This window comes from Methylobacterium dankookense, assembly GCF_902141855.1.
GTDB classification, from domain to species: Bacteria; Pseudomonadota; Alphaproteobacteria; order Rhizobiales; family Beijerinckiaceae; genus Methylobacterium; species Methylobacterium dankookense.
This window is the reverse complement of sequence record NZ_CABFVH010000012.1, coordinates 1-56,955: the sequence shown is the minus strand read 5'-3', so window position 1 is coordinate 56,955 and position 56,955 is coordinate 1. Positions and strand designations below refer to the sequence as shown.

At 69.7% G+C, this 56,955-nt stretch carries 50 protein-coding genes, 1 pseudogene and 1 other annotated feature (1 of these 52 only partly in view); of the genes and pseudogenes, 41 read left to right on the top strand and 10 right to left on the bottom strand.

The window, feature by feature from the left end:
• Window positions 1–499, top strand: partial view of an NUDIX domain-containing protein gene (locus tag MTDSW087_RS11765; RefSeq protein ID WP_144764016.1) — the 3' portion only. Its footprint begins 74 nt before the window's first position; only the last 499 of its 573 coding nucleotides appear in the window; the start codon falls outside the window, past its left edge; its stop codon occupies window positions 497–499.
• Window positions 500–656: 157 nt separating this feature from the next.
• Window positions 657–1,217 carry a molybdenum cofactor biosynthesis protein B gene (moaB, locus tag MTDSW087_RS11760; protein WP_144764014.1) on the top strand — a complete coding sequence of 187 codons (561 nt, stop codon included), beginning with the start codon at window positions 657–659 and terminating at the stop codon, window positions 1,215–1,217.
• A 3-nt stretch (window positions 1,218–1,220) separates the two neighbouring features.
• On the opposite strand, the gene MTDSW087_RS11755 is transcribed toward moaB, so the two are convergent.
• Window positions 1,221–1,742 carry a hypothetical protein gene (locus MTDSW087_RS11755; protein WP_144764012.1) on the bottom strand — a complete coding sequence of 174 codons (522 nt, stop codon included), beginning with the start codon at window positions 1,740–1,742 and terminating at the stop codon, window positions 1,221–1,223.
• A gap of 102 nt (window positions 1,743–1,844) precedes the next feature.
• Between MTDSW087_RS11755 and MTDSW087_RS11750 the strand changes: the two genes are divergently transcribed.
• Window positions 1,845–3,017, top strand: a complete 1,173-nt coding sequence (locus MTDSW087_RS11750; RefSeq protein ID WP_373321987.1) for a PA0069 family radical SAM protein — start codon at window positions 1,845–1,847, stop codon at window positions 3,015–3,017.
• 13 nt (window positions 3,018–3,030) lie between these two features.
• Here MTDSW087_RS11750 and MTDSW087_RS11745 read toward each other — a convergent pair whose 3' ends face one another.
• Genes MTDSW087_RS11745 through MTDSW087_RS11735 form a run of 3 tightly spaced genes read right to left on the bottom strand, consistent with a single transcriptional unit; the run spans window position 3,031 to window position 5,572 of the window.
• Complete coding sequence (locus tag MTDSW087_RS11745) at window positions 3,031–3,627, bottom strand: ribonuclease HII (protein WP_144764008.1); 597 nt, start codon at window positions 3,625–3,627, stop codon at window positions 3,031–3,033.
• Window positions 3,628–3,677: 50 nt separating this feature from the next.
• Entirely contained in the window at window positions 3,678–4,748 is a 1,071-nt protein-coding gene (locus MTDSW087_RS11740) for a glycosyltransferase family 4 protein (RefSeq protein WP_144764006.1), read from the bottom strand.
• Window positions 4,745–5,572, bottom strand: coding sequence for a UDP-2,3-diacylglucosamine diphosphatase (locus MTDSW087_RS11735; protein WP_144764005.1), 828 nt, complete (start codon window positions 5,570–5,572; stop codon window positions 4,745–4,747). Before MTDSW087_RS11735 ends, MTDSW087_RS11740 begins: the two co-directional genes overlap by 4 nt.
• A 599-nt stretch (window positions 5,573–6,171) precedes the next feature.
• On the opposite strand from MTDSW087_RS11735, the gene MTDSW087_RS11730 reads away from it, so the two are divergent.
• From MTDSW087_RS11730 to MTDSW087_RS30115, 11 genes are all read left to right on the top strand, one after another.
• The gene (locus MTDSW087_RS11730) at window positions 6,172–7,380 is read left to right on the top strand and encodes an aminotransferase class V-fold PLP-dependent enzyme (RefSeq protein ID WP_144764003.1); all 1,209 of its coding nucleotides are present in this window, start codon (window positions 6,172–6,174) and stop codon (window positions 7,378–7,380) included.
• Between the two features lie 221 nt (window positions 7,381–7,601).
• Window positions 7,602–8,546, top strand: coding sequence for a D-2-hydroxyacid dehydrogenase (locus tag MTDSW087_RS11725; RefSeq protein ID WP_144764001.1), 945 nt, complete (start codon window positions 7,602–7,604; stop codon window positions 8,544–8,546).
• Window positions 8,547–8,712: 166 nt separating this feature from the next.
• Window positions 8,713–9,573, top strand: a complete 861-nt coding sequence (locus MTDSW087_RS11720; RefSeq protein ID WP_144763999.1) for an NADP-dependent methylenetetrahydromethanopterin/methylenetetrahydrofolate dehydrogenase — start codon at window positions 8,713–8,715, stop codon at window positions 9,571–9,573.
• A gap of 11 nt (window positions 9,574–9,584) precedes the next feature.
• Window positions 9,585–10,226 (top strand): methenyltetrahydrofolate cyclohydrolase, encoded by a 642-nt coding sequence (fchA, locus tag MTDSW087_RS11715; RefSeq protein WP_144763997.1) that lies wholly within the window; start codon window positions 9,585–9,587, stop codon window positions 10,224–10,226.
• 283 nt (window positions 10,227–10,509) lie between these two features.
• On the top strand, window positions 10,510–11,697 hold the full coding sequence (locus tag MTDSW087_RS11710; protein WP_144763995.1) for a malate--CoA ligase subunit beta: 1,188 nt from the start codon (window positions 10,510–10,512) through the stop codon (window positions 11,695–11,697).
• 20 nt (window positions 11,698–11,717) lie between these two features.
• The gene (gene sucD, locus MTDSW087_RS11705; protein ID WP_144763993.1) at window positions 11,718–12,608 is read left to right on the top strand and encodes a succinate--CoA ligase subunit alpha; all 891 of its coding nucleotides are present in this window, start codon (window positions 11,718–11,720) and stop codon (window positions 12,606–12,608) included.
• Window positions 12,609–12,727: 119 nt separating this feature from the next.
• Window positions 12,728–15,490, top strand: coding sequence for a phosphoenolpyruvate carboxylase (locus MTDSW087_RS11700; RefSeq protein WP_144763991.1), 2,763 nt, complete (start codon window positions 12,728–12,730; stop codon window positions 15,488–15,490).
• Window positions 15,491–15,657: 167 nt separating this feature from the next.
• Complete coding sequence (locus MTDSW087_RS11695; RefSeq protein ID WP_144763989.1) at window positions 15,658–16,626, top strand: HpcH/HpaI aldolase/citrate lyase family protein; 969 nt, start codon at window positions 15,658–15,660, stop codon at window positions 16,624–16,626.
• Between the two features lie 120 nt (window positions 16,627–16,746).
• Entirely contained in the window at window positions 16,747–17,049 is a 303-nt protein-coding gene (locus MTDSW087_RS11690; protein ID WP_144763987.1) for a hypothetical protein, read from the top strand.
• Window positions 17,050–17,147: 98 nt separating this feature from the next.
• Window positions 17,148–17,582: a GlcG/HbpS family heme-binding protein gene (locus MTDSW087_RS11685; RefSeq protein ID WP_144763985.1), complete on the top strand. Its 435-nt coding sequence runs from the start codon at window positions 17,148–17,150 to the stop codon at window positions 17,580–17,582.
• A 70-nt stretch (window positions 17,583–17,652) separates the two neighbouring features.
• Window positions 17,653–17,829 (top strand): hypothetical protein, encoded by a 177-nt coding sequence (locus MTDSW087_RS30115; protein WP_185156795.1) that lies wholly within the window; start codon window positions 17,653–17,655, stop codon window positions 17,827–17,829.
• Between the two features lie 180 nt (window positions 17,830–18,009).
• Here the strand turns inward: MTDSW087_RS30115 and MTDSW087_RS11680 are convergent, their stop codons facing one another.
• Window positions 18,010–19,494 (bottom strand): SulP family inorganic anion transporter, encoded by a 1,485-nt coding sequence (locus tag MTDSW087_RS11680; protein WP_144763983.1) that lies wholly within the window; start codon window positions 19,492–19,494, stop codon window positions 18,010–18,012.
• A gap of 60 nt (window positions 19,495–19,554) precedes the next feature.
• Window positions 19,555–19,610 (bottom strand) — a sequence feature (sul1 is cis-regulatory element that is thought to sense ions involved in sulfur or methionine metabolism; They are found in Alphaproteobacteria).
• Between the two features lie 212 nt (window positions 19,611–19,822).
• Here MTDSW087_RS11680 and MTDSW087_RS11675 point away from each other — a divergent pair.
• Window positions 19,823–20,356, top strand: a complete 534-nt coding sequence (locus tag MTDSW087_RS11675) for a cysteine dioxygenase family protein (RefSeq protein ID WP_238179186.1) — start codon at window positions 19,823–19,825, stop codon at window positions 20,354–20,356.
• Window positions 20,357–20,377: 21 nt separating this feature from the next.
• Here the strand turns inward: MTDSW087_RS11675 and MTDSW087_RS11670 are convergent, their stop codons facing one another.
• Complete coding sequence (locus MTDSW087_RS11670) at window positions 20,378–20,839, bottom strand: Lrp/AsnC family transcriptional regulator (RefSeq protein ID WP_144764125.1); 462 nt, start codon at window positions 20,837–20,839, stop codon at window positions 20,378–20,380.
• 585 nt (window positions 20,840–21,424) lie between these two features.
• Here MTDSW087_RS11670 and MTDSW087_RS11665 point away from each other — a divergent pair.
• The 8 genes from MTDSW087_RS11665 to MTDSW087_RS11630 are packed head-to-tail and all read left to right on the top strand — an operon-like array spanning window position 21,425 to window position 28,627.
• Window positions 21,425–22,183, top strand: coding sequence for a GntR family transcriptional regulator (locus MTDSW087_RS11665; protein ID WP_238179189.1), 759 nt, complete (start codon window positions 21,425–21,427; stop codon window positions 22,181–22,183).
• Window positions 22,180–22,941, top strand: a complete 762-nt coding sequence (locus MTDSW087_RS11660) for an ABC transporter ATP-binding protein (protein WP_144763981.1) — start codon at window positions 22,180–22,182, stop codon at window positions 22,939–22,941. The genes MTDSW087_RS11665 and MTDSW087_RS11660 overlap by 4 nt, the downstream gene beginning before the upstream one ends.
• Window positions 22,941–23,759: an ABC transporter permease gene (locus tag MTDSW087_RS11655; RefSeq protein ID WP_144763979.1), complete on the top strand. Its 819-nt coding sequence runs from the start codon at window positions 22,941–22,943 to the stop codon at window positions 23,757–23,759. Before MTDSW087_RS11660 ends, MTDSW087_RS11655 begins: the two co-directional genes overlap by 1 nt.
• Window positions 23,760–23,818: 59 nt before the next feature.
• The gene (locus tag MTDSW087_RS11650; protein WP_238179191.1) at window positions 23,819–24,805 is read left to right on the top strand and encodes an ABC transporter substrate-binding protein; all 987 of its coding nucleotides are present in this window, start codon (window positions 23,819–23,821) and stop codon (window positions 24,803–24,805) included.
• 54 nt (window positions 24,806–24,859) lie between these two features.
• Window positions 24,860–25,876 (top strand): zinc-binding dehydrogenase, encoded by a 1,017-nt coding sequence (locus tag MTDSW087_RS11645; protein ID WP_144763977.1) that lies wholly within the window; start codon window positions 24,860–24,862, stop codon window positions 25,874–25,876.
• 11 nt (window positions 25,877–25,887) lie between these two features.
• Window positions 25,888–26,307, top strand: coding sequence for a PaaI family thioesterase (locus MTDSW087_RS11640; RefSeq protein WP_144763975.1), 420 nt, complete (start codon window positions 25,888–25,890; stop codon window positions 26,305–26,307).
• Window positions 26,304–27,119, top strand: a complete 816-nt coding sequence (locus MTDSW087_RS11635) for a VOC family protein (RefSeq protein ID WP_144763973.1) — start codon at window positions 26,304–26,306, stop codon at window positions 27,117–27,119. Before MTDSW087_RS11640 ends, MTDSW087_RS11635 begins: the two co-directional genes overlap by 4 nt.
• Window positions 27,116–28,627: a class I adenylate-forming enzyme family protein gene (locus MTDSW087_RS11630; RefSeq protein ID WP_144763971.1), complete on the top strand. Its 1,512-nt coding sequence runs from the start codon at window positions 27,116–27,118 to the stop codon at window positions 28,625–28,627. Before MTDSW087_RS11635 ends, MTDSW087_RS11630 begins: the two co-directional genes overlap by 4 nt.
• A 16-nt stretch (window positions 28,628–28,643) precedes the next feature.
• Here the strand turns inward: MTDSW087_RS11630 and MTDSW087_RS11625 are convergent, their stop codons facing one another.
• The 4 genes from MTDSW087_RS11625 to MTDSW087_RS11610 form a co-directional block, all read right to left on the bottom strand.
• Entirely contained in the window at window positions 28,644–31,070 is a 2,427-nt protein-coding gene (locus MTDSW087_RS11625) for an EAL domain-containing protein (RefSeq protein WP_238179192.1), read from the bottom strand.
• A 13-nt stretch (window positions 31,071–31,083) separates the two neighbouring features.
• Complete coding sequence (locus MTDSW087_RS11620; RefSeq protein WP_144763967.1) at window positions 31,084–31,434, bottom strand: hypothetical protein; 351 nt, start codon at window positions 31,432–31,434, stop codon at window positions 31,084–31,086.
• Between the two features lie 140 nt (window positions 31,435–31,574).
• Window positions 31,575–33,218, bottom strand: coding sequence for a pilus assembly protein TadG-related protein (locus MTDSW087_RS11615; RefSeq protein ID WP_144763965.1), 1,644 nt, complete (start codon window positions 33,216–33,218; stop codon window positions 31,575–31,577).
• Window positions 33,215–33,643: a TadE/TadG family type IV pilus assembly protein gene (locus MTDSW087_RS11610; RefSeq protein ID WP_238179194.1), complete on the bottom strand. Its 429-nt coding sequence runs from the start codon at window positions 33,641–33,643 to the stop codon at window positions 33,215–33,217. The genes MTDSW087_RS11615 and MTDSW087_RS11610 overlap by 4 nt, the downstream gene beginning before the upstream one ends.
• A 650-nt stretch (window positions 33,644–34,293) precedes the next feature.
• Between MTDSW087_RS11610 and MTDSW087_RS11605 the strand changes: the two genes are divergently transcribed.
• From MTDSW087_RS11605 to MTDSW087_RS11515, 18 genes and pseudogenes are all read left to right on the top strand, one after another.
• Complete coding sequence (locus tag MTDSW087_RS11605; RefSeq protein WP_144763961.1) at window positions 34,294–36,171, top strand: DUF5722 domain-containing protein; 1,878 nt, start codon at window positions 34,294–34,296, stop codon at window positions 36,169–36,171.
• A 407-nt stretch (window positions 36,172–36,578) separates the two neighbouring features.
• Window positions 36,579–37,937: an NAD(P)-binding protein gene (locus MTDSW087_RS11600; RefSeq protein WP_144763959.1), complete on the top strand. Its 1,359-nt coding sequence runs from the start codon at window positions 36,579–36,581 to the stop codon at window positions 37,935–37,937.
• A gap of 296 nt (window positions 37,938–38,233) precedes the next feature.
• Window positions 38,234–40,606, top strand: a complete 2,373-nt coding sequence (locus tag MTDSW087_RS11595) for a PAS domain-containing hybrid sensor histidine kinase/response regulator (protein ID WP_144764119.1) — start codon at window positions 38,234–38,236, stop codon at window positions 40,604–40,606.
• A gap of 445 nt (window positions 40,607–41,051) precedes the next feature.
• On the top strand, window positions 41,052–43,712 hold the full coding sequence (aceE, locus tag MTDSW087_RS11585) for a pyruvate dehydrogenase (acetyl-transferring), homodimeric type (RefSeq protein WP_144763956.1): 2,661 nt from the start codon (window positions 41,052–41,054) through the stop codon (window positions 43,710–43,712).
• A 60-nt stretch (window positions 43,713–43,772) separates the two neighbouring features.
• Window positions 43,773–45,116: a dihydrolipoyllysine-residue acetyltransferase gene (aceF, locus tag MTDSW087_RS11580; RefSeq protein WP_280525265.1), complete on the top strand. Its 1,344-nt coding sequence runs from the start codon at window positions 43,773–43,775 to the stop codon at window positions 45,114–45,116.
• 51 nt (window positions 45,117–45,167) lie between these two features.
• Window positions 45,168–47,015, top strand: a complete 1,848-nt coding sequence (gene lpdA, locus MTDSW087_RS11575) for a dihydrolipoyl dehydrogenase (RefSeq protein ID WP_144763952.1) — start codon at window positions 45,168–45,170, stop codon at window positions 47,013–47,015.
• A 214-nt stretch (window positions 47,016–47,229) separates the two neighbouring features.
• Complete coding sequence (locus MTDSW087_RS11570) at window positions 47,230–47,661, top strand: YeeE/YedE family protein (protein WP_342353838.1); 432 nt, start codon at window positions 47,230–47,232, stop codon at window positions 47,659–47,661.
• Window positions 47,658–48,104, top strand: coding sequence for a YeeE/YedE family protein (locus MTDSW087_RS11565; protein WP_144763950.1), 447 nt, complete (start codon window positions 47,658–47,660; stop codon window positions 48,102–48,104). Before MTDSW087_RS11570 ends, MTDSW087_RS11565 begins: the two co-directional genes overlap by 4 nt.
• Window positions 48,105–48,363: 259 nt before the next feature.
• The gene (locus MTDSW087_RS11560) at window positions 48,364–48,717 is read left to right on the top strand and encodes a DUF971 domain-containing protein (RefSeq protein WP_144763948.1); all 354 of its coding nucleotides are present in this window, start codon (window positions 48,364–48,366) and stop codon (window positions 48,715–48,717) included.
• 117 nt (window positions 48,718–48,834) lie between these two features.
• A complete protein-coding gene (locus MTDSW087_RS11555) occupies window positions 48,835–50,580 on the top strand; it encodes a fumarate reductase/succinate dehydrogenase flavoprotein subunit (protein WP_144763946.1) in 1,746 nt (581 codons plus the stop codon).
• A 27-nt stretch (window positions 50,581–50,607) separates the two neighbouring features.
• Entirely contained in the window at window positions 50,608–50,841 is a 234-nt protein-coding gene (locus MTDSW087_RS11550; RefSeq protein ID WP_142582591.1) for a 4Fe-4S dicluster domain-containing protein, read from the top strand.
• 5 nt (window positions 50,842–50,846) lie between these two features.
• On the top strand, window positions 50,847–51,806 hold the full coding sequence (locus MTDSW087_RS11545; RefSeq protein WP_144763944.1) for a HEAT repeat domain-containing protein: 960 nt from the start codon (window positions 50,847–50,849) through the stop codon (window positions 51,804–51,806).
• A 322-nt stretch (window positions 51,807–52,128) separates the two neighbouring features.
• Complete coding sequence (locus tag MTDSW087_RS11540; RefSeq protein ID WP_144763942.1) at window positions 52,129–52,905, top strand: Crp/Fnr family transcriptional regulator; 777 nt, start codon at window positions 52,129–52,131, stop codon at window positions 52,903–52,905.
• A 210-nt stretch (window positions 52,906–53,115) separates the two neighbouring features.
• Window positions 53,116–54,483 carry an ABC transporter substrate-binding protein gene (locus MTDSW087_RS11535; RefSeq protein ID WP_373322012.1) on the top strand — a complete coding sequence of 456 codons (1,368 nt, stop codon included), beginning with the start codon at window positions 53,116–53,118 and terminating at the stop codon, window positions 54,481–54,483.
• Between the two features lie 4 nt (window positions 54,484–54,487).
• Entirely contained in the window at window positions 54,488–55,378 is an 891-nt protein-coding gene (locus tag MTDSW087_RS11530) for an ABC transporter permease (protein ID WP_144763939.1), read from the top strand.
• 125 nt (window positions 55,379–55,503) lie between these two features.
• Window positions 55,504–56,364, top strand: a complete 861-nt coding sequence (locus MTDSW087_RS11525; protein WP_144763937.1) for an ABC transporter ATP-binding protein — start codon at window positions 55,504–55,506, stop codon at window positions 56,362–56,364.
• Between the two features lie 104 nt (window positions 56,365–56,468).
• Complete coding sequence (fdxA, locus tag MTDSW087_RS11520) at window positions 56,469–56,807, top strand: ferredoxin FdxA (protein ID WP_144763935.1); 339 nt, start codon at window positions 56,469–56,471, stop codon at window positions 56,805–56,807.
• Window positions 56,808–56,833: 26 nt separating this feature from the next.
• A pseudogene (locus MTDSW087_RS11515) lies at window positions 56,834–56,955 on the top strand (ferredoxin--NADP reductase); the annotation flags it as partial.

Genomic DNA, 56,955 nt, shown 5'->3' with positions numbered 1-56,955 from the left:
GGCCGACGGCCGCCGGGTCAAGCGGGAGATGGAGGATCACGGGCGGGCGGTGGCGGTGCTGCCCTACGATCCCGAGCGGCGCGTCGGCGTGCTGATCTCGCAGTTCCGCGCGCCCGTCCTGTTCGCGGAGGGGCCGCCGGAGGTGATCGAGGTGCCGGCCGGCATCCTCGACGAGGGCGACCCCGCCGAGGGCGCCCGCCGCGAGGCCTACGAGGAGACGGGCCTGCGCCTGGGCGCCCTGGAGCCGGTCGCGAGCGCGTGGTCGATGCCCGGCATCTCCACCGAGCGCATGGACCTGTTCCTCGCCCCCTACGGCCAGGGTGACAAGGCCGGGCCCGGCGGCGGCCTCAGCGAGGAGCACGAGGCGATCAGCGTGCACGAATTGCCCCTCGATGCGATCGCCCGCATGAGCGAGGACGGCACCATCGCCGACATGAAGACGCTCGTCCTCGTCTACGCCCTGCGCCTGCGCCGGCCGGATCTGTTCGCGGCGCGCTGACATCACCGTGACGCGGCGCCCGCGCGGCCCCATATCGGGGCCGACGCGCGCGGCATGTCCATGATCCTTCTCACGGGCATGCCGCGCGCCGTGGCGCATTTTCTGTCGCGGAACCGGCAACCACGTCCGCGGGAAATGCTCTTGACAGGAGCCGAGCATGGCCGCCCCGACCCCCTCGGACCGTCCGTTTATCCCCCTCGGCATCGCCGTGCTGACCGTCTCGGACACGCGCCGGCTCGAGGACGACCGCTCCGGCGACACCCTGGTCCAGCGCCTCGGCGAGGCTGGCCATCGGCTCGCGGGGCGGGCCATCGTCCCGGATGAGGTTCCGGCGATCCGCGGCCAGGTCGAGGCCTGGATCCGCGACCCCGCGATCGACGTGGTGATCACCACCGGCGGCACCGGCTTCACCGGGCGCGACGTGACGCCCGAGGCGCTGGAGCCGCTGTTCGAGAAGCGCATGGACGGCTTCTCGGCGGTGTTCCACCGCATCTCCTACGACAAGATCGGCACCTCGACGCTTCAGTCGCGCGCGACCGCCGGCGTCGCGCGGGCGACCTACGTCTTCGTGCTGCCGGGCTCGCCGGGCGCCTGCCGCGACGCCTGGGACGGGATCCTGGCGCAGCAGCTCGACTACCGGCACCGGCCCTGCAACTTCGTCGAGATCATGCCGCGGCTCGACGAGCACCTGCGCCGGGGCGCCTCGGTCTCGGTGTGAGCGTCAGGCCCGGTCGATCCGGGCGATCAAGCGGCGCGCCTTGAGGCGCGGGCTGAAGATCGGACCGGCTAACAGCGTCTCGCGCCGCACGAGGTCGCCGGCACGCGCCCGGGCCACGCCGATCACGCCCTCCCCCCGCACGGCGAGCCGCGCCGGCAGGCCGCCATGCGGCCGGCGCAGGCGGGCGAGCGCCGTCTCGGGCCGCGCCGTGCCGATGAAGCGGTCGAGGGTGCGGATCCAGCCCTCCGCCGGCACGTCGCCGGCCGCGAGGCACAGCACCCAGTCGCGCCGGGCGATGCGGGCGCCCGCCATCCACGGGCTGCCCCCGCGCGGGCGCAGGACCAGAGTCGCGCCGGTGGCCTCGGCGACGGTCGCCACCGCCTCGTTCTCGGCCCCCGCCACGATCACCGCGTCGCTCACGAGGCCGGCCGCCACCCCCGCCACCAGGGTGCCCAGGGTGTCGGCAAGCTGGTCGATCGCGTCCGGTTCGGCGGGCCGCGCGATATAGGTCACCGCGGAGAGCATGCGCGCCGATAACCGATTTTGGCAGCGAGGGAACCACCCGGTCCGGCAAATCCGCCGCCTGGCGCCGGGCCGAAGGCGCGAAAAGGCCGATATGCCTGATTTATGAGCGTTCTGTCCCAGGCTTGTTCGCGCTATGTTCCGAGCGGTGATCGTGCGGGGGGCGGCATGGGCGATGCGGGTGGGAGCAGGGCGCCGCGCCTTCGAGGTCCGGCGGGCGCGGCGGTCCCGGCCGAGGCGCGGCGCGGCCGGGGCGCGACGGCCAATCCCGACGGTCGCTTCGAGCCTCACGCCCGCGAGAGCTTCGACGACGGCTGGGAGCCCGAGCCGGCAGCGTCGCGGCGCACCGAGGTGACCCGCGAACGGTCGCGGGCGATCATCACCCGCAACACCTCCCCCGACATCCCCTTCGACCGCTCGATCAACCCCTATCGCGGCTGCGAGCACGGCTGCATCTACTGCTTCGCGCGGCCGAACCACGCCTATGTCGGCTTGTCGCCGGGGCTCGACTTCGAGACGCGGCTCTTCGCCAAGCCCGACGCCGCGCGCCTCCTGGAGCGCGAGCTCTCCGCCCCCGGCTACCGGCCGCGCAGCATCGCGCTCGGCACCGCCACCGATCCCTACCAGCCGATCGAGCGCGAGCACGGCATCACCCGTGCGGTGCTGGAGGTGCTCGCCCGCTTCCGCCACCCGGTCGGCCTCGTCACCAAGTCGAACCTCGTCCTGCGCGACCGCGACATCCTGGCGGCGATGGCGGCGGAGGGCCTCGTGAAGGTCGCGATCTCGGTCACCACCCTCGATCCGGTGCTCGCCCGGCGCATGGAGCCGCGCGCCCCCCATCCGGCCAAGCGCCTGGAGGCGATCCGCTCCTTGAGCGCGGCGGGGGTGCCGGTGATGGTGATCGTCGCCCCCATCATCCCGGCGCTCAACGACCACGAGATCGAGGCGATCCTCGAACAGGCCCGCGCCTGCGGCGCGCGCGAGGCGAGCCACGTGCTGCTGCGCCTGCCGCACGAGCTGAAGGACCTCGTCGCCGACTGGTTCGCCGAGCATTATCCCGGCCGGCAGGGTCGCGCGCTGTCCCTCGTCGCGCAATCGCGCGGCGGCCGTCTTTACGACGCGACCTTCGGCAGGCGCATGACCGGGCAAGGTCCCTACGCCGAGCTGATCGCCCAGCGCATGCGCCTCGCTCGGGCCCGGCTGGGCTATCCGGAGGAGCGCCTGCGGCTGAATTGCGACGCCTTCGCCGTGCCGGGGGCGCAGCTCGCGCTGTTCTGAATCGCGTTGGCGGTCACCCGTAGGCCCGCGTGAAGGTCAGCCGGTGGTGCGGGCTGCGGCCGCGGGCGGCGAGGCCGGAGCGGTGGGCGGCGGTGCCGTAGCCGACATTGCGCTCCCAGGCGTAGTCCGGATGCCGGGAGGCGAGGCGGCGCATCAGGCCGTCGCGGACGGTCTTGGCGACGATCGAGGCCGCCGCGATCTGCGGCACCAGGCGGTCGCCGCCGATCACCGCGCGGCAGGCTTGGCTCAGGCCCGGCACCGGGTCGCGCCCGTCGACCAGCACGGTGGCGTCGAGGCCGAGGCGGCGCACCGCCCGGGCCATGGCGTCGAGGGTCGCCACGCGCACGTTGACCCGGTCGATCAGGGCGCGCGAGCCGGCGGCCACCGCGACGCGGGCATGCTGGCGGATCAGCGGTGTCAGCGCCTCGCGGATCGGTTCGGGCACGCGCTTGCTGTCGTCGAGCCGGGTGAGGAGATCGGAGGGCAGCACGGCCGGATCGAAATAGACCGCGGCCACCACGACGGGCCCGCACAGGGCCCCGCGCCCGACCTCGTCGCAGCCGATCACGGCGGGGTAGCTGGCGGCGGAGGCGGGATCGAAGGGGGGCATCGGCTCGGGTCCGGGGTTGCGGCCCCTTCTGGCACTTGGCCCCGCCGCCGTCACGCCGTCGATTCGAGGCCGAGGGCTGCCTGGCCGCGGGTCTGGGGCGGCGGGTCCGACTCGTGCGCGTCCGCGATGTTGGCGTAGAACTGGCGCGCGCTCTCCGCCCAGCTGTAGCGCAGGGCCTCGGCCCGCGCGACCGCGCGCGGCACGGCGAGCGCGGCGAGGGCGGCGGCGCGCAGATCCGTATCCAGCACCCCCGCGCCGGTCTGCCCGATCACGTCGAGGGGGCCGGTCACCGGATAGGCCGCCACCGGCGTGCCGCAGGCGAGCGCCTCGAGCAGCACGATGCCGAAGGTGTCGGTCAGGCTCGGGAAGACGAAGACGTCGGCTGCCGCGTAGAGGGCGGCGAGCTCGGTCCCCGTGCGGGTGCCGAGGAAGCGGGCCTCCGGCGCCATCGCCGCGAGCCGCGCCCGATCCGGCCCGTCGCCGACCACGACCTTGCTGCCCGGCAGGTCGAGGCGGAGGAAGGCCTCGACGTTCTTCTCCACCGCGAGCCGCCCGACGAAGAGGAAGAGCGGGCGCGGCAGGCCGGCGAGCGCCACTGGCGCGGGGCCGGCCTCCGGGTGGAACAGGGCGGTGTCGACGCCGCGCGTCCAGCGCATCAGGTTGCGGAAGCCGCGGGAGCGCAGGTCCTGCTCCAGGGAGGGCGTGCTCACCATGGTGCCGCGCGCCGCGCCGTGGAAGCGGCGCAGCCAGGCATAGGTCCAGGATTCCGGCACCGGCGCGCGGGCCGCGAGATATTCGGGGAAGCGCGTGTGGTAGCTCGTGGTGAAGGGCCGGCCCGTCGCGAGGCAGTGGCGGCGCACGGCGTAGCCGACCGTGCCCTCGGTCGCGATGTGGACATGGCTCGGGGCCAAGCCGTCCCAGCGCTCGGCCACGCGCCGCCGCGTCGCGTAGGCGAGGCGGATCTCGGGATAGCCCGGCATCGGCATGGAGCGGAAGTCGGAGGGCGTCAGCAGCACCGGCTCGCAGCCGAGCGCGCGGCCGGCATCGACCATGTGCTGGAGCGAGCGCACCACGCCGTTGACCTGCGGATGCCACGCATCGGTGGCGATCAGGAGCCTCACGCGACCGCCCGCCGTCCGGGCATCGCCTCGGGCGCCTCGCGGCGCGTCTCCGCGGCCGCCGCCCGGGCGCGGAGCAGGCTCGGATAGTTCAGCACCTCCATGCGCCCGTCGTAATGCTCGACGATCGCCGTGCAGGATTCCACCCAGTCGCCGGTGTTGAGGTAGCGCAGGCCCGAGATCTCGCGGTTGGCCGCATGGTGGATATGGCCGCAGATCACCCCGTCCGCGCCCTGGCGCCGGGCCTCCTCGGAGAGGAACTCCTCGAACTGGCCGATGAAGTTGACGGCGTTCTTCACCTTCAGCTTGGCCCAGGCCGAGAGCGACCAGTAGGACAGGCCGAGCCGCCGGCGGATCCGGTTGAGTCCGGTATTGACGAAGAGCGCGAAGGTGTAGGCGCCGTCGCCGAGATGCGCGAGCCAGCGGGCGTGGCGCACCACCATGTCGAACTGGTCGCCGTGGATCACGAGGTAGCGCTTGCCGTCGGCGCTCTCGTGGATGCGGCTGTCGGCGATCTCGATGCCGCCGAAAGTGGTGCCGATATAGTCGCGCAGGAACTCGTCGTGGTTGCCCGGCACGTAGACGAGGTGCGAGCCCTTGCGCACCTTGCGCAGCAGCTTCTGCACCACGTCGTTGTGCGCCTGCGGCCAGTACCAGCCCGAACGCAGCTGCCACCCGTCAACGATGTCGCCGACGAGGTAGATCGTGTCCGCGTCGTAGTCCTTCAGGAACTCGAGGAGCAGGCCGGCCTGGCAGCCCTTCGTCCCGAGATGCAGATCGGACAGGAACAGCGTTCTGACGCGGATGGCTTCCGAGTCCTCACCCATGCGCGCCTCCCGGCAGATGGCGGGCGGAGCCAAACCGCAAACCCATCTCAGTTTGATGACGCTGCCCCCGACAGAGCCCGGCTCTCAGCCGGCTTCCGCCTGTGTTTCGCCGCTCCTGCGATGCTGCATTGCAGTAAAAGCCCGTCAATCGCAGGGGCTTCGTGCTGCACCGCAAGGCAAATTTTTTTTCCGGAGCCCCGAAGTTTTTCCGGTTTTCTTTCCGTGACTTGGACGGTCATAATCCCGCCCGAGCCGAGGGGCGTCCGGGCCGGCCCCGGGGTCGGCGAGGCGACGACAAGGCTGCGAGAGCAGGACAGCTAAGGCAGGACAACCAAGGAAGGTGTTGGAGACGGCTCCGGGCGCTTGCAGCGCTCACGCGGCCGTCGCATGGAGAGCACGGTCTTTCGGAGGCGACCGGCATGCAGGCATGCCGCGACCGCGGGCGGCAAGAGGCCGCCCTGCCGCTCCGTCGACGACCGACCGTCCGATCCGGCCCCGTCCGGGCCTTCCGGACCCGAACAGCCTGCCGACTGAACGATCACCCGACGCCGGGCCTGAAGACGTGCCGGCGTCCCGCATGGGATTTTGGAGGAAACATCATGGCGGCAACCCGACGCCCCGGTCGCAATCACCTGTTCGTTCCCGGTCCGACCAACATTCCGGACCGCGTCCAGCGCGCCATGCTGGTGCCCTCCGAGGATCACCGCTCGGTGGACTTCCCGGCGCTGACCAAGCCGCTGTTCCAGGACACCAAGAAGATCTACGGCTCGACCGACGGCACGATCTTCCTGTTCCCGGCCTCCGGCACCGGCATCTGGGAATCGGCGCTGACCAACACCCTGTCGCGCGGCGACAAGGTGCTGGCCTCCCGCTTCGGCCAGTTCAGCCATCTCTGGATCGACATGGCCCAGCGCCTCGGCCTCGAGGTGATCATCCAGGACGAGGAGTGGGGCACCGGCGCCGATCCGCAGAAGATCGAGGAGGCCCTGCGCGCCGACAAGAATCACGAGATCAAGGCGGTGATGGTGGTCCATAACGAGACCGCCACCGGCGTCACCAGCGATGTCGGCGCGGTGCGCAAGGCCATCGACGCGGCCGGCCACCCGGCCCTGCTCTTCGTCGACGGCGTCTCCTCGATCGGCTCGCTGCCCTTCAAGATGGACGCGTGGAAGGTCGATTGCGCGATCGCCGGCTCGCAGAAGGGCCTGATGCTCCCCGCCGGCCTCGGCGTGATCTGCGTCAGCCCCAAGGCGATCAAGGTCGCCGAGGGCGCCGCCGGCCGCAACGACCGCCTCGCGCGCGTCTACTTCGACTGGGAAGACCACAAGAAGCAGAACGGTGCCGGCTACTTCCCCTACACCCCCGCCCTGCCGCTGCTCTACGGCCTGCGCGAGGCGCTCGCCTGCCTGTTCGAGGAAGGACTGGAGAACGTCTTCCACCGCCATCACGTGCTCGGCGAGGCGACCCGCCAGGCCGTCGCGGCCTGGGGCCTGAAGACCTGCGCCAAGGAGCCCAAGTGGAACTCCGACACCGTCACCGCGATCGTGGTGCCGGAGGGCGTCGATGCCGCCGCGATCATCAAGCACGCCTTCGTGCGCTACAACCTCGCGCTGGGCGCCGGCCTCAACAAGGTGGCGGGCAAGGTCTTCCGCATCGGCCACGTCGGCGACCTCAACGAGCTGTCGCTGCTCGGCGCCATCGCCGGCGCCGAGATGGCGATGCTCGACAACGGCATCAAGGTGACCCCGGGCTCCGGCGTCGCCGCGGCCTCGAGCTACCTGCGCGAGAACCCGCTCGCCAAAGCGTGAGCCTGAAGGCCCCGACGGGCTGAACGAACCATCGGCCGCGGGAGCTCGTCCCGCGGCCGGACCCGTCTCGGGTCCAACGGGCGCCTTCTCACGGGGGCGCACCGAGGCGACCGGATCAACCGGCGTCGGGAGGAAAGGCGCCGCTTCCGGCCTAGATTGGCGGATGCAGCCGGGATCCGCTGCGCGGTGCGCGGGTCCCGCCAGAGATCGATGAGGGTTTCATGACGAAGAAGATCGTGTTCCTCGACCGCGAATCCCTCGACGCCAAGGTTCGGGAGTTCAACTTCCCGCACGAGTACACCGAGTACGAGTCGACCTGGACGCCGGAGGAGATCGTCGCGCGCCTGAAGGGCGCCGAGATCGCGCTGATCAACAAGGTGCCGATGCGTGCCGACACGCTGAAGCAGCTCCCCGACCTGAAGCTGATCGCGGTGGCCGCCACCGGCACGGACGTGGTCGACAAGGCCGCCGCCAAGGCGCAGGGCATCACCGTCGTCAATATCCGCAACTACGCCTTCAACACCGTGCCCGAGCACGTGGTCGGGCTGATGTTCGCCCTGCGGCGGGCGATCGTCCCCTACGCCAACTCGGTGCGGCGCGGCGACTGGGCCAAGTCCACGCAGTTCTGCTACTTCGACTACCCGATCTACGACATCGCCGGCTCGACGCTCGGCATCGTCGGCTACGGGGCGCTCGGCAAGTCGATCGCCAAGCGCGCCGAGGCGCTCGGCATGAAGGTCATCGCCTACGACGTCTTCCCGCAGGAGGGCCTCGTCGATTTCGAGACGATCCTCACGCAGTCCGACGTGATCACCCTGCACGTGCCGCTGACGCCCGACACCCGCAACATGATCGGGGCCGAGCAGTTCGCGAAGATGAAGCGCTCGGCGATCCTCATCAACACGGCCCGCGGCGGCCTCGTGGACGAGGCGGCGCTGCTCGAGGCCTTGAAGAACGGCACCATCGCGGGCGCGGGCTTCGACGTGGTGGCGCAGGAGCCCCCGAAGGACGGCAACATCCTGTGCGATGCCGACCTGCCGAACCTCATCGTCACGCCGCACGTGGCCTGGGCGAGCAAGGAGGCGATGCAGATCCTCGCCGACCAGCTCGTCGACAACGTCGAGGCCTTCGTCGCCGGCAAGCCGCAGAACGTGGTCGAGGGCTGAATTTCGGGTGTCGAGAGGGGTCACCCCTCTCGCTGGCCCAGGGCGGAGCCCTGGAACATGCCGGGGCGCTGCCCCGGCGCCCCGCCCAGGGGACTTGTCCCTTGGGGATCCCATGACCTGACGACACCCCCCATCACGCCCCAGGCGGGCGATAAGGACGAGATCGATGAAGAAGCTGCTGTTCCTCTTCGACACCGACCCGGTGCCGAGCGTGTTCGACACGGTCGTCGGCTATGACGGCGGGGCGGACCACATCACCGGCTACGGCAACGTGACGCCCGAGAGCGTCGGCGCGCTGGTCGACGGCACGATCTACACCCGCGGCGGCTCCGAGAAGAAGTCGACGGCGATCTTCGTCGGCGGCGGCAACATGGCGGCCGGCGAGGCGGTGCTCGCGGCCGTCAAGAAGCGCTTCTTCGGACCCTTCCGCGTCTCGGTGATGCTCGATTCGAACGGCTCGAACACCACCGCGGCGGCAGGCGTGGCGCTCGTCGCCAAGGCCGCCGGCTCGCTCGAGGGCAAGAAGGCCGTGGTGCTCGCCGGCACCGGCCCGGTCGGCATGCGCTCGGCCGCCCTTCTCGCCCGGGAGGGCGCGCAGGTGACCCTGTGCGGCCGCTCGCTCGACAAGGCGCAGGCCTCGGCCGACGCCGTCAACAAGCGCTTCGGCGTCAGCGTCGCCGCCGCCGAGACGCCGGATGCGGGCTCCCGCGCCCGGATCATCAAGGGCCAGAACATCGTGTTCTCGGCCGGCGCCATCGGCCTGGAGCTCGTCCCCGAGGAAGCCTGGAAGGACGAGGCCTCGATCGAGTTCGTCGCCGACTACAACGCCCAGCCCCCGCTCGGCATCGGCGGCATCGAGGCGATGGACAAGGGCAAGGACCGCCACGGCAAGAAGTCGTTCGGCGCGCTGGGCATCGGCGGCCTCAAGCTGAAGCTCCACCGCGCTTGCGTCGGCCAGCTCTTCGACAACACCGAGCAGGTGCTCGACGCCGAGGACATCTACGCGCTCGCCAAGAAGATGGCCTGAGGAGGCAAGGCATGCCCGGGACGAACTCGGCCGAGAACGAGACCATCAAGACCTTCCTCGACGGGCTGGCCAGTTCCAGCCCGACCCCCGGGGGCGGCGGTGCCGCCGCCATCTCCGGCGCCATGGGCGCGGCCCTGGTCTCGATGGTGTGCAACCTCACCATCGGCAAGAAGAAGTACGCCGAGGTCGAGGCCGACCTGAAGGACGTGCTCGCCAAGTCGGAAGGCCTGCGCGCCACGCTCACCGCCATGATCGCCGAGGACGTGACGGCCTTCGACGCGGTGATGGGCGCCTACGGCCTGCCCAAGGACACCGACGAGCAGAAGGCGGCCCGCACCGCGAAGATCCAGGAAGCGCTGAAGGTCGCCACCGACGTGCCGCTCGCCTGCTGCCGCGCTTGCCGCGCGGTGATCGACCTCGCCGCGATCGCCGCCGACAAGGGCAACCTCAACGTGATCAGCGACGCGGGCGTCGCCGTGCTCTCGGCCTATGCGGGCCTGCGCAGCGCCGCCCTCAACGTCTGGGTCAACGCCAAGGGCCTTGAGGACCGCGCCTTCGCCGAGGAGCGGCTCGCCGAGCTCGAAGGCCTGCTCGCCGAGGCGGGCGCGCTGAACGAGCGCGTCTACGAGGTGGTCAAGGCCAAGGTGAACTGAGCGCGTCTCAGATTTCCGCCCCCGGCCGGTGCGGTCGGGGGCGTTTCCATCGGATGGCGCCACGTCCGAGGGCAGTCGCATTCGAGAATTCGTGCGCTGCACCATTGAATACAAATAGCATTCCGCCAAGCCTCAAGGCGAACTCAACGCGGATGTCAAAAAATTTGACCTGCTAGGGCGCTCCCGCGAAACAAAACTTGCGGATATAACGTGCGCAAGGCCGACAGAGCCGAAAAGGCCGGCCTGGAAGACCAGCGGTCTCGATAAATCGGAGGAGGTGCGGATGGACGTCCACGAGTACCAGGCCAAGGAGCTACTTGCGAGCTTCGGCGTCGCGGTCCCGAAGGGCGCCGTCGCGTTCAGCCCAGACCAAGCGGTCTACGCCGCGACGGAGCTCGGCGGCTCGTTCTGGGCGGTGAAGGCCCAGATCCACGCCGGCGCGCGGGGCAAGGCCGGCGGCATCAAGCTCTGCCGCACCTACAACGAGGTGCGCGACGCCTCCCGCGAGCTGCTCGGCAAGCGCCTCGTCACGATCCAGACCGGCCCCGAGGGCAAGCCGGTGCAGCGGGTCTACATCGAGACCGCCGACCCGTTCGAGCGCGAGCTCTATCTCGGCTACGTGCTCGACCGGAAGGCGGAGCGCGTGCGCGTCATCGCGAGCCAGCGCGGCGGCATGGACATCGAGGAGATCGCCGCCACCGATCCGGACGCGCTGATCCAGATCGTGGTCGAGCCGGCGGTGGGCCTGCAGCAGTTCCAGGCCCGCGAGATCGCCTTCCAGCTGGGCTTGAACATCAAGCAGGTCTCGGCCGCGGTGAAGACCATCATGAACGCCTACCGGGCGTTCCGCGACTGCGACGGCACCATGCTGGAGATCAACCCGCTCGTCGTCACCAAGGACGACCGGGTGCTGGCGCTCGACGCCAAGATGAGCTTCGACGACAACGCCATGTTCCGCCGCCGCAACATCGCGGACATGCACGATCCCTCGCAGGGCGATCCGCGCGAGGCCCAGGCCGCCGAGCACAACCTCAGCTATATCGGGCTTGAGGGCGAGATCGGCTGCATCGTCAACGGCGCCGGCCTCGCCATGGCCACCATGGACATGATCAAGCACGCGGGCGGCGAGCCGGCGAACTTCCTCGATGTCGGCGGCGGCGCCTCCCCCGAGCGCGTGGCCACGGCCTTCCGGCTCGTGCTCTCGGACAAGAACGTCAAGGCGATCCTCGTCAACATCTTCGCCGGCATCAACCGCTGCGACTGGGTCGCGGAGGGCGTCGTGAAGGCGGCGCGCGAGGTGAAGATCGAGGTGCCGCTGGTGGTGCGGCTCGCCGGCACGAACGTCGAGGCGGGCCAGAAGATCCTGGCCGAGAGCGGGCTCGACCTCATCACCGCCGACACCCTGTCGGAGGCCGCGCGCAAGGCGGTGGACGCCTGCGAGAGCGCCAAGGCCACCATGGGCAACCGCTGAGCTAAGGGGGAGATCACGCCATGAGCATTCTCATCGACGAGAAGACCCCGATCATCGTCCAGGGCATCACGGGCGACAAGGGCACGTTCCACGCCAAGGAGATGCTGGATTACGGCTCCAACGTCGTCGGCGGCGTCACCCCCGGCAAGGGCGGCCGCACGCATCTCGGCGTGCCGGTGTTCAACACCGTCAAGGAGGCGGTGGCGGCCACCGGCGCCACCACCTCGATCACCTTCGTCGCGCCCCCCTTCGCGGCGGACGCGATCATGGAGGGCGCGGATGCGGGCCTGAAGCTCGTCTGCTCGATCACGGACGGCATCCCGGCCCAGGACATGATGCGGGTGAAGCGCTACCTGATGCGCTACCCGCGCGAGCGCCGCACCATGGTGGTCGGCCCCAACTGCGCCGGCATCATCTCGCCGGGACGTGCGATGCTCGGCATCATGCCGGGCCACATCTACCTCAAGGGCAATGTCGGCGTGATCTCGCGCTCGGGCACCCTCGGCTACGAGGCGGCCTCGCAGATGAAGGCGCTGGGTCTCGGCATCTCGACCTCGGTCGGCATCGGCGGCGACCCGATCAACGGCTCCTCCTTCCTCGACCACCTCGCCCTGTTCGAGAAGGACCCGGAGACGCATGCGGTCCTGATGATCGGCGAGATCGGCGGTCCGCAGGAGGCCGAGGCCTCGGCCTGGATCAAGGAGCACATGTCGAAGCCGGTGATCGGCTTCGTGGCCGGGCTGACCGCCCCGAAGGGCCGCCGCATGGGCCATGCCGGCGCGATCATCTCGGCCACCGGCGACAGCGCCGCCGAGAAGGCCGAGATCATGCGCTCCTACGGCCTCACCGTGGCGCCGGACCCGGGCTCCTTCGGCGAGACCGTGGCCCAGGTGCTGAAGAAAGCGGCCTGAGGCCGCAACGGGCCCCCTCTCCCGAACGGGAGAGGGGACCCGCGCTCGATCCTTATCCGCCACGGCGGGCCGCAGCGTCGGCCCGCGAGACGGCGCACCCGTTGCCCGAGGTGGGCCCCATGACCAGAACACTGCACGCCTCCCCCGGCCACGCCGACGAGAACGCCTTCGCCCCCCCGGTCATCACCGGCACCTCGGCGAAGGAGCCCCTCGACATCCTGTTCCACGCCCTGCTCGACGTGGCCCGCCGCCACGAGCCGGAACTGGAGGCGGTGCTGCACGGCACCGCCGACATCTCGCGCTTCACGCCGGAGATGCTCGCCCGCGCGCTTCAGGTGCAGGGCATCTGGTTCCAGCTCATCTCGATCGCCGAGCAGAACACGGCCATGCGCCGCCGCCGCCAGATCGAGCGCTCGGAGGGCCGCGAGGCGCTGGGCGGCTCCTTCGCCAAGGTGCTGGCCGAGGCCGCCTCGCGCGGCATCAAGGCCCCGCGGATCCAAACCCTGCTCAAGGACCTGCGCATCCGCCCGACCATCACGGCGCACCCCACCGAGGGCAAGCGCGTGACGGTGCTGGAGAAGTTCCGGCGCATCTACCTCGTCCTGCGCGAGCTGGAGATGCCGCGCTGGACCGAGCGCGAGCGCAACGGCCTGATGAACGAGCTGCGCGCCCAGATCGAGCTGGTCTGGATGACGGGCGAATTGCATCTCGAGAAACCCACCGTCGAGCGCGAGGTCGCCTGGGGCCTGCACTTCTTCGACGAGAGCCTGTTCGAGATGCTGCCCGAGGTGATCGATTCCCTCGAGGAGGTGCTCGCGCGCTACTATCCCGACGAGGCCTTCGAGGTGCCGCCCTTCTTCCAGTTCGGAAGCTGGATCGGCGGCGACCGGGACGGCAACCCCTACGTCACCGCGAGCGTCACCCGCGAGACCCTGAAGCGCAACGCGCTCGCCTCGCTGCGGCGCTACCGCGACGGCATCGAGCACCTCGCCCGCATGCTCTCGCTCACCGAGCGCTCGCTGCCGGTGCCGGAGGCCTTCAAGGCCGAGCTCGCCCACGCCCTCTCCGAGAGCGGCGATGCCCGGGCGATCGCCGGCCGCAACCCGGGCGAGGCCTACCGCCAGTTCCTCACCTGCATCCTGCGCAAGCTCGAAGCCACCATCGCGCGCAACGAGGGCCGCTCGCCGACGGGGCCCGACTATGCGAGCGCGGACGGGCTGATCAACGACCTGCGCACCCTGGAGCGGGGACTCGCCGAGGCGAAGTGCACGGGGCTCGCCACCGATCTCGTGCGCCCGGTCCGGCGCATGGTCGAGATCTTCCGCTTCTCCACCGTGCGGCTCGACCTGCGCGAGAACTCGACGCGCACCACCCAGACGCTCCAGGCGCTCTGGACGCAGCAGCATGGCGGGACGCGCACGCCCCCGGAGCCGGATACGCCGCAATGGCGCGACTGGCTGCTGGCGGAGCTCGCCCGGCCGCGCAACCCCGACCGCAGCTTCGACGACCTGCCCGACGCCGCCCGCGAGACCCTCGACACCTTCGCCCTCGTCGGCGAGATGCGCGACACCCTCGACCGCGAGGCCTTCGGCGCCTTCATCCTGTCGATGACGCGCTCCGTGGACGACGTGCTCGGCGCCTACCTGCTGGCCAAGGAGGCCGGCATCTTCCTCGACGCCACGGGCACCGAGATCTGCCCGCTGCCGATCGTGCCGCTCTTCGAGACGATCGACGACCTGCGTGCCGCGCCCGCCATCATGAAGGAGCTGCTCAGCATCCCCGTGGTGCGCCGCTCCACCCGCTGGCAGGGCGGCGTGCAGGAGGTGATGATCGGCTATTCGGACTCCAACAAGGACGGCGGCTTCGTCGCCTCGAACTGGGAGCTGTACAAGGCGCAGGCGCGGCTCACCGTGCTCGGCAACCATGTCGGCGTGCCGATCGCCTTCTTCCACGGCCGCGGCGGCTCGGTGAGCCGCGGCGGCGTGCCGACGCATCGCGGGATCATGGCGCAGCCGCCGGGCTCGATCCAGGGCCGCTTCCGCATCACCGAGCAGGGCGAGGTCGTCTCGTTCAAGTACGCCAACCGCGGCACCGCGGCCTACCAGATGGAGCTGCTCGCGGCCTCCGTGCTGGAGCATGCGCTGGCGCCCGAGCCGAACGGCAACGGCGCGGCGCGGCTGGGCGCGGACGACGCCATGGAGGCGCTCTCGGGCGCCTCGCGGGCGGCCTACGTCAACCTGCTGCAGACGGAGGGGCTGGTCGACTACTTCCAGGCGGCGAGCCCCCTCGACGAGATCGCGCTCCTCAACATCGGCTCGCGGCCCGCGCGGCGCTTCGGCGCCCGCTCGCTCTCGGACCTGCGCGCGATTCCCTGGGTCTTCGCCTGGTCGCAGAACCGGCACGTCATCACCGGCTGGTACGGGGTGGGCTCCGGCATCCAGAGCTTCCTCGACGTGCGGGGGCCGGAGGGCGAGGCGCAGCTCAGGCGCCTGTTCGAGGAATCGCGGGTCTTCCGCCTCGTCCTCGACGAGGTCGAGAAGACGCTGCTCATGGTCGATCTCGACATCGCCCGGGACTATGCCGGCCTCGTCGCCGACGAGGGCATCCGCTCCCGGATCTTCCGCCTCGTCGAGGCGGAATACGCGCTGACCAAGGAGATGGTGCTGCGGGTGAGCGGCGGGCGCGAGCTCGCCGAGCGCTTCCCGCTCTTCCGCGACCGCCTGCAGGGGCGGCTGCCGACCATCAATCAGGTCAGCCGCGAGCAGGTCGAGCTGCTGCGCCGCTTCCGCGCGGAGAGCGACGACGACCGCCGCGAGGCGGTGAAGTCGGCGCTCCTCCTGTCCATCAACTGCATCGCCGTCGGCTTCGGGGCCACGGGCTGAGCGCGGCGGCCCTCTCCACCCCGCGCGGGGAGAGGGCGGACGGAAACGCTATCGCCGCTCTGTCGCTCGCCGCGACGGGCGCCATGTTGAACCCGGCGGTTCGGGCGCTGTAGCTGCGCGCGGGTCCCGCAGCGGCCGGAAGAGCCTTCACGAGGAGAGAAACGAGAATGAGCTTCACCCTGATCCCGCAGGCCAAGGCCCGGCTGCACCGCTCCGAGCTGGCCGTGCCCGGCTCCAACCCGACCTTCATGGAGAAGTCGGCCGCCTCCGCCGCGGACGTGATCTTCCTCGACCTCGAGGACGCGGTCGCTCCCGACGACAAGGAGAAGGCCCGCACCAACATCATCCAGGCGCTCAACGACCTGGATTGGGGCAACAAGACCATGATGATCCGCATCAACGGTCTCGACACCCACTACATGTACCGCGACGTCGTCGACATCGTTGAGGCCTGTCCGCGCCTCGACATGATCCTGATCCCCAAGGTCGGCGTGCCGCAGGACGTCTACGCCATCGACGTGCTGGTCACGCAGATCGAGCAGGCCAAGAAGCGCGACAAGAAGATCGGCTTCGAGGTGCTGATCGAGACCGCGCTCGGCATGGCCAATGTCGAGGCGATCGCCCAGTCCTCCAAGCGCCTCGAGGCGATGTCCTTCGGCGTGGCCGACTACGCCGCCTCCTGCCGCACCCGCTCCACCGTGATCGGCGGCGTCAACCCAGACTACTCCGTGCTCACGGACAAGGACGAAGGCGGCAACCGCGAGACCCACTGGCAGGATCCGTGGCTGTTCGCCCAGCAGCGCATGCTGGTGGCCTGCCGCGCCTACGGCCTGCGCCCGATCGACGGTCCCTTCGGCGACTTCTCCGACCAGGACGGCTACATTTCGGCCGCCCGCCGCTGCGCCGCCGCCGGCTACGAGGGCAAGTGGGCGATCCACCCCTCGCAGATCGAGCTGGCCAACGAGGTGTTCACGCCCTCCGAGAAGGAGGTCGAGAAGGCCCGCCGCATCCTCGTGGCCATGGAAGAGGCCGCCAAGGCCGGCCGCGGCGCGGTGGCTCTCGACGGCCGCCTGATCGACATCGCCTCGATCCGCATGGCCGAGGCGCTGATCGAGAAGGCCGACGCGATGAAGTAGGCCGCTCGTGCTCCCCGCGCGCCCGGTCCGCGGCGCGCGGGGCAGCCGGCCCGCTTGGCGGGCCCGTGCGTCTCGGGCAGCCTCCTGCGCCCGCCCCGGGGGCGGGAGCAGGAGGCGCCCATGCAGGTCCCAGGCATCCCGCACGCGGATCTCGATCCGCTCGTCACCCTCGGGGTCGTCGCCGCGACCGCCGTGACGGATGCGGCCTACGTGTTCTTCAATGCCGCGGTCGGCGCCCGGCATCGCATCCGCGCGGCGAACTGGAGCGCGGTCTGGTACCTGCTCTCCGCCTTCGCGGTCATCAACTACACGCAGAACGCGCTCTACGTCGTGTTCGCGGCGCTCGGCTCCTGGCTCGGGGCCTATGCCTCGGTGACATGGCTGGCGCGCGGTCCCGCGGGCGGAGCCGGCCGCCCTATCTGACTTGCCTGGAGACGTGCCCCGGTCCCGTCGGACCGGGCATCGCTCCAGGTCCTTGAGTATCCGCAAGCCCGAGCGGTCCAGTTCGGAGGAGATCCACCATGCACGTCACGATCGAACAGGCGGACACCGCGATCCGCGCCGCCCGCGACAAGGCGGTCGAGCTCGGCACCCAGATGTGCATCGCGGTCGTCGATTCGGGCGGCAACCTGAAGGCGTTCTACCGCATGGACGACGCCTGGGTCGGCTCGATCGACATCGCGCAGAAGAAGGCCAAGACCGCCGTGTTCTTCGGCATGAAGACCGGCCAGATCGGGCAGCTCTCCCAGCCCGGCGGCTCGCTCTACGGCATCGAGCACTCGAATGACGGGCTCATCACCTTCCCCGGCGGCATCCCGATCGTGGATGCGGACGGCGTGATGTCCGGCGCCATCGGCGTCAGCGGCTCGACGGTGGAGAACGACGACGCGGTGGCCGAGGCCGGCGCCAAGGCCATCGGCAAGACCGAGCTGCCGGCCCATCCCTGGCGGACCTGAGTCCCGCGAAAACCCCCGGTTAAGGCTACCGCCCTATGACGGGGCCGTGGCCAGGAGGGCGAGCGCGACGATGAACCGTGAACAACTCGCCGATGCCCTGCGTCGGCTCGTGGCGACGCAGGTCGAGGACATCGAGCGGGCCGTGAAGGACGGGCACAAGACCATCGCCCTGAACGAGCTCGCCGACCTCAACCGCCAGCTCAAGGCCTTCGCCGCCGCCCTGAAGAAGGCGCCGGCACGGGCCTGATCCCAGAGCCGGATCCGATCAGGTTGCTTCGACCTGATCGGTAAATCCGTCTCGAGAGCATTTTCCGCAGAAGCGGTTGCCGGTTCTGCGAAAGAAAATGCTCTATCTGATTGATAGAGAACGCGTGATCCGATCGGCGCGTGCTCTTGCCTGCCGCCGGCTCCGGCGGCAGGCGCGCCCTCAATGCGTCGGCAGCGTCGCGTCCGTGTCGGCCTTGTCGTGGGTGGCGAAGCGCTCGACCAGGGTGGCGCTGGCCGCGTTCAGGCCGATCACCTCCACCTGCTTGCCCTGGCGGCGCGCCTTCGTCACCACGCGGTCGAGGGCGCCGATCGCCGAGATGTCCCAGAAATGGGCCGCGTGCACGTCGATGACGATGCGCTCGACCGGCTCCAGCACGTCGACGGCCTCGCCGAACGTGCCCGCCGAGGCGAAGAAGATCTGGCCCGTCACCCGGTAGGTCCGCACCCGGCCGTCGGCCGAGAGGTCCGACGCGACCCGGCTGAGCCGCGAGACCTTGCCCGCGAAGAAGACGCCCGACAGCAGCACGCCGATCAGCACGCCGAGGGCGAGGTCCTTGGTGGCGACGACGACCGCCACGGTCGCCACCATGACCACCGAGGAGGGCAGGGGGTTCGTCCGCAGCCGGGCCAGCGAGCGCCACTGGAAGGTGTTGAGCGAGACCATGATCATCACCGCGGTCAGCGCGGCGACGGGCACGATCGCGAGCAGGTCCTGGAGCGCCACCAGGAGCACCAGCAGGACGCTGCCCGCCACGAAGGTCGAGAGCCGGCCGCGCGCGCCCGAGGAGACGTTGATCACCGACTGGCCGATCATCGCGCAGCCGCCCATGCCGCCGAACAGCGCCGAGGCCATGTTGGCCACGCCCTGCCCGACGCATTCCCGGTTCTTGCTGCTCGGCGTGTCGGTCATGTCGTCGACGATCTGGGCCGTCAGCAGGCTCTCCAGCAGGCCGACCGCGGCGAGCGTCGCCGCGTAGGGCAGGATGATGCGCAGGGTCTCGAAGGTGAGGGGCACCTGCGGCAGGGCGAAGCTCGGCAGGGTGGAGGGCAGCGCGCCGAGATGCGCGACCGTGCGCACGTCGAGGTGGAACACGGCGGTGATCACGGTGAGCACGGCGATGGCCACGAGCGGCGCCGGCACGGCCCGCGTGACCCGTGGGACGCCGTAGATGATGGCGAGGCCCAGCGCGATCAGGCCGTAGGTGGAAGGCGTCACGCCGGTCAGCTCGGGAAGCTGCGCCAGGAAGATCAGGATGGCGAGCGCGTTGACGAAGCCCGTCATCACGGATTGCGAGACGAAGCGCATCAGCCGCCCGAGCCTGAGCAGGCCGGCCGCGATCTGGATCACGCCCATCAGGATCGTGGCCGCGAAGAGGTACTGCACCCCGTGCTCGCGCACGAGATCGACCATGACGACGGCGGTTGCCGCGGTCGCGGCCGAGATCATCGCCGGGCGGCCGCCCGCGAAGGCGATCACGCAAGCGATGACGACGGAGGCGTAGAGGCCGACCTTCGGGTCGACGCCGGCGATCACCGAGAAGCCGATGGCTTCCGGGATGAGCGCCAGGGCGACGACGATGCCGGAGAGGATGTCGGCACGGATCCGTGCGACGGAGGCGCGGGGGCGCGTCGGAGATGGTGTCATGGATTGTCCGCAGGAGACCGCTGCCCGCGCCTTGCGCGAGGCCGTGATGCGTCTCGATTGCGTGGTCCGGCGGATCGGCGGCCGGAAGAGCCACCCGGGCTTTCACCGGGTCCAGGCGGATGCCCTTCGTTTAGCAGACTCGTGCCGCATCGCAACATGACGATGGCGCCGAGCTGGAATCGGGCTGCCGATGCGGCCGGCAATGGGATTGCGCGACAGGTGCCGGGCGGGAAATGACGGCGCCCGATCGGGCCGAACGGCCGCGCAGAACGAGAAAACCGCGCGGCGCGGCCACGCTAGGCTCTCCTCGGCATCGAAGGAGGCCCCGGTGGTTGCAGCCGTTCGCACAGGTTCAGACGAGTCCCGCGCCGCCGATCTCCTCGCAACGCTGAGCCACTCGGCGCGCGGATCCTCGGACGCCTACCTCGCCACGGCCCGCGCGACCCTGCAGGCGCTGATGACGCGGCCCGATCTCCTCGACGGCGTGGCCTTGAAGCGCCGGCCCGGCGGCTACGCGCGCAACCTCCTGTTCGGCCGCGGCGGCATCAGCGTCTGGGCCATGGTCTGGAGCCCCGGCGCCAGCACCTCCGTGCACGATCACCATTGCTCCTGCTGCTTCGGCGTCTGGAAGGGCGCGATCCGGGAGGTCTGGTTCCGCCCGATCGGCCCGGCCGAGGCCGTCGCCACCGCCGACGCGACGCGCATGCAGGGCTACGTCGCCTGCATGATGCCGACGGGGCCGAACCTGCACCAGATCGTCAATCCGGGTACGGAGGAGGCGATCTCGATCCATGTCTACGGCTTCGACCATGAGGTCCACGCCTCCTCGGTCCGGACCGAGTACCGGGTCCTCGCCGCCTGAGGCCCGGGCCGCGGCCGGATTTCAGACCATGTAGATCGTCGGTACCGCGGTCGTGTACTTCATCTCCTCCATGGCGATCGAGGCCGACAGGTTGGAGAATTCGAGCCGCGCGATCAGCCGCTGATAGACGGCGTCGTAGGTCTCGATATCGGGCACGACGATGCGCAGCAGGTAGTCGATCTCGCCGGTCAGCCGCCACGCCTCGACGATCTCCGGAAAGCCCTCGACGACCCGCCGGAAGGCCTCGGACCATTCGGCCGCGTGGCGCGGCGCCTTGACCGCGACGAAGACCGTCGTCGGGACGTTCACCTTACGGCGGTCGACCAGCGCCACGCGCCGCGCGATGACGCCGCTCGCCTCCAGCTTCTTGATGCGCCGCCAGCACGGCGCCGGGCTCAGCCCCACGCGCTCGGCGATCGTCGCGACCGGCAGGGTCGCGTCCTGCTGCAGCACGTCCAGGATCCTGCGGTCCACCGCGTCGATCACGTCGAAGCCCCGTTCTTGCTCATCTGCTTCGTCTGTCTCGCGAGCGCGCATCCCGCACCCGCGATACGAAATCGCATCCCGCGGCGGCCGACGGCTCCGGCAGCCGGCACCGTCCCTCGAGCCCCAATCCAGACCAAAGGATCCAGCGTATCCCCGGACGATCGCGCGGTGTTGCCCACATAATCGCGCATCTGCGCACGGATCGAGCAGGTCGTGGGGAGATAATGATCAGATCGAAGAGAGATAAATTCCACGATATTGCCTGGGAATAGGACCAACTTATTGCTCGATATGGGAAATCGGTAGCGCATTCTATTTACCGTCATGGCTTCCCGATCTACAACAAGCCGTCTAGGCCGCTCACCGGAAATGGTGATCTGATCAAAAGACGTGCCGGGCTTCAAATCCTCCCGGCCGTGGGAGCGCGCGGGCAGGGATTCGAGGGCCTGCGATAACGCTCAGGTCGTATCCGGCACCGTCAGCGATCGTTTCGACGCATGCGACGGGCTTGGCATGCATCGTGCTGGTGAGCTGCTCACAGCATCCGGTGAGACTCTCAACGTTTGATCGTGAGGTACCAAGGTGCGGAGCGACAGACCATCCTCGGGCCTGCCGGCGGGAGCCGGCATCCTCGCCGTCCCCGACGCGACCCTGCGCGCCAACCAAGCCTACGACATCCTGCGGCGGGAGATCGTCTCCTGCCGCCTCATGCCTGGGACCCGCTTCACGGAAGCCGAGATCATGGAGCGGTTCGAACTCGGCAAGGCGAGCTGCCGCATCGCCCTGCAGCGCCTGACCCAGGACGGCTTCGTGACCTCGATGCCGCGGCACGGCTACCGGATCGTCCCGGTCACCGTGAAGGATGTCGACGAGGTCTTCTCGCTGCGCGTGGAGCTGGAGCCCCTGGCCGCCCGGAGCGCCGCCGGCCGCGTGAACCGCGCCCAGCTCGAGCGCCTGGAACAGGCTTGCCGCCAGCGCATCACGGTCGATGTCGGCAACCAGATCGACTTCTTCCTGGAGGCCAACCGTAGCTTCCACATGGCGATCGCGGTCGCGGCCGGGAATCAGCGCCTGTGCCGGATGCTCTCGGGGCTCCTCGATGAGATGACACGCCTCGTCGCCCTCGGCTTCGGCGTCCAGGGCGTGCGGCCGAACATCGAGAACGACCACGCCGCGCTGATCGAGCACCTGGTGGCGGGCGATGCCGAGAGCGCCGCGGTGGTGGCACGCCGGCATGTCGAGACCTTCCGGGAGATGACCATGGAGAAGGTCATCGCAAGCCTGCGCGACGCCGCGGTGGTGCCGGTCGGCTTGGCCCGCAGCGAGGGAGGCGAGCGGTGAACGCGGTCGAGCTCGATCGGGTCAGCAAGTGGTTCGACCGGCGCGACGGCGCGCCCCTGCACGTGCTCGACGCGATCGACATCGCGATCCCGCAGCACGCCATCGTCGCGATCCTCGGCTCGTCGGGCTGCGGCAAGAGCACGCTCCTCAACATGATCGCGGGCCTCGTCGAGCCGGACGAGGGCGCCGTTCTCCTCAACGGCATCCCGTCCCACGCCTTCCGGGACTGGCGGGCCATGACCTACATGTTCCAGGAGGACCGGCTCCTGCCCTGGCGCACCGCCGCGCAGAACGTGTCCTTCGGCCTCGAAGCCGGCAACATGGGCCGGGCCGAGCGGGAGCGCCGGGTCGAGGAGACGCTCGCCCTCGTCGGCCTCGCGAGCTTCCGCGACGCCTATCCGCACGAATTGTCCGGCGGCATGCGCAGCCGCGTGGCGCTCGCCCGCAGCCTCGTCACCGAGCCGAGGATCCTGCTCCTCGACGAGCCGTTCTCGAAGCTCGACCCCGCCATCCGCGCGCAGATGCACGCCGAGCTCCTGCGCATCGCGGAGCTTCGGGCGATGACCCTGGTCTTCGTCACCCACGACGTCGAGGAGGCGGTGGTGCTCGCCAACCGCGTGGTGGTGCTGCACCCGCGGCCCGGCCGGATCGGCGAGATCCGCGACGTGGCGTTGCCCTATCCGCGCGATCCCCTCTCCGAGGCGGTCACCGAGGAAGTGCGCCGCCTGCGGATCAGCCTGTCTTCCGCGAGGATCTGATGCTGGTCCGAACCCCCGCGATCCTGATCCACGAGCCGAAGCGGCCGACCGTCTGGCGCGGCCGGGCCGGCACCGTCCTGCAGCGGCTCGCCCTCGTCGCGCTGGCGCTCGCCGTCTGGCAGCTCGGCGCGCAGCACGCGCCGAGCTTCGTCCTGCCGAGCCCGGCCCGGGTCTGGTCCGCCTGGACCGGTCTCGTCGTCCAGCCGAGCTTCGCCCGGGATCTCGGCATCACCCTCGGACGTATCGGCGCAGGCTTCGCCCTCGCCACCCTGGTCGGCCTGCCGCTCGGACTGACGCTCGGCGCGAGCCGGAGGCTCGGCAACTTCTTCGAGCCGACCCTGACGGTGATCAACACCGTCTCGTCCTCGATCTGGGCGATCTTCGCCCTGATCTGGTTCGGGCTGTCCAACTGGACGACGATCTTCGTGGTCTTCATGACGGCGATGCCGCTGATCCTGACCAATGTCTGGCAGGGCACGCGGACCGTGAGCGCCGAGCATCTGGAACTCGCCCGCACCTTCCGCATGCCGCGCCGCAAGGTGCTGACCAAGATCTACCTGCCGACGATCCTGCCGACCTTCTTCTCGGGCGCGCGGCTCGCCTTCGGCTTCGGCGCCCGCGTCAGCCTCGTGGCGGAATCCCTCGGGGCGAGCAGCGGCATCGGCTACCGGCTGCGCCAAGCCGCCGACCTCGTCCAGACGGATCAGGTCTTCGCCTGGACCCTGACCCTCGTCACCCTGATGATCTGCCTCGAGAGCTTCGTATTGAAGCCGCTCGAACAGCATCTCTTCGCCTGGAAGAAGAAAATTCAGCCGTAACGGCGGCTGATGCCGAGGAAATACGCCCGTCACAAGTCCTGACAATTCGGGAGACGATCGTGAGACGGTACCGTCGATACGCGGCAGGCTTCGCCGCACTCTTCGTCATGGCCGTGACCGGCCCGGTGCGCGCCGAGAGCGTGCGGATCGGATACTGGAGCTCGGGCGTGAGCCTCGGCTTCGGCGCGGTCCTCGAGGCCGGCCAATACATGGAGAAGGAGGGGCTCAGCGTCGAGTACGTGAAGTTCCCCGACGTGAACGCCCCCACCAAGGCGATGGCGGCGGGCGCAATCGACTTCGCGATCGGCGCGAGCGCCGGCACCGCCTTCAGCGTGATCGCCGACGGGCTCCCGCTCAGCATCGTCCTGGCGAGCCAGGTCGCCGATCTCGACTTCGTGGTGCCCACGGATTCGCCGATCCGGACGATGGCCGACCTCAAGGGCAAGAAGATCGGCACCTCGCCCGCGGGCAGCGCCACGGCCGTCATCACCGCGGCGATCCTCGAGACGAATTACGGCATCAAGGCCGCCGACTATCAGGGCGTGCCGGGCAACGACCCGCGCCTCGCGCAGTTCCTGGCGCAGAAGGACATCGACGCGGCGGCTCTGCGCTCGGTCACCATCGCGCTCCTGCCCGACATGAAGCTGCGCCGGATCGGCAGCTTCCGCGAGGAGTGGCGCAAGATCACGAAGTCCGACGCGCCGCCCGTCCTCGGCGTCGGCCTCATGCGCAATGCCTGGATGACGGAGAATCCGGGCGCCCCGGCCAAGGTGGTGGCGGCCATGCGCAAGGCCTACGCGTTCGGCAAGGCCGACAAGGCGGCGGTCGCCCAGGCGCTGCGCGATGCGGCCAATCTGAGCGAGGCGGACGCCAAGGCCTACGCCGCCCTCTGGGACGACATCTACACCGTCCGGATGGAGCCGGCCGACGTCGCCTCCCTCCGCCAGGCCTTCGCGGTCTACCGGACCGTCGGCGCGGTGAAGGGCGATCTGCCGGCATCCGCCCTCGTCACGGCCCCCTACGAAGCGTCGAAGGCGGTTCGCTGACCGCCCCCTTCGCAGCCGTCGAACTTCCCGATCGATCAGGAGAGGAAACACGTCATGGCGCGTACGATGAGAGCACTCGTGCTGGACCAGCACGGCGATGTCGGCGACCTGAAGGTCGTCGAGGACTATCCGCGCCCCAAAGCCGGGCCCGGTGAGGTCGTGATCCGGGTCGGTGCCTCCTCGTTCAACTACCACGACGTGTTCACCGTGAAGGGCATGCCCGGCATCAAGGTGCCGATGCCGGTGGTGATCGGCCTCGACATGGCCGGTCAGGTCGTCGAGGTCGGCGCGGGCGTCACCCCCTGGCGGGAAGGCGACCGGGTGCTCGTGAACCCGCTCAACACGGCCAAGGGCCTGATGGGCGAGATGCTCGACGGCGGCATGGCCGAGTATTGCCGCGTCGCCGCCGATCAGCTCATCGCGATGCCGCCGGACGTGAGCTACGTGGACGCGGCCTCGCTGCCGGTCGCCTACGGCACGGCGCATCGCATGCTGATCACCCACGACACGGTGAAGGCCGGCGACCGGGTGCTGATCCTCGGCGCCAGCGGCGGCGTCGGCACGGGCTGCGTGATGCTCGCCAAGCAGCTCGGCGCCGAGGTGATCGCCTGCGCCGGAAGCGACGAGAAGGCGCAGCGCCTGAAGGCGCTCGGCGCCGACCACGTGGTGAACTACCGCGAGACCGACTTCTCCAAATGGGCGATCCAGCACTACGGAAAGCCCCAGCGCCGGACCTACGAGGGCGGCGTGGACGTGGTGATCAACTTCACCGGCGGCGACACCTGGGTCCCGTCCCTGAAGTGTCTGAAGCGCGGCGGCACGCTGCTCGTCTGCGGCGCCACCGCCGGCCACGATCCGAAGGAAGACCTTCGCTACATCTGGAGCTTCGAGCTGAAGGTCATCGGCTCGAACAGCTTCTACCACGACAACCTGTCGGCGCTGATGGACATGATCCAGGCCGGCACGCTGAAGCCCACCGTCGACAAGGTCCTGCCCCTGGAGGAGGCGGCCGAGGGCCTGCGCCTGATCCGCGACCGCGAGGTCATGGGCAAGATCGTGGTCACCCCCTGAGGAGCGAAGCGATGTCCGACACCCCCCTCACCAAGGAGCAGGTGGAGGCGCTCCTCCTGCGCGGCCCCTTCCACCAGTGGCTCGGCCTCTCCGTCGTCTCGGTCGGCGAGGGCGAGATCGAGCTCAAGGCCACCTGGCGCCCCGAATGGGTCGTCAACGCCGAGCGTGGCTACACCCATGGCGGCATCCTGGCGACCCTCGTCGATCTCACCGCCGACTGGGCGCTCGTCTCGAAGACCGGGCGCGGCGTGCCGACGGTCGACCTGCGCGTCGACTACCACCGGGCCGCGATGCAGGGCGACCTGACCTGCCGCGGCAAGGTGGTGAAGTTCGGCGGCCAGATCTCGGTGGCCGAGGCGCAGATCCTCGACGGCGAGGGCCGCCTGCTCGCGAGCGGGCGCGGCGTCTACATGACCGCGCCGGCCAAATGAGCCCGGCATCCCGGGGGGCGGCGCCGGACGGTGCCGCCCTCGACCACGTGGTGGTCAACGTCCTCGGCCGCATGGACGAGGCCGCCGCCTGCTTCGCGGCGCTCGGCTTCCAGCTCACGCCGCGCGGGCATCACTCCCTCGGCTCCATCAACCACCTGATGATGACGCCGGGGCCCTATCTCGAGCTGGTCGGGTTGCCCGAGACCGGTCCGCAGCGGCAGGACGTGCTCGACAGCCCGTTCGGTCTCAACGGCCTCGTCCTGCAGAGCGCCGATGCCGTCGCCACCCGAGGCCGCCTCGCGGCGGCGGGCCTCGCCGCCGGGCCGCCCGTGGCCTTCTCGCGGCCGGTGACGGTCGACGGCGAGACCCGGGAGGCGCGCTTCCGCACCGTGCGCCACCCCGCGGACCTGTTTCCGGCGGGCCGCCTCTACCATTGCGAGCACCTGACGCCGGATCTGGTCTGGCGGCCGGACTGGTTCGCGCATCCGAACGGGTTCGCCGGCATCGACGCCCTGACGGTGGAGAGCCCCGATCCGGAGAGCGAGGCCGGCCGCTACGCCGCCGCCTGCGGCGCCCCGGCCGATCGCGTGGACGGAACGTGGCGGATCCGCCTCGGCGCCACGACGGTCGCGATCGTTCCGGGGGAGCGGGCGCGCTTCCGCGACCTCGGCCTCGTCTTCTCCGGGCTCGACGTCCTCGCGGCGCGGGCCGCCTCCGTCGCGGGCGCCCGCTGGACCCGGCTCGGCCCGGATACGGGCACGCTGGCGCTGCCCGCCTTCGATCTTCGTCTCCTGTGCAGGGTGCTCGCATGACGGCCGCGACGAATCTCGGTGACCTCGTCGATCGGACCGGCGATCCGGAGCGCCCGCTGATCGTCGGCGTCCGGCCCGGGGCCGAGCCCGAGGTGATGAGCTGCGCCCGGCTCGACGCCCTGGCGGACGCCTTCGCCCGCGGGCTCCTGCGCGGCGGGATCCGGCGCGGCGAGCGGATCGCGATCCTCGCCGCCAACCGGCCGGACGCCATCGCCGCGCTGCTCGGCGCGATGCGCGCCGGCGTGGTGCCGGTGCCGGTGAACTACAAGTTTCCGCCGGCCACCATCGCGCATGTGCTCGCCGATTGCGGCGCGCGGCTGGTGCTCTGCGACGGCCCGCGCCGGGCCCAGCTCGACGGGCTGGCGCCGCCCTTGTGCGTCGCGGAGTTCGACGCCGACGGCGCGGAGGGCTTCGCGGCCTGGCTCGATCCCGGCCCCTTCGTGCCGGTCGAGCCCGAGCTCGGCGAGGCGGCCCTGTTCCTCTACACCTCGGGATCCACCGGCCGGCCGAAGGGCGTGCGGCTCTCGCATGCGAGCCATCTCTGGGTCGCCCGCACCCGCATGGCGGAGACGGATCTGCGCGCGGACCGCGTGCTCATCGCCGCGCCGCTCTACCACATGAACGCGCTCGCCCTGGCGCTCCTCGTCTGCGCGGCCGGCGCCACGGCGGTGCTGCTGCCGCAATTCGAGGCGAAGGCCTATATCGACGCGATCAGCCGTTACCGCTGCACCTGGCTCACCGCCGTGCCGCCGATGATCGCGATGATGCTGCGGGAGAAGGAGGCGCTCCAGGCGGCCGACCTCACCGGCGTCCGCACGGTGCGCATGGGCTCCGCCCCGGTCAACGACGCCCTCGCCCGTCAGATCCGCTCACTGCTGCCGAATGCGCGCATCCTCAACGCCTACGGCACCACGGAGGGCGGTCCGATCGTGTTCACCGACCATCCGGCGGGCCTGCCTACCCCGGTCGGCTCGGTCGGCTATCCCCATCCCGAGGTGTCGGTGCGCCTCGTCGGCCCGGACGCGCCGGAGACGGGCGTCCTGCAGATGCGCAGCCCCGCCATCATGCTCGGCTACCACAACAGGCCGGACGTGCGCGCGCCGATCACGGAGGACGGCTACTACGATACCGGCGACGTGTTCCGGCGCGATACGGAGGGCTTCCACTACGTCCTCGGGCGCACCGACGACATGTTCGTCTCAGGCGGCGAGAACATCTTCCCCGGCGAGGTCGAGCTGGTGCTCGAAGGCCATCCCGACCTGCTCCAGGCCTGCGTCGTGCCCGTCGAGGACGCGATCAAGGGCACCAAGCCGGTCGCCTTCGTGGTGCGCAGGCCCGGTGCCGGCGTCGACGAGGCGGGGGTGAAGGCGCATGCGCTGGCCAACGCCCCGGCCTACCAGCATCCGCGCCGGGTCTGGTTCCTCGACGCGATGCCGCTCGCTTCCACCAACAAGATCGACCGCAACGCCCTGCGCCAATGCGCGGAGGCGGCCATGCGGGCGGGTTGATGGCACAGGAGTCGGATCAGGCCGCCCGCCGCCCGGCGCTGCCCTCGATGATCCGCGCGGCCTCCTCCGCGGGGACCGGCCTGCCGAACAGGAAGCCCTGCACCTCGGTGCAGTTCTGGTCCCGCACCTGCCGGAGCTGGTCGGCGGTCTCGACGCCCTCGGCCGTCACCGCGGCGCCGAGCCGTGTGCCGATGCCGACGATGGCCCGGACGATCGCGGCCGTGTCGGGGTCGGCGATGTCGCGGATGAACGAGCGGTCGATCTTGATCCGGTCGAAGGGGAAGCGGCGCAGGTAGCTCAGCGAGGAATAGCCCGTGCCGAAATCGTCCAGCGCGATGCGCACGCCGAGCGCCCGCAGCCGGTGGAGGCAGGCCATCGAGGCCTCGCTGTCTCGGATGAGCACGCTCTCGGTGATCTCCAGCTCGAGCCGCGTCGCCGCGAGGGATGCCGCGGCCAGGGCGCCGAGGACGGCCTGTTCCAGGCCGGGCTGGCGAAGCTGCACCGCCGACACGTTCACCGAGACCCGCAGGTCGTCCGGCCAGCGCGACGCCTCGCGGCAGGCCTCGCGCAGGGCCCATTCGCCGAGCGGCACGATCTGGCCGTTCTCCTCGGCGATCGGGATGAACTCGGCTGGCGAGATCGGGCCGAGCCCGGGATGCTGCCAGCGCAGAAGCGCCTCGAATCCGCGCAGCACCGCATCCTCCGCGCCGAAGACCGGCTGGTAGTGGAGCGAGAACGCGCCGGTGCGGAGCGCGGCGCGCAGGTCGCGCTCCAGCCCGCTGCGGCTCGCGACGCCCGCATCCATGCCGGGCAGGTAGTAGCGGAAGGTGTTCCGGCCCTCGGCCTTGGCCCGGTAGAGCGCGATGTCGGCCTTCTTGAAGAGGTCGTCGGCATCCCGCTCGTCCGGTGCCGTCGCGATGCCGATGCTGATCCCGACCCCGGCCACGAAGGATCCGAGATCCACCGGCCGCTCCACCGCCTCGATCAGGCGCTGCGCCACCAGCTCGGCCGATTGCGGCCCGTCGATCTGGCAGAGGATGATCGCGAACTCGTCGCCGCCGAGGCGCGCGATGGTGTCGGTCGCCCGCACCACGCTGCGCAGCCGGTCCGCGATGACCTTCAGGAGCGCGTCCCCGGCGGGATGGCCGTAGGTGTCGTTCACGGCCTTGAAGCGGTCGAGGTCGCAGGCCAGCACCGCGAAGCCGTGCCCCTGCGCCGGCGCCCGAGCGATCTGGTCGTTCAGGCGCTCGCGGAAGAGCACCCGGTTCGGCAGGCCGGTCAGCGCGTCGTGCAGGGCCATGTGGGCGATCCGCCGTTCCGCCTCGCGCCGCACGGTGGTGTCGAACTGGAGCCCGACGATGCGCGCCGGATGCCCGGACGGCGTCCGGGTGACGACCTTGCCGCGAGCCATGACCCAGCACCACGTGCCGTCCTTGCGCAGCAGGCGGTGCTCGCACTCGTAGACCGCGCTGCGGCCCTCCAGATGGTCGTTCAGCAGGCGCAGGGTCCGGGCCCTGTCCTCGGGATGGACGAGGCGCTCCCAGGTCCCGGTATGTCCTTCGAGCTCGCCGGGCGCGTAGCCGAGCATCATGTGCCAGCGGTCGGACAGCCACATCTCGCCCGTCGCCAGGGTGATGTCCCAGAGGCCGTCGGCATCCACGGCGAGGGCGAGGCGCTCCTCGCTGAGGCGCAGCGCCGCCTCGCTGGCGCGCAGGGCCGCGTTGGCGCGGCGCATCCGGTCGGCGAAGAGCGCGAGCACGCCGAAGCCCAGGATGCTGAGCATGATCGCGGTGATGCCGGCAGAGAGGGCGAGCCGCGGGAGGCTCGGCGCCGCCTCGGCGAAGGTCAGGTCCGGCACGATCTCGACCGCCGCCATCGCGGTGAAGTGCAGGAACGCCACGGATGCCGTGAGCACGGTCGCGACCAGGATGGGGGCGTGCATCGTCCGCGGATGCCGGTGGGCCGCGAAGGCGGCCGCCGACAGGATGCAGCCGCTCCCGACGGCGCCGCAGAGCAGGGTCTTGTCCCAGACCAGCACGCCGGGCACCTGGATGCTGAGCATGCCGACGACGTGCATGGCCGCCACGCCGAGCGCGAGGACGAGGCCCGCCCCGATCGCCCCGAGGAGGCGGCTCCCCACCCGGACCACCACGAACGCCGCCAGGACCGCGGAGACCGCGATGATCAGGGACACCAGCGTTCCGTCGATGCGGTAATCGACGGAGAGGCCGGGATCGTAGCCGAGCATACCGATGAAATGCGTGCACCAGATCCCCGCCCCGGCGCAGAAGCTGGCTGCGAGCAGCCACGCCCATCGGGCGCGCCCCTCGCTGTCGAGGGATTGCCGGTTGAGCCGCAGCGCCGTGTGGAGGGAGACCCAGCACACCAGCCCCGCCAGCGGGACGACCCAGACGGCGTGCTGCTCGACCAGGCAATTGAACATCCGATACATCGGGTCAGGACCTCGAAGACGGGCGCGGATGGTGGATCGTCGGTTCGATCGGGGGCTGTCGGAACGGCTGGCGGACGGCCTCGATCCGCGCGTCCGTATCCCGACCGGCGAGCCGCTCGACCACGAAGGTGCCGTGCGCCCGGCGGCTGATCCGGATCGGACCGTCGAGGCGCTGGCAGGCCGGGATGGCCCGCAACTCGGCCGGGACGGCGTTCTCGGGGAGCGGCTCGATCAGCAGGCTCGACGGCGAGACGTTCCAGACCAGGCAGGAGAGCGGCGTCACCTCGTTCCCGAAGGCGAGATGCGCGATGCGCAACTCGCTGCTGCGCGGCAGAGTTCGACGCTCGACGAACATGATCGGCTGACTCGACTGGGCTTGAGGTTCGACGAAAGCGATGGATGACGGGCGCGGTCTCGATGGGAGTGTGACGCGTCTGGGAAATTCGACTTCGGCTTCGAATGAGAGCTTGGGCATGCAATCGAAGGCTGTGCCGCTCACTGCACGAGGACGGCGCCGCCGCACCGCGTGCCGGTGACCGCGACGTCGGCGGAGCCGACCTTCACGCCGGCGAGGTTGAGGACCGAGAACAGCAGGGCGTCGATCGGCTGGGCCGCGGCGGCGAGGGCCGTTGATACGAGACCGCGCGGATCGAGGATGCCGGGAAGCCCGGTCCCATTGATGCGCAGGTCGAGATTCGCGAGCAGTCCGGCGGACAGGGACCCGGCGAGGTTGCCGGTCGACACCGTCTTCGTGCGCCCGGCCCGGATGTCGTCATCGCCGAAGCTCACGGATTGCGTCGAGGCGCCGAGTTCGAGGCTCGCCGTCCCGCTCACGGTGAGCAGGGGCACCTGCAGGATGGGGGCCGGGACCAGGCCTGGGCGGGGCGCGCCGAGATCGATCGCGCTCGCGGACGTAGTGCCGATCGCGAGGTAGGAGACCCCGGTGGTCACGTCGAGCGTCACCGCGCGCTCGCCCGGCGTCGTCCAGGGGCAGGCGACCTTCCTGAGCGTGGCGCGCGCCGGCGCCAGTTCGAGATAGACCGGCAGGTAGAGGCTGATCAGCCCGGCCGGACCCGGGATCCAGACCTCGACCAGGAGGCGTTGCTGGGCCGTGCTCAGGCCGGCGCCGGCGCCGACGAAGCCGGAGGTGCGCCAAGCTTCCCCGATGCGCAGCGTGATCCTGGCGCGCAGGAGGCCCGGGACGGCGCTGCCCAGGTCGAGCCCGACCTGGTTGCTGCCATTGGCCAGGAAGGCGGCCGCGCCGATGACGTCGAGGGCGTTGACCCAGAGCGCCTCCCCCGTCCGCGTCAGCGGCAAAGGCCCGTAGGCGCCGGCCGTCAGCAATCCGGCGAGCCGCACGGAGAGGCCCGTTCCGCTGAGGACGGCCGTCAGGGCGTTGAGGGCCGCGAGGCCGGGGGCGCTCGTGCTCGTCCGCTCCGCCGCCTGGGCGAGGAAAGTGGTGAGATCGAGGGCCGACAGGCTGGCCTTCAGCACCTCGTCGTAGGTGCCGGCCTGGATTCCGACCCGGGGGGCCGCGGCGCGCAGGAAGCCGAGCGCATCGATCCTGAGGCTCGCCAGCGCGCGGTAATCCATGATCGACAGGGTGATGGTCGTGCCGAGCAGGCGCGACAGGAGGGCGTTCGCGATGCCCGCATCCAGGCCGACGAGGCGCGAGCCGAGCCCGAAGGCGGCGAGGTCGGCGCGCATGGCCGTGGCCTCGCCCGAGACCGCGTAGCTGGCGGGCGCGCCGATCACCCGCGAGAATCCCGTGCGGACGCTGCTGGTCAGGCGGATATGGGCCGCGTTGGGGTCGCTGCCGCCCCCGGCGAAGCGGCCGGCCGCCGGCGTCGCGCGGTTGGCGCTGTAGGTGCCCGGCGTCACGGAGAGCTCGGCCCGGGTGCCGTAGCCGTTGTCGGACAGGGCCCGCCGCGCCGCATCGACGCTGTTGTTCGATCGGACCGATGCGAGCGCGGCGAGATCGGCCAGCGACTGGACGCGCCGCTTCTCCAGGAAGACCACGCCGAGGTCGATCCCCAATCCGGCAAAGCCGAACAGGGCCGCGAGCGCGACGGCGGTGACCGGGATGATCGATCCGGTATCGTCCCGCCGCGCGCGCCGGACGAGGGGGCCGAGCCTCACAGCCCACCCCTGCGGATGCTGGCCGTGCGCGACAGCGCCTTGGGCACGGGCAGCAGGGGTGGAATCAGGCTGAGCAACGTTGCGTTGAGATCGTAGCGCAGCGTGACGGTGAAGAGATCCGGATCGGCGGCGTCCTGGCCCGCCTCGATCGACACGGCATTCGGGCGCAGCAACGGGCTGGTTGCAATACTACGTTGTGCAGCCGCCGTCGCGATCGTGATGCGCTCGGCAGGGTCGAGTCCCGCGACGGCGGCACGGGCCGCTTCGCTCGCAACCGTCTGGAGGCTGTGGGCGAAGCCGAGGAAGCTGCCGAACGCCATGATTCCCAGGAGGATAGCGAGCAGAAGAGGTGCGATGAGGCTGAATTCGACGGCCGCAGCGCCGTCTCTTCGCCTCAGGATCCTCGCGCAGAGGCGGAGGCACATCGCGGTTACAACCTGTGCGAGAACAACTGGAGATTGAGAAAACGCGGAAAAGATTGCACGCATCTTAACGTGCGCAAAGAGTCAGATCTCGCTCTGACGTCCGGGCATAAATGTCACCTTTTATTCCAAGCGTGAATTGAATGCAATTTTTCGACAATAACAGGCTCAAATATATATGTGAAAATACATAGATTAAGACGCTGAATGCACGGGATTCGACAGAATTGGCCGCATCCTTAACGCAGGTTTCGATCGTTCAGGATGCAAGGGCGACCGTGTTGGTCGCTGGAGGAGTCGGGCGAGGTCACTAGAAGTCGTGATCGACGGGATCCAGCGGCTCGATGCACGGCGGATAGTTTGCATAGTATCGTATTGCGGCCAAGAAGGGGCCCATCAGGTGAATGTCCGTCATCTCAAGTTGCTTACTTGAGCGAGCGATTGGACGTCTTCCCGGACGGTGCCGCTTCGGGCCGCCTATAGCCGGGATGCCCCGCGCGTTTCGATAAACCGTTACGGTTGTCCCTGTGCTCAAGGCGCTGAAACCGGATCGGCGAGCCTTGATCCCACCGGCCGGGAGGGCCACGACGTCGCCACGTCCATGGATCGGTGGAGGCGAGGTGGAGTTCCGTGCGCCCGCGTCGCATGCCGGCATGACCGCAGCGCTCGCGGGGATCCTGCTCGTCCTGGCCGTCCAGGCCGGCGCGGCGGAAGCCCCCGGCCCCGCGGAGGCGGCGGCCTGCATGCTGAACGGCCGCAGCATCCCGCATGGCGGTGCGGTGACGGTCTATCCGGCCCCCGTCGCCGCGGTCGATGCGGCCTGCATCCCTGAGGGGCGCAGCTGCGCGAATGGCAGGCTCACCGGAACGGCGACCTTCGACACCTGCTTCGCGCGCCAGCGCTTCATCTCCGCCACCTATGTGCCCCCGTCCTCGAAGCAGGGCGTGCACGATTTCCGCCTCGACGATCCCGCGGAGATCCAGGACGCGCGCTACGCGGCGTTCCGGCGGATGGGGCTCGGCTACAAGGAGTACAACCTCTTCTGGCGCGGCCTGGAGACCGAGGCTGTTCCTTCGAGCGCCGATCCGGTCGCCTGCCCCGCAGGCAGCTTCATGGTCCCCGCCAGCGAGGCCGAGCGCGCGGCCTGGGGCTTCCACAGGTTCCGCTGCTTCTCGGAGGCGCAGGTCGCGCTCTTCGACCGGCAGATCGCGCGCGATGCCGCATCGGGTATGCAGAGCGGGGCGGTGCTCTGGGCGGCGCCGGAGCGGTACCGCGATCCAGCCTGTCTCGGCTCGCCCTTCGGCGGCGTGACGCTCAAGGACGGCTGCGTCCCGCGCGACGACGCGATGGACGATTTCGAGGATTACGTGGCCTTCGTCGCCAACCGCTACAGCGGGCGCGGCGGGCACGGAAAGATCTCGCACCTCATCGTCTGGAACGAGGCCGCGAGCGCCGTCTTCTTCGACTACTCGCCGGTGGTCGCGACGCGGGGCCGCCCCGGCCCGGAAGACGAGGCCCGCTGGCTCGCGAAATACGCGGACCTCGTCGCCCGCGCACACGACGCGGTCCAGCGCAACAGCGCGGGCATCATGCTCTATGCGAGCACCGATCTGCACTGGAGCCCGCCCCGCATCGGCCCGGCCGATCCCGCCCATATCGGGTCGCGGACTTTGGTCGACGGGCTCTGGCGGCATCTCGGCACGCGGGTGAGCTGGAGCGTCGCCGTCCATCCCTACGGCAATCTCGACAGGGCGCCCGCACCGGGCACCTACTCCTTCCTCAACCTCGATCTCGTCGTCGAGCACCAGAAGGCGAAGCTGCAGGCGCTCGGCCTGCCGACGACGTCCCTCGAACATCCCCAGGCCTATCTGATCGCGAGCGAGCAGGGCTGGCCTCAGTCGATCGGCATCGAGCGCCAGGCGCGGTTCCTCTGTCAGGCGCATGCTTTGGCGCTCCAGGCGCCGACGCTCCTCGCGCAGGCGCACAACTACTTCCAGTCGGTCGAGGCGCAGGAGGGGGTGGGCGGCCGCTCCAACCAGGGCGCCTTCTACGGGCTGATCCCCTACGCGGCGCCGATCGACCTGAGCACTGTCGACCGGTATCCGACGGGCGCGGCCTATCTCGCCACCGCGCCTGCCGAGTGGGGGCGCTCGGGCGCGAATGCCTGCTGCCGGCAGGCCGGCGTGGGATGCCGCATTCCGGCCGGCACCGCGCCCGTGTACCGCTGGCGCCTCGGCGACGCGCATCTCTACGCGCGCGACCTCGCCGAGGGGCCGAAGGCCGGCATGGCGTTCGAGGGCACGGCCTTCACGCTCTTCACCGCGGGCGGCGAGGATCGCGCGCCGCTCTACCGCTGCCGAGGGGGCCGCTTCCTCTCGCGCGACGCGTCCTGCGAGGGGCAGGCCGCCGATGGCGACCGCATCGGATACGTGCACCCCTCGGCGCGGCCGGGTCTGGTGCCGCTCCACCGCCCCTTCGACGCCGCTTCCGGCGAGCACCGGATCACGCTCGGCTATGTGCCGGAGCCGTAGGGCGCTCTCCTCTGTCGCTAGACCTGCGAGGCCATGCGTCAAGGTCCCGACGCTGCAACGGAGTGTCAGGATTTTGACGCCGGGGACATAGGTGTAAACGGCGGCCTTCAGCGTATGCAGACAACCGTTTGAAATTATCGTAGACCTGATTCTGCACTTGGGCAAACCGTCACCAAGCTCATAAGGAGCGTCCGCCGAAAGGGATCCGGACTAATCTCTCGCTTGTTTTCCTAATTCGACAATCGATAAAATTTTCCCGATCGAGAGCTGCGCGGGATCAGCTTTTGACGGGATCTATTGATGTGCCTGATTTTGAAGATTGATTTGCGATGCGTCGTGATTCTGGGCTCGATCTGAACAGACGAGGGTGTTCGCCGTAGGGCATGCTTCTGGAAGGGTAGCATCCGATGAAGAGCGATCGCTACGATGTCATCGTGCTCGGCGCCGGGGTGAGCGGTCTGGTTTCCAGCTTCGATCTGGCGCAGCGCGGATACGGCGTATGCCTGCTCGAGAATTACCCCGATCCCGGCGGAAACCACATCTCGAAATCGATTTCCGGATTCACGTTCGATATCGGCGCGATCTTCTTCTGGGACAATAACCCGCTATTCGAGATGTTTCCCAAGATCAGGGATGTCTGCGTACCGGTCGATTACACGATTCAACGGGTGAATCCCGACGGCATCGTTACCAGATACCCGTACTCCATCAGGGACGAGTTCCTGACGATGAGTGCGATGGAGATGGGGCGGTCGATCGCGGATCTGCTCTATGCGAAGTATAAATATCGACACCATAGGTCGGCCGAGGATTACATCAATTACTACCTCGGCTCGTTTCTGGCCAGGAAATCCGGCATCGACAGATATGTCGAGCGCTTCTACGGCATCCCCAGCAGCCGGATCAGCCATGAATTCGCGCATAAGCGGATGAACTGGATCGGATCCAATGCGGGCCTGCGTGAAAGGCTGAAGCGGGCGGCATCGCCGCGCTCCCGGCAGCAGGGAACGCCGGCGGCCTCCTGCATCGCCCGGCCCAGATCCGGCTTCGGCGACATGTACCATCTGGCCGTCGAGACCCTGACGGACATGGGCGTGGCCTCCGCCTTCGATGCGGGGATCGACCGCATCCGGCGGTGCAACGGCCATTACGTCGTCGAAACCCGGACGGGGACGCTGCATTGCGACCGCGTGCTGAGCACGTTCCCGCTGCAGATCACCGGATCCCTGCTCGGGTTCGAGACCGCATCCGCCCCGGTATCGACGAAGATGCTGACGCTGTTCTGCAGCTTCGACGGGAATCGGAAGTTCGACACGACGATACTCTACAATTTTCACGCGAAGGGCTCGTGGAAGCGCCTGACCATGCATTCCGACTATTACGGTCGCTCGGAGGGCCGGGAATATTTCAGCGTCGAGATCACCTGCATCGGGCCGGTGCCGGAGGAGGGCGCGGCATTCGCGGATTTCGTGGAGTCGGTGCGCTCCGTCGGCCTGTTCTCTGGCACGATCCATCGTCTCGGAAGCGTGGTGACCGACTTCGCCTACCCCGTCTACCAGATCGGATCGGAGCTGGGCCGCGATCGATACATGAGCCGCATCCGGTCGGCCGGGATCGATCTGGTCGGTCGCCAGGGGCTGTTCGACTACATCCCCGCATCGGACATCGCGGCCCGGAACGCCCTCGCGGCGACGGGCCAGACCTATGAGGACAAATCACCCGTCCTGACCGAGATGTCCGCCGCCGGGGGCAGATTGCCGCAGTAAAGGTCCATCTCGGAGCGCGTTCGCACCGGATCGGCCGTCGCTCGTCCCATTCGCCGACCTCAGGATGAGGTCGAGACGGGGATCGATGGGGCCAAGACTTGTGCAAGTGTTCGTCCAACTGTGGGCCCTTGTCCGGTGCGCGGCCGAGCGTGTCGCGCCCCTTCCAGGCTGGCAAAGCCCGGGTGCTTGAGGCAGAAGGCGCCGATGGAACGGCGAGTCACCCGCAACGTCGGCCTCATCCCCGGATCGCTCGCCTGCATCGCATCCCGGGCCGGCTCCCGGCGCGTGGCGTGACCATGATCGAGCTGGAAACCGACGAACGCGCGCGACGCGCCGATGCGCTGGAGGAGACCCGCGCCGCCCTGCGCGAGAGCAAGGAGCGCTACCGCGCTCTGTTCGAGGCCATCGACGACGGCTTCTGCATCATCGAGTTCATCGACGGGCCGTACGGTCCCCTGAGCGACTATGTCCACGTCGAGGCCAATCCCGGATACGAGCGCCACACCGGTATCCCGAACATCGTCGGGCAGAGATTGCGCGAGATCGCGCCCGAGGAGGCCGAGGGCTGGCTCGAACTCTATGGCGGCGTGCTGCGCACCGGCATGCCGGTCCGGTTCGAGCGGCCGTTCGTGGCGGCGGAGCGCCATATCGAGGTCTCGGCCTCCAGGGTCGAGCCGGCGAGCCGGCGCCAGGTCTCGGTGCTGTTCCGGGACATCACCGGCCGCAAGCGGGCCGAGGCGGCTCTGCGCGAGAGCGAGGAGCAGTTCCGCGTCCTCGCCCAGACGGTCCCGAACCAGGTCTGGGCGGCCCGGCCGGACGGCGAGCTGACCTGGTTCAACGCCCAGGTCTACGCCTATGCCGGCCTCGTGCCCGGCGAGATCGAGGGCCTCGGCCGCTGGGACCGGATCGTGCATCCGGACGATCTGCCGGCCGCGGCCGAGGCGTGGTCGCGCTCGCTTGCGAATGGTGCGGTCTACGAGGTCGAGTACCGCATCCGCCGCGCCGACGGGGCGTTCCGCTGGTTCCTCGTCCGGGCGGAGCCGGTCCGGGACGCGGCCGGCGCCGTCACGGGCTGGGTCGGCACGAATATCGACATCGACGAGAGCAAGCGCCACGCTGCCGAGCTCGAACGGCAGGTCGCGGAGCGCACCGCCGACCGGAACGCGCTCTGGCAGCTCTCGCGCGACCTGATGCTCCGCTGCACCTTCGAGGGCGTCATCACGGCGGTGAATCCGGCCTGGAAGGAGATGCTCGGCTGGCGCGAGGACGAGCTCCTCGGCACGAGCCTGTTCGACCTGATCCACCCGGACGATCTCGTTGATACCATCGCGGGCGCCCGGGAGCTCTCGGAGGGGACCTCGCATGCCCGCTTCGACAACCGCTACCGGGCCAAGGACGGCAGCCACCGCTGGATCTCCTGGTCGACCCGGCCGAGCGACGGCCTGATCAACGCGGTCGGGCGCGACTTCACAGCCGAGCGGGAGCAGGCCGAGGCGCTGGCCCAGGCCGAGGAGGCCCTGCGCCAGGCGCAGAAGATGGAGGCGGTCGGGCAATTGACCGGCGGCCTCGCCCACGACTTCAACAACATGCTCGCCGGCATCGTCGGCTCGCTGGAGCTGATGCAGACCCGCATGCTCCAGGGCCGGGTCGGGGATCTGGAGCGCTATATCGGCGCCGCGCAGGGGGCTGCCAAGCGCGCGGCCGCCCTGACGCATCGCCTGCTCGCCTTCTCGCGCCGCCAGACGCTCGATCCGCGGCCCACCGACGTGAACCGCCTGATCGAGGGCATGGTCGAGCTGGTGCGCCGGACCGTCGGGCCGGCGGTCGCCGTCGAGGTCGTCGGCGCGGGTGGCCTCTGGCCGACCCTCGTCGATCCGAGCCAGCTCGAGAACGCGCTGCTGAACCTCTGCATCAACGCCCGCGACGCCATGCCGACGGGCGGGCGCATCGTCATCGAGACGGGCAACCGCTGGCTCGATCACCGGGCCGCGCAGGAGCGCGATCTGGAGCCGGGCCAATACGTCTCGCTCTGCGTCTCGGACAACGGCACCGGCATGGCGCCCGACATCGTCGCCAAGGCGTTCGACCCGTTCTTCACCACCAAGCCGATCGGCGAGGGCACCGGTCTCGGCCTGTCGATGATCTACGGCTTCGCCAAGCAGTCGGGCGGCCAGGTTCGGATCTACTCGGAGGTCGGCGCGGGCACGATGGTCTGCCTCTACCTGCCGCGCCACATCGGCAAGGCCGACGAGGCCGAGGCGGTTCCGGACCTGTCGGAGGCGGCGCGGGCGAAGGTCGGCGAGACGGTTCTGGTCGTTGACGACGAGCCCACCGTCCGCATGCTGGTCACGGAGGTGCTGGAGGATCTGGGCTACGCGGCCATCGAGGCGGCGGACGGGCCGTCCGGTCTGAAGGTGCTGCAATCGGACGTGCGCATCGACCTGCTGGTCACCGATGTGGGCCTGCCCGGCGGCATGAACGGGCGGCAGATGGCGGAGGCGGCCCTCGTCTCGCGCCCGAAGCTGAAGGTGCTGTTCATCACCGGCTACGCCGAGAACGCGGCCCTCAACCATGGCCACCTCGCTCCCGGCATGCAGGTCCTGGTCAAGCCGTTCGCCCTGGAGGCGCTCGCGACCCGCATCCGCGGTCTCATCGAGGGCGAAGGCTGACGGGGGGCGCCGGCCCGGTCCGGTCTCATACGACATCCGGGTGATCCCTTCGGGATGGCGGATGTCGCCTTCGCTCAGGCGCCGCGCGGGCTTGCTGATACCACCTCCGGTCTGATCAACCGGACGCGGTATCATCCGCCCCAGAGAGGGGCAGCCGCGAGCGGCCGGAGGTCCCGGCGCGCGCCTGCCTCCTGCGGATCCACGGCGGATCAGATTCAATATCCAAAATACCAAACCAATACTGTGGGCGCCGCCGCGCCCCTGGATTCGGATGGCCGAACCGCTCCGGCGGTCCGGCGAAGAGTGCCAAGCGCGAGAATATTGTCACCGATCGGTGGTGCTGTACGGGCCGACAGGCTCTAGCTTTCCGGCGCAAACCGGTGACCCGAGAAGACCGAACGCCCGCGATCCGACCGGTCGCAAGGGCCTGCCAAGGGAGGAAGCTTTGGAACGCACCCACGATCTCGATCCGATCGAGACCCAGGAATGGCTCGACTCGCTCGACGGCGTCCTCGAAGTCGAGGGTCCGGACCGGGCGCATTTCCTGATCAACCAGGTGATCGATGAGGCGCGCAAGCGCGGCGCGCCGGTGCCCTTCTCGGCCAACACCGCCTATCTGAACACGATTCCGGTCGACAAGCAGGACGCGCATCCGGGCGACCGGCAGATCGAGCACCGCATCCGCTCGGCGATCCGCTGGAACGCCATCGCGATCATCCTGCGCGCCAACAAGGATTCCTCCGAGCTCGGCGGCCACATCGCGAGCTTCCAGTCCTCGGCGACGCTCTACGACACCGGCTTCATGCATTTCTGGAAGGGCGACCAGGACGGGCGCGGCGGCGACCTGATCTACGTCCAGGGCCACTCGGCGCCCGGCGTCTATGCCCGCGCCTTCCTCGAAGGGCGGCTCACCGAGGAGCAGCTCCTCGGCTTCCGCCAGGAGGTCGACGGCAAGGGCCTGTCCTCCTATCCCCATCCCTGGCTGATGCCCGATTTCTGGCAGTTCCCCACCGTCTCGATGGGGCTCGGGCCGCTGATGGCGATCTACCAGGCGCGCTACCTGCGCTACCTGCATCACCGGGGCCACGCCAACACCGACGGCCGCAAGGTCTGGGCCTTCATGGGCGACGGCGAGATGGACGAGCCGGAGAGCCTCGGCGCCATCTCCATGGCCGCGCGCGAGAAGCTCGACAACCTGATCTTCGTGATCAACTGCAACCTGCAGCGCCTCGACGGGCCGGTGCGCGGCAACGGCAAGATCGTCCAGGAGCTGGAGGCCGATTTCCGGGGCGCCGGCTGGAACGTCATCAAGTGCCTGTGGGGCACCGGCTGGGACGCGCTGCTGGCGCGCGACACCACCGGCATGCTCATGCGGCTGATGGAGGAATGCGTCGACGGCGAGTACCAGGACTTCAAGTCGAAGAACGGCGCCTATATCCGCGAGCACTTCTTCGGGAAGTACCCGGAGACCGCAGCCCTGGTGAAGGACTGGTCGGACGAGGACATCTTCCGCCTGACCCGCGGCGGGCACGATCCGGCCAAGGTCTACGCCGCCTACTCGGCCGCGGTGAAGCACAAGGGCCAGCCGACGCTGATCCTCGCCAAGACCGTCAAGGGCTACGGCATGGGCGAGGCGGGCGAGGCGCAGAACATCACCCACCAGCAGAAGAAGATGGGCGAGGCGGTCCTGCGCCAGTTCCGCGACCGCTTCGGGATCGAGCTCACCGACGAGCAGATCAAGGAGATCCCCTTCATCCGCTTCCCGGAGGGCAGCCCGGAGCACCGCTACCTGATGGCCCGGCGCCAGGCGCTCGGCGGATCCCTGCCGGCCCGGCGGCGCAAGTCGCAATCCCTCGACGTGCCGCCGCTCTCGGCCTTCGGCGCGCAGCTCAAGGAGACGGCGGGGCGCGAGATCTCCACCACCATGGCGATCGTGCGCATCCTCAACACGCTGCTGCGCGACAAGAACATCGGCTCGCGCATCGTGCCGATCGTGCCCGACGAGAGCCGCACCTTCGGCATGGAGGGCATGTTCCGCCAGTTCGGCATCTTCTCCCAGGTCGGCCAGCTCTACCGGCCCGAGGATGCCAACCAGCTCATGTACTACAAGGAGGACGAGAAGGGTCAGATGCTCCAGGAGGGCATCAACGAGCCGGGCGCCATGTCCTCGTGGATCGCGGCGGCGACCTCCTACTCGCACTCGAACGCGCCGACGATCCCGTTCTACATCTACTACTCGATGTTTGGCTTCCAGCGCACGGGCGACCTCGCCTGGGCGGCGGGCGACATGCGCGCGCGCGGCTTCCTCATCGGCGGCACGGCCGGGCGCACGACCCTCAACGGCGAGGGTCTCCAGCACGAGGACGGGCACAGCCACATCCTCTCGGCCACGATCCCGAACTGCGTCTCCTACGACCCGACCTTCTCGTATGAAGTCGCGGTGATCGTGCAGGACGGCCTGCGCCGGATGTATGCCGAGCAGGAGGACGTGTTCTACTACATCACCGTGATGAACGAGAACTACGAGCACCCCGGCATGCCCGAGGGGGCCGAGGCCGGCATCATCAAGGGGATGTACCTGTTCCGCGAGGGCAAGGGCCGGAAGGACGGACCGCGTGTCCAGCTCCTCGGCAGCGGCACCATCCTGCGGGAGGTGATCGCGGCGGCCGAGATGCTGGAGGAGGAGCACGGGATCGCCGCCGACATCTGGAGCTGCCCGAGCTTCACGGAGCTGCGCCGCGACGCCATGGCCTGCGAGCGCTGGAACCTGCTCCATCCGGGCGAGGCCAAGCGCAAGTCGCATGTCGAGACCTGCCTGGAGGGCCGCTCCGGCCCGGTGATCGCGTCGACCGACTACATGCGGCTCTTCGCCGACCAGATCCGGACCTGGATCCCCGGCCGCTACCGCGTGCTCGGCACCGACGGCTTCGGCCGCTCGGACTATCGCCGCCGCTTGCGCGACTTCTTCGAGGTCGACCGGCGCTGGGTCACCCTCGCGGCGCTGCACAGCCTCGCCGAGGACGGCGCCGTGCCGGTGAGCAAGGTCTCGGACGCCATCGCCAAGTACGGGATCGATCCCGACAAGGCCGCGCCCTGGACGGTCTGACCCGGTCTCCACCGAGCCGTCCCGCAGCACGCGCGCGGGACGGCCGCACCATCCCACCACATCGACAAGAACCACGACGGCAGGGCCCGGCAATGGCCCGCGCGGAATGCAGGGAGTGAACCCATGGGCATTGAGGTCAAGATCCCCGATATCGGCGATTTCACCGACATCCCGATCATCGAGGTGTTCGTGAAGGAGGGCGACACGATCGGGCCGGACGATCCGCTCGTCTCGCTCGAATCCGACAAGGCGACGATGGACGTGCCGTCCCCGAGCGCGGGCGTCGTCGAGAAGCTGCTGATCAAGATCGGCGACCGGGTCAGCGAGGGCTCGCCGATCCTGCTGCTCAAGGGCGAGGGTGCCGTCGTCGGCGGGGCCGCGCCCGCCGACGCCGCGGCGGTCGCCCCGCTGCAGGAGCCGGCTCCCTCCGCTGCCCCCGCGGCCGCGCCGCCCCCGGCCGCCGCGCCCGCCTCGAACATCCCCGACTTCTCGAACGTCCATGCGAGCCCGGCGGTGCGCCGCATCGCGCGCGAGCTCGGCGTCGACCTCAACACGGTCAAGGGCACCGGCGACAAGGGCCGGATCACCAAGGAGGACGTGAAGGGCCATCTCACCCGCGGGGCGGCCCCCGCCGCGTCCGGTGGCACGGTCATGGCGTCCGGCGGCATGGGCATCCCGGAGATCCCGGCGGTCGACTTCTCGAAGTTCGGCCCGATCGAGACCAAGCCGCTCGCGCGGATCAAGAAGATCTCGGGGCCCCACCTCCACCGCTCGTGGCTCAACGTGCCGCTGGTCACGCACACCGACGAGTCGGACATCACCGAGACCGACAAGTACCGCAAGGAACTCGACACGGCCGGCAAGGACAAGGGCTACCGCGTCACGCTGCTCGCCTTCCTGATCAAGGCCGCGATCTCGGCGCTCCGCGCGCATCCCGAGTTCAACGCCTCGCTGAGCCCCGAGAAGGACGCGCTGATCCTCAAGAAATACTACAATATCGGCGTGGCGGTGGACACGCCGGACGGGCTCGTGGTGCCCGTCATCAAGGACGCCGACCGCAAGGGGATCATCGAGATCAGCCAGGAGCTTGGCGCGATCTCGAAGAAGGCGCGCGACGGCAAGCTCGGCGCGGGCGACATGCAGGGCGCGACCTTCTCGATCTCGAGCCTCGGCGGCATCGGCGGCACCTCCTTCACGCCGCTCGTCAACGCGCCGGAGGTCGCCATCCTGGGCGTGCCGCGCTCGAAGATGGCGCCGGTCTGGAACGGCACCGAGTTCGTGCCGCGCCTGATCCTGCCGCTCGCGGTCTCCTACGATCACCGCGTCATCGACGGAGCGCTCGGCGCGCGCTTCACCCGCCACCTCGCCCACGTCCTGGAGGATGTCCGCCGCCTCGTCGTCTGACGCGGCCTCTGCGGACCATCCGGAGCTGTGGAACCCAAGGAAGGTGAAGCGATGAGCAGCGAAGTCAAACTTCCCGATATCGGCGACTTCAAGGGCGTGCCGGTCATCGAGGTGAGCGTCAGCGCGGGCGACCAGATTTCGGTCGACGACGTGCTGATCGTGCTCGAATCCGACAAGGCGACCATGGACGTGCCCTCGCCGGTCGCGGGCACCGTCGCCGAGGTCAAGGTGAAGGTCGGCGACAAGGTCACCGAGGGCGACCTGATCCTCGTCATGGCGGCGACCGCGGAGGCCGGCGCGGCCAAGCCCGGCGTGACGGGCGCCGCGAGCGCCGGCGCCCCGGCCGCGAGTCAGGGAGCTGCTCACGGGGCAGGGGAGGGCCAGGCCGGCTACGGCTCTTCGGCGGCGGGCGCCACCGGCGGCGCCGCCCCGGCGCGGGCCGCCCCGCAGGCGGCGGCCCCCGTCCCGGGCGAGGCGATGCATGCCGAGGTGCTGGTGCTCGGTGCCGGCCCCGGCGGCTACACGGCGGCCTTCCGCGCGGCCGATCTCGGCAAGAAGGTGGTGCTGGTGGAGCGCTGGCCGCAGCTCGGCGGCGTCTGCCTCAATGTCGGCTGCATCCCCTCGAAGGCCCTGCTGCACGCGGCCAAGGTCATCGACGAGACCCACGCGATGGCCGCCCACGGCATCAGCTTCACCGCGCCGCAGATCGACATCGACAAGCTGCGGGGCTGGAAGGAGGGCGTGGTCAAGCGCCTCACCGGCGGCCTGGGCGGGCTGGCCAAGCAGCGCAAGGTCACGGTGGTGACCGGCACCGGGCGCTTCGTCAGCCCGCGCCAGATCGAGGTCGAGCACGAGGGCAAGACCCAGGTGATCGGCTTCGACCAGGCGATCATCGCGGCCGGCTCCGAGCCGATCACCATGCCGTTCATCCCGCACGACGACCCGCGGGTGATCGATTCCACCGGCGCCCTCGAGCTCGACGGCATCCCGAAGCGCCTGCTCGTGATCGGCGGCGGGATCATCGGGCTGGAGATGGCGACCGTCTACCACGCGCTCGGCGCCAAGGTGACGATCGTCGAGCTGATGGACCAGATCATCCCCGGCGCCGACAAGGACATCGTCACCCCGCTCGCCAAGCGCATCGGCAAGCAGTACGAGGCGATCCACCTCAAGGCGAAGGTCACGAACGTCGAGGGGACGCCCGATGGCCTTAAGGTCAGCTTCGAGGGCGGCTCGGCCCCGCCGACCGACGTCTTCGACAAGATCCTCGTCTCGGTCGGGCGGCGCCCGAACGGCAAGCTGATCGCGGCGGACAAGGCGGGCGTCGTCGTCGACGAGCGCGGCTTCATCCCGGTCGACAAGCAGATGCGCACCAACGTGCCCCACATCTTCGCCATCGGCGACGTGGTCGGCCAGCCCATGCTCGCCCACAAGGCGGTGCACGAGGGCAAGGTCGCGGCGGAGACGGCCTCGGGCCAGAACAGCTTCTTCGACGCGAAGGTGATCCCCTCGGTGGCCTATACCGATCCGGAAGTGGCCTGGGTCGGGCTCACCGAGAACGAGGCGAAGGCCAAGGGCATCAAGGTCGGCAAGGGCGTCTTCCCCTGGGCGGCCTCCGGGCGCTCGCTGTCGCTCGGGCGCGACGAGGGCCTGACCAAGGTGCTGTTCGACGAGGCGACCGACCGCATCGTCGGCTGCGGCATCGTCGGCCCCTCGGCCGGCGACCTGATCGCGGAGGCGGCGCTCGCCATCGAGATGGGGGCGGACGCTGCCGATATCGGCCTCACCATCCACCCGCACCCGACCCTGTCGGAGACGGTCGGCATGGCGGCCGAGGCCTTCGAGGGCACGATCACCGACCTCTACATGCCCAAGAAGCCGCACAAGGCCCCGGCCTGAGGCCCGCGCCCCTCGCGTCCCGCCCGCGCGGGACGCGAGGGGCGATGCCGGGTCGACGATCCGGCCGATCTGCCGAACGCTCGACGGCGCCCGGTGCGCGCGCTACAGCCCGGGCCATGCGCGCAGGCGCACGCTTCTCGACGCGGGCGTCCCGATCGCGGACCGTGCCGGCGCCCGGCCGAGCGGCGTTGGTCGGCCAGCCCGGAGGTCCGCCATGGATTCCTTCATGAGTCCCTTCCTCGCGCCGCTCGCCGGGGGCGCCCTGATCGGCTGTGCCGCGGCCCTGCTGCTCCTGGCCAACGGACGCATCGCCGGCATCAGCGGGATCGCCGGAGGCCTGCTCGGGCCGGCGGGGCGCGAATCGGCGTGGCGGGTGGCCTTCCTCGTCGGCCTGCTCCTCGGGCCGGTGCTGTTCCGGCTCGCGGCCGGGCACTGGCCCGAAGCCCGCCTCGACGTGTCGTGGCCGATGCTGGCCGTGGCGGGGCTCCTCGTGGGCTACGGCACGCGGCTCGGCTCCGGCTGCACCAGCGGCCACGGCGTCTGCGGTCTCGCCCGGCTGTCGCGGCGCTCCTTCGCGGCGGTGGCGATCTTCATGGCGGCCGCCATCGTCACGGTGTTCCTGGTCCGGCATGGGGTGGCCCGATGAGCGCGCCCCGCCTCCTCGCCGCCCTCGCGAGCGGCGTGCTGTTCGGCTTCGGCCTCGCTCTGTCGGGCATGATGGACCCGCGCAAGGTCCTGGGCTTCCTCGATCTCGCCGGCGCCTGGGACCCGAGCCTCGCCTTCGTGCTCGCGGGCGCGGTCGCCGTCTCGGCGCTGGGCTACGCGCTGAAGGCGCGCATGGCGCGGCCGGTGCTGGCGCCCCGCTTCGAGGTGCCGGCCAATACCCGGCTCGACGCGCGCCTCCTCGGCGGCGCCGCCCTGTTCGGCATCGGCTGGGGGCTCGCCGGCCTCTGCCCCGGCCCCGCGCTCGCCGGCCTGGTGCTCGGCCTGCCCGAGATCGCCCTGTTCGTCGCGGCGATGCTCGTAGGGATGCTGCTCCACCGCCTCACCACGGAAAGGCTGCTGGCGGCCGTCGGCGCCGGGCGCTGACGGCACGCCGCCGGATGGTCCGACGCTCCTCAAAGGGGCGTTCGTCCGCCGCTGCGCATAATCCCCTGCCTGAATCTTCAGCCGCTCTGCCTGTTTTCGATAAGAATCGCTCGAATCCTATGCTGTCGAGGTCTGGCCGAGCCCGCGCTGATCGGCCCAGCCGGCCGCATCCGAGGGGATCGGGCAACTAATTGCTATCTCGCATCTGTCGGCGCGTCCTTAATGGACCGGCCTCAACAGGCCGACGACGGATGCAGCCATGAGAATTCCCGCCGAGCCGCCCATCGATCCGGAAGCCGTTCCGACCGGCGTGACGCTGGCCCGCGGCGGCCGCGCTTTGCGCCTCGCCTGGAGCGAGGGCCCGGCCGCGAGCCTCAGCGCCGAGGCCCTCCGGCTCGGCTGCCGCTGCGCGTGGTGCACGCGCGATCGCATCCAGGGCCGCTTCCCGACGGCGTTCGAGGCGGTCGCGGTGACGACGGTCGCGCCGATGGGCGGCTACGCGCTGCATCTCGGCTTCTCCGACGGGCATGCCCGCGGGATCTATCCCTTCGTCTACCTGCGCGACCTCGCCCGCGACGCCGCGGCCGAGGAGCGCCCCCCGCAGGCGGCCTGACCCCGACATCGCCTCGGCGTGCTTCCCGCTTCGGCGGAGCGCGCATCGAAACAACGACATCGAAACAACGACTTGGATCCGCGCGGTCGCCCGCGCCCACCCCGCGAGAGGGCCAGCATGAGCGCCATCCAGCTCAAGACCGAGATCATCGAGACCGACCTTCTGGTGATCGGCGGCGGCACCGGCGGTCCGATGGCCGCGATCAAGGCCAAGGAGGCCGATCCGAAGCTCCGCGTCGTCCTGATGGAGAAGGCGAACGTGAAGCGCTCGGGCGCGATCAGCATGGGCATGGACGGGCTGAACAACGCCGTCGTGCCGGGCTACGCGACGCCGGAGCAATACGTGAAGGAGATCACGGTCGCCAACGACGGCATCGTGAACCAGAAGGCCGTGATGGCCTACGCGCAAGGCTCCTTCCCGATGATCCAGTACCTCGACAAGCTCGGGGTGAAGTTCGAGAAGGACGGCTCCGGCGAATACAACATGCGCAAGGTCCACCATATGGGGACCTACGTGCTGCCGATGCCGGAGGGGCACAACGTCAAGAAGGTGCTCTACCGGCAGCTGCGCCGCCTCCAGGTCGGCGTCACCAACCGCTACATGGCGACCCGCCTGCTCAAGGGGCCGGACGGGCGCATCGCCGGCGCGGTCGGCGTCAACACCCGCACCTCGGAATTCCTCGTCGTGAAGGCCAAGGCCGTGGTGCTCGCCTGCGGCGCGGCTGGGCGGCTCGGCCTGCCGGCCTCGGGCTACCTGTTCGGCACCTACGAGAACGCGGCCAATTGCGGCGACGGCTATGCCATGGCCTACCACGCGGGCGCGCAGCTCGCGAACCTCGAATGCTACCAGATCAACCCGCTGATCAAGGACTATAACGGCCCGTCCTGCGCCTACGTCACTGGGCCGTTCGGCGGATACACGGCCAACAACAAGGGCGAGCGCTTCATCGAGTGCGACTACTGGTCGGGCCAGATGATGCTCGAGTTCTGGCGCGAGCTGCAGGGCGGCAACGGCCCGGTCTTCCTCAAGATGGACCACCTGCGCGAGGAGACGATCTCGGAGATCGAGACCATCCTGCACTCGAACGAGCGGCCCTCGCGCGGGCGCTTCCACGAGCGGCGCGGCACCAATTACCGCAAGCGCCCGGTCGAGATGCACATCTCCGAGATCGGCTTCTGCTCCGGCCACTCCGCCTCGGGCGTCTGGGTGGACGAGAATGCCCGCACCACCATTCCCGGCCTCTACGCGGTCGGCGACATGGCGAGCGTGCCGCACAACTACATGCTCGGCGCCTTCGTGAACGGCGGCATCGCAGGCGCGGACGCCGCCGCCTATTGCGCGGCCACGAGCCTCGCCGGCTACGACGACGGCGACCTTCTGGCAGAGCAGGAGCGGGTGCTGGCCCCCACCCGCCGCGAGGACGGGCTCACCCCGCACGAGATGGAGTTCAAGACGCGCCGCCTCGTGAACGACTACCTGGAGCCGCCCAAGGTCACGGCCAAGATGGAGCTCGGCCAGCGCCGCTTCGCGGAGATCCGCGAGGACCTCGACCATCTCTGTGCCCGCGACCCGCACGAGCTGCTCCGCGCACTGGAGATGCAGACCATCCTCGACTGCGCCGACATGGCGGCGGCGGCCTCGCTCTACCGCACCGAGAGCCGCTGGGGCTTCTACCACCTGCGCACCGATCACCCCGAGACCGACAACGCCAACTGGAACTGCCACACCGTCCTGTTCAAGGACGAGCAGGGCCGGATGGCGCACGCCAAGCGCGACGTCGATCCCTTCATCGTGCCCGTCGCCGAGGAGGAGATGAGCGCCTACCACCAGCTCCGCATCAAGACGCCGGCCGCGGCCGAGTAAATCGACAGACTATCCGGAGAATTCCGCATGCCGATCATCACCCAGGCCAAGAGCGCCGCGGTCGTCATCGACGACGAGAAGTGCATCGCCGAGAAGGGCTGCCGCGTCTGCGTCGATGTCTGCCCGCTCGACATCCTCGCGATCGATGAGGACCGGCAGAAGGCCTACATGAAGTACGACGAATGCTGGTACTGCATGCCCTGCGAGGTCGACTGCCCGACGAACGCCGTCAAGGTCAACATCCCCTACCTGCTGCGGTGAGCGCCATGCCCGTATTCGACAGCTTCGACGACGATCTCGACGACCTCGCAGGACGCGCCGCCGATCCCGATCCCGGCATCCGCCGCGTCGCGATGATGGAGCTGGCCGAGGCCGTGGGGCCGGAGGCCAAGGTCCTGCTCCTCAAGGGGCTTGCCGACGACGATGCCAGCGTCCGCGCCGCCGCGGCGAAGGCGCTCGACGAGCATGACGGCCCGGACGTGGTCGAGGGGCTGGTCCGCTCGCTGGAGGATGCGGATGCCGACGTGCGCCGGGTCGCCGCCGACACGCTGGCGGAGAAGAAGGAGCCCGCCTGCGGCCCGCTCCTCATCGCGCGCGCGGAGCACACCGATCCCTTCGTCCAGGCCGCGGCCCTGCGGGCGTTGCGCGAGCTCGTCCTGCCCGATGCGCTCGCCGCCGCGCTGAAGGCCCTGCGCAGCCCCGCGCCGGAGGTGCGCCGCGAAGGGCTCGGCGTCATCGGCTACCTCAAGGCCGAGGAGGCGCTGCCCGCCCTCATCGCCACGGCGGGCGATGCCGATCCGAGCGTGCGCCGGGCCACCATGTCGGCCCTCGTCTTCCTGCGCGCGGGCGGGCCCGGCATCGCGACCCTGATCGCCGGGCTCGACGACGAGCACTGGCAGGTGCGCGAGGAGGCCGCGGTCTCGGCCGCCAAGATCCGCCTGCCCGAGGCGGTCGAGCCCCTGATCGCCCGCATGGAGGATCCGGTCTGGCAGGTGCGGACCAAGGCGGCGAACGCGCTCGGCCGCATCCAGGCAGTCGCCGCTGTCGAGGTGCTCGGCCGCGCGCTGGGATCGGAGATCAGCAACCTGCGCAAGGAGGCCGCGGCGGCGCTCGGCGAGATCGCCGACCCGCGCGCGCTCCCCTTCCTCGAGGCGGATTACGACGATCCCGATCCGGACGTGCGCAAGCTCGTGCGCTGGGCGATCGGCCGCTGCCGCGGGGGGTGAGCCCCGCCGGGACCCTCCGCTGACGACGCGCGGCGCCGCGGCCTTCGGGCCCGGCGCCGTTCGCGTTTCATACCAAAGTGCGTTGATCCCGACTCTCGGTCGCGATCAACGCGCTCGGCGGACGGCCGCCGCCGCGCAGTCGCGCGGGCAGGCTGCGATGAGTCGCGTTTATCGCAGCCTGGTATCGGCAAGCCCGCGCGGCGTCTGAGCGAAGACGACATCCGCCATCCCGAAGGGATCGACCGGATGTCGTAGGAGCCGTGCAGTTTGGAACTGGTACAGGCTTTGCTGCGACCTCCGGGACGGGATGCAGGAGCCGGCCATGGAAAGCAGCATCGGAACCACCTGGCCGCCTGCTGCGGGCTGGCCGCTTCCCGCGCAGGCGAGCGCCCTGCGCCTTGCCGAGGCGGAGCCGCAGGCCGGCGGCCCGCGGCCGCTGCTCCAGGGCCTGACCGAGCGGGAGCTCGCCCTGGTGATGGAGCGCGGCCGGCGCCGGGTGCTCTACCGCGGCGCGACGCTGTTCACGCAAGGCACGCCCCATGACGGCATCTGGCTGGTCGAGACCGGCCGGATGCGCGTGTTCTACTCCGCGCCCTCCGGCCGCGAGATCACCCTGGCCTACTGGAATTCGGGCAATTTCGTCGGCGGCCCGGAGGTGTTCGGGGAGGGGCTGCACAGCTGGTCGGGCATGGCGGCGGCCAATTCCACGGTGCTGCACCTGCCCGGCAAGGCGCTTCGCCAGCTCGTCGTGCAGATCCCCACCCTCGCCCTCGGCGTGATCGAGGGGCTCTCCTTCAAGGGACGCTGCTACTCGACGCTGGCGCAGATGCTGGGCACCCGCTCGATCACCGAGCGGCTCGCCCACCTGCTCCTCCACCTCGCCGACCTCTACGGCGTGCCGGAAGGGGAGGGCGTGCTCGTCGCCGCGACCTTCACCCATGCCGACCTCGCCCACATGGTCGGCGCCACCCGCCAATGGGTCACGATCAGCCTCAAGCGCCTTGCCGAGCAGGGCGTGGTGGCGACGCGGCGTTCGCAGATCGTGATCCGCCGCGCGGATGTGCTCGCGCAGATGCGCGGCGGCGACGAGACCGCATGATTCGCAAGCGTTTCGCACAAACAAGTAGCACCCGCGGCCACCGTCCCGGTTTTTGCGCAACTAATCGACCGGCGAAACCCTTCGACGTTTGATCGAGACCGTGAGACCGCCCGATCATGCCCCTGCGATGTCGACCGGACATCTTCAGCGCAGGAGCCGATGATGAGAGCGAAGCGTTCGGGTCATGCCTCCGTCTCGGCCCTCGCGCTCATGGCGCTGGTCGGCCTCGGCCTGCCGGCGCGCGCCGAGACGCTCACCGTCGGCATCGGCACGCAGGACACCACCACCAACACCGCGACCGTCGGCGTGGTGCTGCGGCAGCTCAAGCTGATCGAGAAGCACCTGCCGAAGACCGGCAAGTATGCCGGCATGACGATCAAGCTCGACTGGCAGAACTTCACCTCGGGCCCGCCGGTGACCAACGGGATGATGGCCGGCAAGCTCCAGTTCGGCGCGATGGGCGACTATCCCCTCGTCGTCAACGGCTACACCTTCCAGAACAACCCCGAGAGCCGCTCGGAACTGATCGCGGTCGCCGCCTACAACCTGCACGGCTCCGGCAACGGCATCGTGGTGCACAAGGAATCCGAGTTCTTCTCCTTCGAGGACCTCAAGGGCAAGCTCGTCAGCGTGCCCTTCGGCTCGGCCGCCCACGGCATGGTCCTGAAGGCGCTGCAGGACAAGGGCTATCCGCCGACCTGGTTCCGCCTCGTCAGCCAGAGCCCGGAGGTCGGCTCGACCAACCTCCAGGAGAAGAAGATCGACGCCCACGCCGATTTCGTGCCCTTCGCCGAGCTGCTGCCCTTCCGGGGCTTCGCGCGCAAGATCTTCGACGGCGTCGAGACCCGGCTGCCGACCTGGCACGGCGTCGTGGTGCGGACCGACTTCGCCAAGCAATATCCGGAGATCGTCGAGGCCTATCTCAAGGCGGTGCTCGACGCGCAGGACTGGGTGCGCGCCGACCCGAAGCGCGCCGCCGAGCAGATCTCCGCCTGGACCGGCACCGACAAGGAGGTGGTCTACATCTTCCTCGGCCCCGGCGGGATCATGACCGTCGACCCGACCCTGAAGGCGCCGCTCATCGACGCCGCCCGCGAGGACGTGAAGGTCCTGCAGAAGCTCGACCGCATCAAGGAATTCGACGTCGGCCCCTGGGTCAACGACGGCTACATCCGCAAGGTCTTCGCCGAGCGCGGGCTCGACTACGACCGGCAGGCGGCCTCGACGGCGAACTACGAGGTGAGCGGCGAGGACGGCTACTGCAAGAAGCCGGTCACCGAGCCGCGCAAGGCCGGCGAGATCTGGATCAAGGACGGCGACATCCAGCCCTATGCCAGCGCCGCCTGCACCCTCGCGGCGCTCGCCGACCTCAAGGCCAAGGGCCGCGCGGTCAACGTCGCCTACGTCTTCGACACGGCGCGCGGCATCAAGCTCTTCGCGAGCGAGGCCTTCTACGTGGTCGACGGCAAGGGCGGCATCAGCCCCTACCTCCTCAAGCAGGACGCGGAGGCCGCCAAGGGAGCGGGCAAGGTGATGCCCTTCGACGAGGCCCTGAAGGCCGCCGTGACGGGGGGCTGAGCGCATGAAAGCCCTCGCCCTCCGCCCCGTCCCGTCGCTCCCGGCGCCGGCCTCCGCCCCGAAGCGGGCCGCGCCCGCTCCGGCACCCGCCGAGCCCGGCCGGCGCCTCGGCCGCTGGCTGCGCCTGCACCACGACCAGATCCGGGCCGGCCTCGTCGGCCTCGCCGCCCTCGTCCTGTTCGTGCTGGCCTGGCACCTGCTCACGACGAACCGGGTCGTCTTCTACGTGCGCTTCACCAACATCCCGACGCCGGGCGACGTGCTGGGGCGGGGGCTCGCGGCCCTGCGCAACCCGCTCTTCGCCGACCACGTCCTCCTGTCCTGCCGCCGGATCGGGCTCGGCTTCCTCCTCGCGGGCGGCCTCGCCGTGCCGCTCGGGCTGCTGATGGGCCGCTTCCGCGCCTTGCGCGAGGTCGCCTTCCCGATCTGCGAGGTGCTGCGCCCGATCCCGGCCATCGCCTGGGTGCCGATGGCGATCATGCTCTGGCCGACGAACGAGGCCTCGATCGTGTTCATCACCTTCCTGGGCTCGTTCTTCCCCGTCCTCATCAACACGCTGCAGGGCATGGCGCATGTCGATCCCGTGCTGGTGCGCGCCGCGCGCTGCCTCGGGGCGGGGGAGGGGGCCCTGTTCCGCGAGGTCTACCTGCCGGCCTGCCTGCCGCAGATCTTCACCGGGCTCACCGTCGGCATGGGCGTCGCCTGGGTCTCGCTGATCGCCGCGGAGATGATCTCCGGCCAGTACGGGATCGGCTACTTCACCTGGGAAGCCTATTCCCTGGTCCAGTACGCGGACATCGCGCTCGGCATGATCGCGATCGGCGTGCTCGGCCTCGCCTCGTCCTGGCTGATCCGCCTGCTCGGCCGCCTCGTCATGCCCTGGGCCGCGCGCTGATCCCAGATCCCGCGGATACCCGGCCGAGCCGGGATCCGCGGAGCCCGGCGGACGCCCGCCGACGCGCAGCCGCGCTTGCACCGGGCGGATGCCCGGCGATCTCCAACCTGAAGAAGGAGCCGCACATGGTGGAGCCGAGCCGGGGCCGGATCGAGGTCCGCGACTTCTGCCTGCGCTACGAGACCCTCGAAGGGTCGGTCGAGGCGGTCTCGGACGCCGCGCTGACGGTGGAGCCCGGGGAGTTCGTCTCGATCATCGGCCCCTCGGGCTGCGGGAAGTCGACGCTGCTCAACGCGCTCGCCGGCTTCCTGACGCCGTCCTCCGGCTCCGTCACGGTCGACGGCGAGCCGGTCTCGGGCCCGAGCGCCGAGCGGGGGATGATCTTCCAGCAATACTCGCTCTTTCCCTGGAAGACCGTGCGCGAGAACGTCGAGTTCGGCCTGAAGATGAAGGGCCTGCCCCGCTCCGAGCGGGAGCGGCAGGCCCGCACGCTGCTCGGCCTCGCCGGGCTCTCGGCCTTCGAGAACCATTATCCCGACCGGCTCTCCGGCGGCATGAAGCAGCGGGTCGGCATCGTGCGGGCGCTCGCCACGGGGCCGCGCATCCTGCTCCTCGACGAGCCCTTCGGGGCGCTGGACGCGCAGACCCGGCTGATCATGCAGCAGATCCTCACCAACATGTGGCAGCGGCTGAAGATCTCGGTGCTGTTCGTGACCCACGACATCGACGAGGCGATCTTCCTCTCCGACCGCATCTACGTGATGACCGCGCGCCCCGGCAGCATCAAGGCCGAGGTGGCGGTGCCGCTGCCCCGCCCGCGCCTGCCGGCCATGACCCTGTCCTCCGAGTTCCTGGGCCTGCGCCGCGGGCTGATGTCGCTGATCCGCGAGGAGAGCCTGCGCGCCATGGGCGGCGAGGTCAGCGCCGACGCGATGAAGGGGCTGGCGATCGACCTCGAAGGCCAGGACCTCGCCGCGGTGCTGTGAACCCGCGGGCGGCCCGCCGCCCGCTCCATCCCTGCCCGGCCATCCCGCGGCGGAGCCCGCTCCACCGTACGGGGCGGCGCCGTGCCCGAAGGCTCGACAAGCTCATGACCTACGTCGTCACCGAGAACTGCATCCGCTGCAAATACACCGACTGCGTCGAGGTCTGTCCGGTGGACTGCTTCTACGTCGGCGAGAGCATGCTGGTGATCAACCCGGACGAATGCATCGATTGCGGGGTCTGCGAGCCCGAATGCCCGGCCGAGGCGATCAAGCCCGATACCGAGCCGGGCCTAGAGGGCTGGAAGGCGCTCAATGCCAAATATGCCGGCCTCTGGCCCAACATCACGGCGCGCGCGGAGCCGCCGGAGGATGCCGCCGCCTGGGACGGGCGGGCGGACAAGCTCGCCGCGTCCTTCGGCACGGCGGACCCGGCCGCGGCCTGATTCACGACAGCAGGAGGACCCGACCGATGAGCAAGTATTTCGAGGAGCAGGTGCTGTCGGTGCACCACTGGACGGACACGCTCTTCTCCTTCCGCACCACGCGCGACCCGGGCTTCCGCTTCCGCAACGGCGAGTTCACCATGATCGG

Coding starts and splice junctions, on each gene's coding strand:
- MTDSW087_RS11710 (WP_144763995.1), top strand. CDS start 10,510: ATGGACGTCCACGAGTACCAGGCCAAGGAGCTACTTGCGAGCTTCGGC.
- MTDSW087_RS11595 (WP_144764119.1), top strand. CDS start 38,234: ATGATCGAGCTGGAAACCGACGAACGCGCGCGACGCGCCGATGCGCTG.
- MTDSW087_RS11555 (WP_144763946.1), top strand. CDS start 48,835: ATGAGCGCCATCCAGCTCAAGACCGAGATCATCGAGACCGACCTTCTG.
- MTDSW087_RS11635 (WP_144763973.1), top strand. CDS start 26,304: ATGAGCCCGGCATCCCGGGGGGCGGCGCCGGACGGTGCCGCCCTCGAC.
- MTDSW087_RS11540 (WP_144763942.1), top strand. CDS start 52,129: ATGGAAAGCAGCATCGGAACCACCTGGCCGCCTGCTGCGGGCTGGCCG.
- MTDSW087_RS11655 (WP_144763979.1), top strand. CDS start 22,941: ATGCTGGTCCGAACCCCCGCGATCCTGATCCACGAGCCGAAGCGGCCG.
- moaB (WP_144764014.1), top strand. CDS start 657: ATGGCCGCCCCGACCCCCTCGGACCGTCCGTTTATCCCCCTCGGCATC.
- MTDSW087_RS11745 (WP_144764008.1), bottom strand. CDS start 3,627: ATGCCCCCCTTCGATCCCGCCTCCGCCGCCAGCTACCCCGCCGTGATC.
- MTDSW087_RS11720 (WP_144763999.1), top strand. CDS start 8,713: ATGAAGAAGCTGCTGTTCCTCTTCGACACCGACCCGGTGCCGAGCGTG.
- MTDSW087_RS11640 (WP_144763975.1), top strand. CDS start 25,888: ATGTCCGACACCCCCCTCACCAAGGAGCAGGTGGAGGCGCTCCTCCTG.
- MTDSW087_RS11565 (WP_144763950.1), top strand. CDS start 47,658: ATGAGCGCGCCCCGCCTCCTCGCCGCCCTCGCGAGCGGCGTGCTGTTC.
- MTDSW087_RS11735 (WP_144764005.1), bottom strand. CDS start 5,572: ATGGGTGAGGACTCGGAAGCCATCCGCGTCAGAACGCTGTTCCTGTCC.
- sucD (WP_144763993.1), top strand. CDS start 11,718: ATGAGCATTCTCATCGACGAGAAGACCCCGATCATCGTCCAGGGCATC.
- MTDSW087_RS11560 (WP_144763948.1), top strand. CDS start 48,364: ATGAGAATTCCCGCCGAGCCGCCCATCGATCCGGAAGCCGTTCCGACC.
- MTDSW087_RS11750 (WP_373321987.1), top strand. CDS start 1,845: ATGAGCGTTCTGTCCCAGGCTTGTTCGCGCTATGTTCCGAGCGGTGAT.
- MTDSW087_RS11725 (WP_144764001.1), top strand. CDS start 7,602: ATGACGAAGAAGATCGTGTTCCTCGACCGCGAATCCCTCGACGCCAAG.
- fchA (WP_144763997.1), top strand. CDS start 9,585: ATGCCCGGGACGAACTCGGCCGAGAACGAGACCATCAAGACCTTCCTC.
- MTDSW087_RS11525 (WP_144763937.1), top strand. CDS start 55,504: ATGGTGGAGCCGAGCCGGGGCCGGATCGAGGTCCGCGACTTCTGCCTG.
- MTDSW087_RS11680 (WP_144763983.1), bottom strand. CDS start 19,494: ATGACACCATCTCCGACGCGCCCCCGCGCCTCCGTCGCACGGATCCGT.
- MTDSW087_RS11535 (WP_373322012.1), top strand. CDS start 53,116: ATGGCGCTGGTCGGCCTCGGCCTGCCGGCGCGCGCCGAGACGCTCACC.
- MTDSW087_RS11570 (WP_342353838.1), top strand. CDS start 47,230: ATGGATTCCTTCATGAGTCCCTTCCTCGCGCCGCTCGCCGGGGGCGCC.
- MTDSW087_RS30115 (WP_185156795.1), top strand. CDS start 17,653: ATGAACCGTGAACAACTCGCCGATGCCCTGCGTCGGCTCGTGGCGACG.
- MTDSW087_RS11600 (WP_144763959.1), top strand. CDS start 36,579: ATGAAGAGCGATCGCTACGATGTCATCGTGCTCGGCGCCGGGGTGAGC.
- MTDSW087_RS11620 (WP_144763967.1), bottom strand. CDS start 31,434: ATGTTCGTCGAGCGTCGAACTCTGCCGCGCAGCAGCGAGTTGCGCATC.
- MTDSW087_RS11605 (WP_144763961.1), top strand. CDS start 34,294: ATGACCGCAGCGCTCGCGGGGATCCTGCTCGTCCTGGCCGTCCAGGCC.
- MTDSW087_RS11700 (WP_144763991.1), top strand. CDS start 12,728: ATGACCAGAACACTGCACGCCTCCCCCGGCCACGCCGACGAGAACGCC.
- MTDSW087_RS11630 (WP_144763971.1), top strand. CDS start 27,116: ATGACGGCCGCGACGAATCTCGGTGACCTCGTCGATCGGACCGGCGAT.
- fdxA (WP_144763935.1), top strand. CDS start 56,469: ATGACCTACGTCGTCACCGAGAACTGCATCCGCTGCAAATACACCGAC.
- MTDSW087_RS11645 (WP_144763977.1), top strand. CDS start 24,860: ATGGCGCGTACGATGAGAGCACTCGTGCTGGACCAGCACGGCGATGTC.
- MTDSW087_RS11545 (WP_144763944.1), top strand. CDS start 50,847: ATGCCCGTATTCGACAGCTTCGACGACGATCTCGACGACCTCGCAGGA.
- MTDSW087_RS11530 (WP_144763939.1), top strand. CDS start 54,488: ATGAAAGCCCTCGCCCTCCGCCCCGTCCCGTCGCTCCCGGCGCCGGCC.
- MTDSW087_RS11695 (WP_144763989.1), top strand. CDS start 15,658: ATGAGCTTCACCCTGATCCCGCAGGCCAAGGCCCGGCTGCACCGCTCC.
- lpdA (WP_144763952.1), top strand. CDS start 45,168: ATGAGCAGCGAAGTCAAACTTCCCGATATCGGCGACTTCAAGGGCGTG.
- MTDSW087_RS11755 (WP_144764012.1), bottom strand. CDS start 1,742: ATGCTCTCCGCGGTGACCTATATCGCGCGGCCCGCCGAACCGGACGCG.
- MTDSW087_RS11610 (WP_238179194.1), bottom strand. CDS start 33,643: ATGTGCCTCCGCCTCTGCGCGAGGATCCTGAGGCGAAGAGACGGCGCT.
- MTDSW087_RS11625 (WP_238179192.1), bottom strand. CDS start 31,070: ATGTTCAATTGCCTGGTCGAGCAGCACGCCGTCTGGGTCGTCCCGCTG.
- MTDSW087_RS11685 (WP_144763985.1), top strand. CDS start 17,148: ATGCACGTCACGATCGAACAGGCGGACACCGCGATCCGCGCCGCCCGC.
- MTDSW087_RS11730 (WP_144764003.1), top strand. CDS start 6,172: ATGGCGGCAACCCGACGCCCCGGTCGCAATCACCTGTTCGTTCCCGGT.
- MTDSW087_RS11690 (WP_144763987.1), top strand. CDS start 16,747: ATGCAGGTCCCAGGCATCCCGCACGCGGATCTCGATCCGCTCGTCACC.
- MTDSW087_RS11550 (WP_142582591.1), top strand. CDS start 50,608: ATGCCGATCATCACCCAGGCCAAGAGCGCCGCGGTCGTCATCGACGAC.